Origin of the sequence: Vibrio sp. AND4, assembly GCF_000171815.1 — a bacterium.
Lineage (GTDB): Bacteria > Pseudomonadota > Gammaproteobacteria > Enterobacterales > Vibrionaceae > Vibrio.
Genome location: NZ_ABGR01000010.1, coordinates 57672 through 114887, shown reverse-complemented (window position 1 = coordinate 114887; position 57216 = coordinate 57672). Strand labels below are relative to the sequence as shown.

Here is a 57216-nt window from a genome sequence, read left to right as displayed (position 1 = left end):
GTCTTTGATGACACAAAAATGACATTTTTAGCATTTGTCTTGGAATTCCTTGGCGTTATAGTGCTTTCCATCAATGAGACGACGATATGTCTCATTGGTCGAGGTACATACCCAAGTGACTTTTATGCAGATAAGCAAACCGCGAGAAGTTACTTCGGTATCAAGGTCAAGGGAACTGATTAAAGAATCGAAATACAATGCCTGTCAGGCGGCGCATTTCGTTACGAACAAGAGAACTTCTTTTAGAGGAATCAATAATGAACAAACTAGCAGCGGTAATTTCAGCTTCTTTACTTATGGCTTCAGCAGCGCACGCAGAAGTATACATGGGCGGTAAGATGGGTAAGTCTTGGGTGGATGACGCTTGTGTCGCTGGTCAAGCTTGCGACAAAGATGGCTCTACTCTAGGTGCTTTTGTTGGTTACGAAATGAACGACTACTTCGCAGTAGAAGCTGGTTTCGACAACGTAGGTGACTTTGACCAAACTTCTCTAGGTGGTCATGTTGAAGCAATTACATTGGCGCCTAAGTTCAGCCTACCAGTGACAGAAGATATCGCACTTTACGGTAAAGTGGGTGGCGCATACCTAATGATGAATGACGGTAAAGACGACTTCTCTTACCTAGGTGCGGCTGGTGTTGAATTCAACATTAGCGAAAACGTAACAGCACGTGCGGAATACCAAGCAATTACTGACATCAGCAACGATGCAGTGAAAGCAATGGGCAACTCTGCAACGCTAGGTGTAGCATTCAAGTTCGGCGGAAACGATGAAGTGGTTGTAGAAGAACCAATCGTTGAAGAAGTGGTTGTAGAAGAACCAATCGTTGTAACTAAGACTTTCGAGACTCAAACAATGGGTACTGGCAGCTTTGCGCTAAACAGCACAACGCTTAAACCAGAAAGCGCTTCTAAACTAGATGATCTAGTTGCATTCCTAAATGAGTACCCACAAGCGACGGTTGGCGTTATTGGTTACACAGATACTTCAGGTCCAGCAGCTTACAACCAAAAAGTTTCTGAGAAGCGTGCAGAATCTGTAGCAAACGCGCTAGTAGAAAAAGGCATTGATGCTTCTCGCATTCAAGCTCGTGGCGAAGGTGAAAACAACCCAATCGCTTCTAACGAGACTCGTGAAGGCCGTGAACAAAACCGCCGTGTAGAAGTTGTTGTTCCTGAATTTGAATACCAAGTTCAGCAATAACCTTTTTACTGAGAGTTAAGCCTCAAATTAAGAAAACCCCAAAGAGTTCGCTCTTTGGGGTTTTTTATATGTGTCTTAAAAGTTTTTAAACAGAATAAACTTGCATGCTATTTACAGTTTTGCATTTTATTACTTTAATTATTTGTGAGATTTGCTTAACCTTTATCTATTGATAAGATTATTAGTTAGCCCTATGTCTAAGAGCAATTTAATCACAAATACTGGACACCGCTTTATTTCAAAAGGCCAAACTGCCTTTAAGATCCACATTCATACGCCGGAGGATACGGTATTACATCGCTCTGTGGGGTTTGTTCGTATTGGGGAAAACAAAGGGCTTAAGAAAGCCATCAAGCTGCGTAACGAGCTTGGACGAGCGATGTGGGGCAAGTTTTGGCGTCGTCTGTTAAAAGACCCGTATTTGATGACAAGGTTACCGCACAGTGTTGAGCCCAAGATAGTCCACAAGCCTAACCCGACATTGGATGATCCCGATAACCGCGATACCTGTTACATAGCAAAATGGCGTGAGTTTAATGACTCTGGGGAATACAAGTACAAAACGGTGGTTCGTTCGATTAACAAGTACGGCAAGCTTGCTGCCTATATGCAGACCAAAAAAGCGTTACTCGATGCCCATAAAGACAACTTAGAAATTCTGACCTTTATGGGGCGTCTCAACAGCATCGATCTTAAGTAATACCAATTACAGTAAACGACGGGCAATGCTAGAGTGTTACAACGCTTTGCAACTTCGTTTAACACTGTGATTTTAGGATGACTAGTTATCAATAATCTCAGCCTTGTTCTCAAGCGTCTATCCTATGCTTGTTATGATCGCTTACCTTCTGTATTTGGTGCGACTTTCAATGGCCATCTCTGGCAAATCTTCTTTGGCTGAAAAGCAGTAATAAAAATGCCCTAGCTCAAACAAAGTAAGCTAAGGCTATCGATGGCGCCCCCAGTAGGATTCGAACCTACGACCTGTCCCTTAGGAGGGGACTGCGCTATCCAGCTGTGCCATGGGGGCGAAATTAGAGTTAATTACTTTTATAATATTCAAAAGCAAGCATATCGCAAGAGTTTATGCGCATTGTTAAAGCATCTTGTTCATTACGTCGCCAATTTGTACGCTAGAGGCGAGATCTGGCTGTTCTATTGTCAGTTCCGCTTCGTGTTCGTAGACGCGAGTCACTCTTAACGTAATATCACTCTGAGATACTTTGTTACGTGGCAAACCGTTTTGGTCGATGAACGACGCTGTGTGCCACAATTGCAACTGATCGCCCTCTTGTACGCCGTGCATGCGACCAAGATCCATAGTAACCGTGTTACCAAACACTGCCACCACCTCTGGTAGAGTGATTTTGCACGACAGCTCCGACTCTAAATCCAGCATAATATTGCGGCTGACGCGCAGCATCATCTCACCGTAAGTTGATGCCCAAAAGCGCGCGCTGCGTGTATCGACTTGGCTGGTTTTAGCAAAAGGCCATGTCGCCACTTCGCGGTAGTTTTTATGATATACCTCGTGACCCGTCTTGCCGTCAAAGACTTTCATTTCCAATGCAAACTGACGGTTAATCACATCACTTTTCAATTGTTTCGCTTCAATGGTTGCGGTTAGGTCGGTAATGACACCACCTATGATGTACTGCGCGGCATTGTCTTGTGCGATCATCTTTGTGCGTTCTGGGGTCTTGGCGTTGATCAAGTAGTCTGTAGTGCCGACAGATACAAAACTGCGAGAGGTTTGATCTAACTGACGATTCACCACATGGCTAAAGTCATCCCCCACATTGTAGATTTGACCCATAACAGCTTGTTGAGGAGAAGCGACATCAATGTTACCGACTAAAACGGTCTTTTTGTATTGATCTACGTGGCAACTCGTTGCCGATGGATAAATGTCCACTCGAATCTTCATTTCCATCTTGCCGCCGCGTTTACGCTGTGACTTGACCAAGATGTAACGCACCTCGTGGTTTGTGAACTGGTATTCTTTACGGTTTTCTTCCAGTAGTGGCATCAAGTTGCTGATGCTACCAATGTCAGCTCCTGAGAAGTTGACCGCCCTGAAAAGAGCGTCTTCTAGTGCATGCAGCCTTGCTGCTTCGTCTGAAGAAACGATGGAGGCAACGCCAGTGACCTCATACCAAGATGCGACCGCACGCAGTGGTGTCATCAATAGGATAGCAACTGATATTAGGCTAAAAAATATTTTTTTCATTGTATGTAACCATTCAGGTATAAATATTGCTTTACCAATCTCAGTGAAGTTTGGTGGGCTTTTTTTCATTCAACAAACAGAAGAAAAGCAAGGACTGTTCCAAGATTGCGTTTTAATGACATGAAGTCGTGAAAGAGCAGTTACACCTAAGATTATCTGGAGAATCAAACCATGAAAAGATGGCTTGTTGCCGCATCGATGATGACATTGTTGACGTCGTGCGCCTACTCACCAATTTACAATGGTAAAGAACCGTATTCTGGCAGCCAATTCATGCTGATGGACAGTCCACGTCACACGATGGACTTCTTTATTGAAAGCATGACAGAAGAGCTGATGGTCTCAAATGTTGCAGTGTCGTCGCGTACACCAATTGCGATTACTTCTTTTGTCGACCTGCAAAGCATGGACGCAACTAACTGGCTCGGTAACTCGGTATCAGAAGGGTTTATCCACCAATTCCAACGCCGCGGATTTAAAGTTGTTGATTTTAAAACCACGGGCTCTATCCAAGTTACTCAGCAAGGCGATTTTGCTTTGAGTCGTGACTGGCAAGATCTAGCACAAGAGCAGGAGATCCAGTACGTACTAACGGGGACCATGCTTCGCCAAGAAGGCGGTGTGCTGGTCAATGCGCGTGTGGTGGGCATGCAAAGCCGTATCGTGGTTGCAACGGCACAAGGTTTCTTACCTGCGGATCGTATCGGTCGTGATCTGGATACATTAAACAGCATTCGTACCCAAGATGGTGTGTTAATTCGTTCTGACCCGACCATACGTCAGCCGTATACTGTGATTCTCCGCCCGTAGGAAACCGACATGAAGAAGTTATTATTTATTATCGCGACCTTGGTTCTGGTTGGTTGTCAGCCTTTACAACAGATGCGTCAAGATGAGATTTTAGTGGCAGTGGGCTATGCAAGCGTAAGTGAACAAACGGGCCGCACTACCGAAGAGAAGCGCGTTCGTGCGATGCGAGCTTCTAAGATTGATGCTTACCGCGAACTTGCTGAGCAAGTGTATGGCATGCGAGTGAGTGGCCGTGCTGAACTTGCTGACCAGCGCTTGGGTGTTGAGAGTACAACTGGTGCGGTGGACGGTGTGATTCGCGGTGCAGAGGTGGTTCGCAGTTATCTAGTGGAAGACAGCTATGTGACCGAGCTGCGCTTGGACATCCGTAAGATGGATAAATTGCGTGACTACGGTGAAGTACAGCAGGTACCCGAAAAGCGTCAGCAGACCATGTTCTGATAAGACTTGAAAAACAGGTAATCTATTTGAGCGGCTGGTTGGCAACAATCGGTCGCTTTTTTGTGCGCGGAGCTTTTTGAAAAGAGTGAACGTCGGCACTAAGTCTATTGAATAGCAGTTTGCAACGAGCACTGCATGGATGAAAAGAGTTAGGCTTTGATATTCGTGCCCAAAGTTGAAATGGTGTGAGTTTTGCCTCCGGCATTGTAGGTCATGCCGACCTTACCGTGGGTGTGCTGAAGCATGTTGTTTAGTTTATTGAAACTAGATTGAGCCCGATTGAGCGCTTCGCCGTTAAGTTGGTTGACGTGCTGGCAATCGAGGATGATGGATTGTATTTGTGCGACAACCTGACTTAGGTTTTTGTCTTCGGTAAGTTGATTGACGTGCGGGTGAGAGGCGATTCGCTGGTCAGTGGTTCTCAATTGACCAATGAGTGTCATTTTTTCTTTGGCCAGTCTTTCGATCTCAGTAGATACACGAGCACTTATCGCTTGTGTTTCTTGGCGTAACACTCCAGAAAGTGTTTTTGCACTCTCTAATTGGAAGTTAATAAGATCGACTAATACTGCCATGAATACTTACCTTGGGCCTAAGTCAGTTAGCTTTCGCCTTGCAATTCGTTTTCAAACTTAATCATGTTGTCTGCCAGTTTATCTGGGTCGACCTTGTATGAACCGTTTGTGATTGCTTCTTTAATTGCCGCCACTTTCGCGCTGTCATAAGCCGGAGAAGCTGCCATGTCCTTTTGGAGTTTGCTGACTGCTTTACCCTGTTGGCTTAGTGATACCGCGTCTCGTTGTGCTGGCGCTTTTTTCGATTCTGTCGTACTTGTCGCACTAGAATCGGTACGTGCAGGAGCGCGGCTGGTTGTCGTCGCCATCTGACCTGAACGTATATTATTAATACCTGCCATATTTCAACCTTAAACTCGTATCGTAGTACTGGTATTCAGGCTATCGACCAAGGGCAAAAAAACTTTAATATTTTTTCACGTTTTTTCTTGAACGATTTTCTGTTCACCGCTCACCTTAAAAGGTGATGGTGATTTCCGCAATGTTCGTAACAATACCTTCTATTATACGTTGGGACTTATCATTTTTCACTCTTACTTGATCACCCGTAGCGCCATCCTGTAATGCAGTGCCTTGTGTGGTGATTGTCATGCCGCCTTTCACGGCTTGGATGGTTACTTTCTCGTTGCGACACACCACGCAGACATCATTACGCTCGACGACATCGCCTAAACGAACATTCCGCTTTAGTTTGGCGCCGACCACTTGTTCATAGGTGGTAAACCCATCTTTTCGAAAACGCTGCAACTCGATCATCGATGTGGTGACATCCGAAGTGCTGATGATTTCACCGCGACCTAACTGACGAGTTGAGACGATCATCGGTACCGACGCCGAGATCCTCACTGGCACATAAACTTTCCATTCATCTGCAGGACACTCGACTAAAACGTTAATGTTACTGCGCGTACTGCTGGTTGATGATGCTGATGTATTGAGAGTTTCTGGACAATCTGTCGCTTTGATTCGTAAATCTATATTTGCTGCATTGACCGATAATTCGCCCCCCGTAGGCTGCTCTATCGTGCTAAGAATATGCTGCTCAGCGGCGGTTCTGATTTGCTCGATCTGACTTTCCGTCGCGGAATGAACAAAAAAGCTAAACATACTGAGCAAAATGCCGATAAACTTAGCGCACTTTATAAATAACGCTCTACATATTGTCATAGTAAGTGGTGTTGATTTGAAATTATGATACGCCATACTGTTTCTCTGGTATTATGCCTGCCAGCCGTAGAGTATCATTTAAAAACAAAAAGTTTGAGATGGAGATGAGCATATGACGGGGATTCTTGATTCGGTGAATCAGCGTACGCAACTCGTCGGCCAAAATCGATTGGAATTATTGACTTTTCGGTTGATGGGACGACAGCGTTACGGCATTAACGTATTCAAAGTAAAAGAAGTACTGCAGTGTCCTAAGCTGACTTCGATGCCAAATTTGCATCCACTGGTGAAAGGTGTCGCTCATATCCGTGGCCATACCGTGTCCGTGATCGATTTAAGCTTGGCAATCGGTGGTCGTCCAACTACTGATATTGATAAATGTTTTGTTGTTATTGCTGAATTCAACCGTTCTATCCAAGCATTCTTGGTGTCTTCAGTTGAGCGTATTATTAACATGCATTGGGAAGCGATTTTACCGCCACCAGATGGCGCGGGTAAGGCGCATTACCTAACTGCGGTAACCAACATTGATAACGAGCTAGTAGAAATTCTGGACGTTGAGAAAATCCTTGCAGAGATTGCTCCAGTAGATGAAACCATGGATGCGAGCATCTGTGAGGAGATCGCTGTTGCGGAACAAGAGAAGCCAATTGTGCGTCGTGTATTGATCGCTGACGACTCGACGGTAGCGCGAAAGCAGGTTGAACGTGCCATTACTTCAATCGGCTTTGAGGTTGTCTCTGCGAAAGATGGTAAAGAAGCTTACAACAAACTGCTCGAAATGGCCCAAGAGGGTGACATCTGCGATCAGATCGCTTTGGTTATTTCTGACATCGAAATGCCAGAGATGGATGGCTACACGCTGACGGCCGAAATTCGCCGAAATGCAGAATTGAAGAACCTCTATGTCATCTTGCACTCATCACTGAGTGGCGTCTTCAATCAAGCCATGGTTGAGCGTGTAGGCGCGAATGCCTTCATTGCGAAATTTAACCCAGATGAATTGGGTAACGCGGTTAAATCTGCACTAACACAATAAAAGAGACATTAATGACTGCTATTACAATCAGTGAGCAAGAGTATCGTGACTTTAGCCGTTTTTTGGAATCACAATGTGGCATCGTATTAGGTGAGAGCAAGCAATACCTAGTGCGCAGCCGACTTAGCCCACTTGTCACTAAGTTCAAGTTGGCGTCGCTATCGGATTTACTGCGCGATGTCGTGACAGGACGCAATCGTGAATTACGAGTTGCCGCTGTGGATGCGATGACGACTAATGAAACACTGTGGTTCCGAGATACTTATCCGTTCACGGTATTAGCTGACAAAATATTGCCGGAGTTAGCGGCAAATAAGCGACCAATCAAAATTTGGTCAGCAGCCAGCTCATCAGGTCAAGAACCTTACTCAATGGCAATGACTATTCTAGAAACGCAGCAGCGTAAACCGGGATTATTGCCAAACGTGTCGATTACGGCTACGGATATTTCTGCAAGCATGCTGGACATGTGTCGTGCGGGTGTCTACGACAACCTAGCATTAGGACGTGGTCTTTCGCCAGAGCGTCGTCGCACCTTCTTTGAAGATGCAGGCGATGGCCGCATGAAAGTGAAAGACAACGTAAAACGCCTAGTCAACTTTCGACCTCAAAATTTGATGGAGAGCTACGCGTTAATCGGTAAGTTTGACATCATTTTCTGCCGTAATGTACTGATATACTTTTCACCAGATATGAAATCTAAAGTACTGAACCAAATGGCAAATAGCTTAAATCCAGGCGGCTACCTGCTGCTGGGAGCGTCAGAATCACTGACGGGGCTAACTGATAAGTTTGAAATGGTACGCTGCAATCCAGGTATTATCTACAAGTTGAAGTAGTTACTTACGAGTAATATGCAAGCGTGTGGAAGCTTCAAAGACGAAAAGCCTGACTGTGTGTCAGGCTTTTTTGTGCGTTTTATTTTGCACACCTGTAAATTCATTCAATCAGACTTTTTCCTTTGTAAACCATGACCACTTTTGCTGATGAGCAAGCAAGGATGTATCTTTGTAGTGAGGCAAACTGGTGAATTGGTTCGATATAACATTCAATCCATCATCTTGGCTTGCTTATTGCTGTTCATACCTTTGGTCAGTTAAGTGGCAATATCACGTACTTTTTTATTGGCACGCAAATTGCTTTTTAGTTATTAATAACGGTCAGTTCTTAGTGTAGAGGCAAACATGGCTATTTCTTTTGATAATGCATTAGGCATCCACCAGCACACGGTGGGCGTACGTGAGCGCAACGCAGAGGTGATTTCCACCAACATTGCGCAAGCAAACACGCCTGGTTATAAATCAAGAGGTTTAGACTTTGCCAAGGAATTGCAAGCGGCAACATCTGGGGCAAGCATTGGTCTTAGTCGCACAGATGGTCGGCATATTCCTGCCACTACCACCTTGGTAGGGGACAAGCTATATCGTCTTCCTACGCAGCCAGATACGGGCGATGGCAACACGGTAGATTTGGATTTAGAGCGTAATTTATTTATGCAAAACCAGATCAGACACCAAGCATCACTCGACTTTTTAGGCGGAAAATTCAAGAACTTAACCAAAGCAATCAAAGGGGAATAATTTAGATGAGCTTATTTAACGTCTTCAATGTGACAGGTTCCGCAATGAGCGCTGAATCCGTTCGTCTGAACACTACCTCAAGTAACTTGGCGAACGCCGACAGTGTCAGTAGCTCTGCAAAAGACACTTACAAAGCGCGCCATGCTGTATTTGGTGCCGAGTTAAGCAACGCCATGCGTGGCGGTGATACGGTACCGGTGAAAGTGATGGGTATTGTGGAAAGTGATAAACCGCTTAACGCGGAGTACAACCCAGACCATCCTCTTGCAAACGATGAAGGCTACATTTACAAGCCTAACGTGAATGTAATGGAAGAAATGGCAAACATGATTTCGGCTTCTCGCGCATACCAAACCAATGTGCAAGTCGCTGACTCTAGTAAACAAATGCTGCTGCGTACGCTGCAGATGGGTCAATAAGGATAGGGGGTAGCGTATGGCCGGAATTAATAATGTTGGTCAAAGCGGCTTGTCCTATATCGACCAGCTTAAAAGCCTACAAGAGAATAAGAAAACTGGTGAGAGTACAGGTAAGCAAGAACTGAAACAGGAAGACTTCTTATCTTTGCTCACTAAACAATTGTCTCAGCAGGACCCTTTCAAGCCGGTAGGTAATGACCAAATGATTGCCCAGATGGCGTCATTTGCGACCGTAGATGGCATCGGCAAGATGAACTCTCAGTTCGAGAATTTGAACTCGTCAATGACATCAAACCAGGCGTTACAGGCTTCCTCTTTGGTTGGTCGCGACGTATTGGTCCCTGGCGCGGCAGGTGTTAAGCAAGACAATGCAACAATGGCGGCAATGGTGAAGCTTGCTAAGCCACTCGATAATCTTTTTGTGCGAGTGGAAAACGAAGCGGGCCAATTGGTGCGGACTTTTGAGGCTGGTGCGAAACCAGCTGGCGATACTCGTGTGCTGTGGGACGGTAATGATGAAAACGGAAACCCAATGCCCTCTGGTAAATACAAGGTGAAAGCGTCTGGTTTGGTCGATGGGGAGTCGCAAGAGTTCCCAGTGTCTACTTATGCGAATGTGAACAGTGTGCTTCTCGGTAAGGGCGATGGAAACGTATTACTCAATCTGGCAGGTTTTGAATCGCCAGTTCGACTTGCAGAAGTATTGGAAGTCGGCAAAGCGTAATTCGATAGCGTGTTAGGTTAGGAGATTTTGAAATGTCATATGTATCTTTAAGCGGTTTGTCCTCCGCTCAACTGGATTTGAACACCACCAGTAACAATATTGCGAACGCCAACACGTATGGCTTTAAAGAGTCTCGTGCGGAGTTTGGCGATGTTTACTCAAACTCTTTGTTCTCTAACGCAAAGACCACTCCAGGTGGCGGTGCACAAGCCAGCCAGGTAGCACAACAGTTCCATGAAGGTTCAAGTATTTACACCAACAACCCAATGGACTTGCGTATATCGGGCACGGGTTTCTTCTCAGTTGCGAAAGAGCGCCTTACACCGCAACAAAATGAAATGACGCGTAATGGTGCATTCCATTTGAACAAAGATAATTACATGGTAACGGCAAACGATGAGTTTCTTCTTGGTTACCAAGTCGACCCTGACTCAGGAGAGGTGGCGTCTTACGAGCCACAAGCCATCAATATACCAGCTGAATTTGGTAAGCCAAAGCAAACCGAAAATATTGAAGTCGGTGTGAATTTACCGGCAAATGCTGATTTAAAAGATCCAGCTCAGTTCGATTTCTCAGATCCAGATACGTACAACCGTTCGACTTCTTCAACGATTTACGATTCTATGGGTCAGTCTTACAAGTTAACGACTTATTACCTCAAAGACCAAAATCAGCCAAACACGTGGCAAACATACTACACAGTAACGGACAAAGATGGTGAGAAACCATTGAACGTTGCTAACGGTGATGCTGCGAGTCCTACGGGGCATGTTGGTCACACGATCAAATTCAACAATGATGGTACGCTAGCTAGCTTAAACAGTGGCCAACCAATCACATCGGTAGCGATGGGCGATCCTGCGACAAATACAACGCCAGTGGATTTGAACGGTGCGGATCCAGAGCAAACACTTAACTTTGGTCTAAATTCAGCCACTCAGTTTGCTGCACCATTTGAACTGACTAAGTTCGATGAGGATGGCGCAACAACGGGCTTCCTAACTAAAGTCGACTTCGATGAAAACGGCAACGTATTGGGTACTTACTCAAACGGTGAAAACGTAACATTGGGTCGTGTGGCGCTAGTTCGTGTTCCTAACGAGCAAGGGCTTGATAAAAAAGGTGGTACTCAATGGGATTCGACTCAAAACTCTGGTGCTAAGGTATGGGGTGAATCAAACAAAGGCTCTTTTGGTACGATCAGCAACGGTACCCTTGAGCAATCAAACATTGATATGACCCAAGAATTGGTGGACCTGATTTCTGCTCAGCGTAACTTCCAAGCAAACTCTCGTGCGTTAGAGGTTGATAACCAGTTACAACAAAACATTCTCCAGATTCGCTAGAGTCGTTCGCGAGTTCTGTCATTTGTTTCATCAAATGCTGCGAGTACTTGCAGCGTTTGATGACATGATGCGATTCATCTGGTGCTCAACCTGAAACTGGCTTAGTGCAGGTCGGGCATGATTTGATCTTCAACTTGCCGCTGTTGCCGTTAGGCGGATCAAAACATTGCCTCTCTCTTGGTTTATTCATTCTGAATTGCCACTAAAAACACCTTCTTTAATTCAAGCTTTTGATTAATAACACTATTTCAATGTTGGCATAACTATTGCTTTTACTCCCTGTACAGAGAACTTTTGGAGTAATTTATGGATCGCGCACTGTTTCTCGCAATGAGCGGCGCCAAGCAAAATATGCAGGCCCTGCAATTGCGTGCCAACAACCTAGCAAACGTGAGTACAACTGGTTTTCGCGCTGATTTAGCACAAGCTCGTTCTATGCAAGCTTACGGTGAAGGTTTGCCTTCACGTGTATTCAGCATGACGGAACGTCCAGGACATAACTTTGCTCAAGGCAGTGTGATTACAACAGGTCGTGACCTAGACGTGACAATAGAAGGTGACGGCTGGATCTCTGTTATGGATCATACTGGTAAAGAGGGTCTGACACGTAACGGTAACCTAAAAGTGGATCAAAATGGCTTGCTAACTAACGCAAGTGGTCATGTGGTTTTAGGCGAAAACGATGCACCAATTACCTTACCAATCCCAGTCTCTAAAATTGAAATAGGTCGTGATGGCACCATCTCTGTACTGCCTCAAGGTGCACCGGCTGAAGAATTAGAAGTGGTTGATCGTATCAAGCTTGTACGCACAGACGATCAAAACTTGTTTAAAGATACCAATGGTTTATTCCGCCATAAAACTCCAAACCAGCCTTACGAAGTCGACGGTTCTATCAGCATCCAAACTGGTGCTATTGAAGGTAGTAACGTGAATGCCGTAGGTGAAATGACGGCTCTGATTGACCTTCAACGTCAGTTTGAAATGCAGGTCAAAATGATGAGCACCGCTGAAGAAATGGATAAATCTTCAGATTCATTGCTTCGTATGAGTTAACAGAGTTAGAGGTTCAAAATGCATCCAGCACTATGGGTAAGTAAAACGGGTCTAGACGCTCAGCAGACCAATATAGCAACGATTTCAAACAACTTGGCGAACGCTTCAACGGTTGGTTTTAAAAAGAGCCGTGCAGTTTTTGAAGATTTGTTCTATCAAAATATCAATCAACCGGGCGGCCAGTCCTCTCAAAACACGGAACTGCCAAGTGGTTTGATGTTGGGGGCGGGCTCTAAAGTCGTGGCCACGCAAAAAGTGCACACGCACGGAAATGCACAGACTACCACCAACGCGCTGGACATGATGGTGGAAGGTGATGGCTTCTTCCAAGTGACCTTGCCTGACGGCAATATTGGGTACACTCGTAACGGTCAGTTCACGCTGGATGGTGAAGGAACCTTAGTGACTTCTGGTTCTGGTTACGCTGTTGAACCTGAGATAGTGATTCCTGAAGACGCGATTTCTATCACAGTTGGCACAGACGGTGAAGTCTCGGTTCGTGTCCGTGGTGAGCAAAACAATGTGGTAGTAGGACAGTTAACCATTACTGATTTCGTTAACCCAGGTGGCTTAGAGCCAATCGGGCAGAACCTTTATCTTCCGACTGGTGCAAGTGGTGATCCACAAGAAGGCGTTCCTGGTCTGGATGGTTTAGGTGAAATTCGTCAATCCATGTTAGAAGCATCGAACGTGAATGTGACAGAAGAGCTGGTCAATATGATCGAGGCTCAGCGCGTGTATGAAATGAACTCAAAAGTAATCTCATCGGTCGATAAGATGATGAGCTTCATTAACCAGCAGTTGTAATCGCTAAGATCGGGATTTAGGAAGCCAATGATGAAACGTATTTGTCTACTTGCACTTATTACGACCATGTCTGGTTGTGCGATGCTAAAACCTATCGAAACTGACGAAGTTAGCCAAGCGACAACGGTGGTGGATGCGGTTGAAGGCGACAAATCGAAAGACGAGAGCAGCGGCATCATCGATACTCTGCGCGGCAGAACCGATCCGGTGGCAGGTGACCCGGCATGGTCGCCGATTCATCCGAAGCAAAAACCGGAACACTACGCAGCGGCAACGGGTTCGCTATTTAGCGCAGACCACATTACTGACCTTTACGATGATTCTAAACCGCGTGGGGTCGGCGACATTATTACTGTGACGCTAGACGAGACAACACGTGCAACGAAAAGCGCCAATGCCGACTTATCAAAAACCAATGATGCGAAAATGGAACCTCTGTCTGTCGGTGGTCAAGAGCTACAGATTGGCGGAAAATATAACTTCTCGTACGATCTGAACAACACCAATACCTTTGCAGGCGACTCTTCAGCCAAGCAAAGCAATAGTATCAGTGGCTATATCACGGTAGAAGTGATTGAAGTGCTGGCAAACGGCAACTTAGTGATCCGCGGCGAGAAGTGGATGACATTGAATACTGGTGATGAGTACATCCGCCTCAGCGGTACTATTCGCCCTGATGATATAAATTTCGATAATACCATTGCCTCAAACCGCGTTTCTAATGCAAGAATTCAATACTCTGGTACTGGCCTACCACAAGATATGCAAGAGCCGGGCTTTTTGGCACGATTCTTTAATGTAGCCTTGTAAGCGTCCGCATCGACGGCAATTTGACTGCACGAGATTAAGTAAGCATGAAGAGAATCCTATTAGTACTGTTGAGTGTTGCGTTATTTGCAACCACAGCCCAAGCTGCGCGTATCAAAGACGTGGCGCAAGTAGCCGGTGTGCGTAGCAACCAACTAGTGGGTTATGGCTTAGTTTCTGGCTTACCGGGCACGGGCGAATCGAACCCGTTTACCGAGCAAAGCTTTGCGGCAATGCTGCAAAACTTCGGCATCCAAATGCCGCCAGGGACGAAACCAAAGATTAAAAACGTTGCCGCTGTGATGGTAACGGCAACCTTGCCGCCATTTTCAAAGCCGGGACAACAAGTGGATGTGACTGTCTCTTCGGTCGGCAGTGCAAAAAGTCTCCGCGGCGGTACTTTGCTACAAACCTTTCTAAAAGGTTTAGACGGACAAGTTTACGCTGTTGCTCAAGGAAACCTTGTTGTGAGCGGCTTTAGTGCAGAGGGTGCAGACGGCTCCAAGATTGTAGGCAACAATCCAACGGTTGGCCTTATCTCAAGCGGAGCCACGGTAGAGCGTGAAATTCCCAATCCATTTGGCCGTGGCGATTACATCACATTTAACCTGCTTGATTCTGATTTCACAACGGCGCAGCGCATGGCGGATAGCGTGAATAATTTCCTTGGCCCTCAAATGGCCAGTGCGGTTGATGCCACTTCTGTTCGTGTTCGTGCGCCACGTGATGTAAGCCAGAGAGTTGCGTTTTTATCTGCCATCGAAAATCTAGAATTTGATCCTGCTGACGGGGCTGCGAAAATCATTGTGAATTCTCGCACTGGTACCATTGTTGTCGGCAAGCACGTTCGTCTCAAACCAGCGGCCGTTACGCACGGCGGCATGACAGTTGCGATCAAAGAGAACCTCAATGTTAGCCAACCTAACGGCTTTTCTGGTGGTCAAACGGTTGTGGTGCCAGATTCTGATATCGAAATAAGCGAAGAGAAAGGCAAGATGTTCAAATTTGAACCGGGTTTGACCTTGGATGACCTCGTCCGTGCCGTCAATGAAGTCGGCGCAGCTCCTTCGGATTTGATGGCGATTCTGCAAGCATTAAAACAAGCTGGTGCCATTGAAGGCCAGCTGATCATCATCTAATCGATTAGGAGAGCAATCATGGTCAATAATCCTAACGATATCGGTTTTATTCACGACATCAGCTCACTTGATTCGCTTCGTCAGAAAGCGGTGAAAGAGGGCAAAGAGGGTGAGCATGAAGCGCTGCAAGCTGCGGCGCGTCAGTTTGAATCTATCTTCACGTCAATGATGCTGAAATCGATGCGCGAGGCGAATGAAGGCTTCGAGTCGAATTTGATGAACAGCCAAAATGGAAAGTTCTATCGTCAAATGCTGGATGAGCAGACGGCGAGTAACTTGAGCGCGTCAGGTTCGATGGGTTTAGCTGACATGATTGTAAAGCAGCTGACCGTTGGTCAAGGTGATGATAAGAGTGAGACGGCGATGCGTGATGCGGCAAATAGTGCTGTTGAATACCGCCGTGTGGATCCGAAGAAAGCGCGTGAGATTGAACAGCGTTTGATTGAGTCGGGCCAACTGCCCCGCTCGGGCTCTGAGCCATCACGTTTCGATTCACCAGAGTCTTTTGTTCATTCAATGAAGCCTTACGCAGTCCGAGCAGCGAAAGCCTTGGGTGTCGAACCTTCATTACTGCTTGCTCAAGCTGCTCTAGAAACTGGCTGGGGGCAAAAAGTGGTAAAAAATGCGCGCGGTAGCAGTAATAACCTGTTCAACATAAAAGCAGACCGCAGTTGGCAGGGTGATAAAGTCACCACTCAAACACTGGAATTTCACGACAAGACGCCCGTTAAAGAGACCGCTGCGTTCCGTTCTTACTCGAATTACCAAGACAGCTTTAATGACTACGTGCGCTTTTTGAACGAGAATCCTCGTTACGAAACAGCATTAGAGCAAGGTGGTGATTCTGAATCTTTTATTCGCGGCATTCACAGTGCAGGGTACGCAACAGACCCAAGCTATGCAGACAAGGTACTGCAAGTGAAACAAAGAATAGAGAACATGTGATCCAATTCGATGTTGTACGTCGAGAGACTTTCTAGTAAGGCTTGCCATGGTGCAAGCCTTTCTTTTTCAGTGCATTATTGTTCCTTTTAAGTTGGCATATCTTTTGCTTTGTAGATGAGTAGGTAATCGGTTAATCCCGGTTTTAATTGGTTTTTGGGGGCATGTATGGCGTCAGATTTGTTGAATGTAGGTACACAAAGTGTGCTTACTGCTCAGCGACAGTTGAACACAACTGGTCATAACATTTCTAATGCAAATACAGAAGGTTACAGTCGACAGTCTGTCATTCAAGGTACTAACGACCCGCGTCAACTGGGTGGTTCCACCTATGGCATGGGCGTGCACGTGGAAAATGTTCGCCGCTCTTGGGATGAATTTGCCGTCAAAGAACTCAACCTATCCACGACCAATTACGCCAGCAAGTTAGATAACGAGAAGAACCTCGATCTGCTATCAAGTATGTTGTCTTCGGTCGCATCAAAAAAGATCCCTGAGAACATGAACGAATGGTTTGATGCAGTAAAAACCATGGCGGATACCCCAAATGATATGGGGGCGCGTAAGGTGGTGTTGGAAAAAGCCAAGTTGTTCAGCGATACCCTAAACGAATTTCACGAAACCGTGCGTCAGCAATCGGATGTGACCAACAAGTCACTGGATATGGGCATTGAACGAATGAATCAACTTGCAGTTGAGATCCGTGATGTTCATCGATTGATGATGCGTACTCCTGGTCCTCATAATGATTTAATGGACCAACATGAAAAACTGGTTAAAGAGCTGTCTGAATACACCAAGGTGACGGTCACCCCGCGCAAAAATTCAGAGGGTTTTAACGTCCATATCGGCAACGGTCATACTCTAGTTTCGGGTACGGAAGCGAGTCAATTAAAGATGATTGACGGCTCTCCTGATGTCCATCAACGTCGCCTTGCTATGGTTGAAGGTGGTGGTATTAAAGCGATTAAGTCGGATGATATTGACGGCAAAATTGGCGCATTACTTAAGATGCGTGACGAGCATATTCCACAGGTGATGGACGAATTAGGCCGCGTAGCGACGGCATTTTCTAGCGAAGTGAATCATCTGCAATCGCAGGGCTTGGATCACTATGGTCACATAGGTGAACCACTATTTACTGATGTGAACTCAGAGTCGTTAGCGAAATCTCGCGTCGTAGTTGGCCCTCAATCGACCGCAGATATGGCCGTTTATGTTAATGATATCAGCGCGCTGAAAGGCGGTGAATATTCATTGCGTTATGATGGCGACAGCTACAACGTGACGAAACCAAACGGTGAGACCGTCAAACTGAACACTGGCGCTGACAATGCGATTTATATCGATGGCATGCGTGTTGAAGTTCGCAATGAACCAAAAGTTGGTGAGCATGTCCTGCTTCGCCCTACACGAAGTAGTGCAGCACAAATCAAAGTAGAAACCCAAGATCCAAAAGCGATTGCCGCACAAAGTTATGAGGCTTCGACCACTTTTGCTCAAGGTAATGCTGAGTTCGAGATTCTTGGTGCGGGCGATCTGCGAGAGTTTGAAGTGGTGGTGTCGCCAATGGGTGACCAATTTGCTGTGACAGATACTGAGGGTAATGTGCTCATGGCACCGCAGCCATACCCACCGAACGGTCCTGTTGCGGTAAGTTTACCAAGTAACCACCCAAGCTACAGAGATGGCAGTGCGACCGTATTTGAACTCAGTCCCGGCGCATTGGCGAATGATAAGTTCACTGCCAACCTAGTGCCATCTGAAGGCGACAACGGCAACTTGCGCAAAATGCAAGAAATCCAAACCGAAAAGAAGATGAACGGCAATGAATCGACGATCATGAGCCTGTACTTCAACTTAAACACTAATGTCGGGTTGAAAACATCAACCGCAAGTCGATTAGCGGATGTTGCTCAGTTAGAAAGCGAAGCCGCGCAAGAACGTGTGGCGTCGATCTCGGGGGTGAACCTCGATGAAGAAGCGGCAAACATGATGAAGTTTCAACAGGCTTATATGGCCTCTTCTCGTGTGATGCAGGCGGCGAATGATACCTTTAACACCATTTTGCAGTTGCGCTAAAGGAGGCCTTAGATGTTAACGCGAATTTCTAGCTTCCATAACTATCAGTCTGTACAGAACGATCTTCGTCGTCAGGAAAATAAAATCCATCATAACCAGGAGCAATTGGCCTCTGGTAAGCAATTGATTAAACCAAGTGATGATCCTCTGGCTACGCACTATATCCAAAGTATTGGTCAGCAAGAAGAGCAGATAAAACAGTACCTAGATGCGATTGTACTGGTGCGTAACCGCCTAGAAAACCAAGAGGTGGTTGTGTCCAATGCTGAGCAATTTATTGATGAGTCGAAGCGTATTTCGATGGAAATGATCAACGGTGCCTTCTCTCCAGAAGACCGTGCAGCGAAAAAACGTGAATTGGAAGAAATCGCCAATAACTTCATGGCGCTTGCGAATACTCAAGATGAGTCGGGTAACTACGTTTTTGCTGGCACAAAGCCCAAAACTCAACCTTTCTTCCGCGACTACGACGGCAGCGTTGTGTATACCGGGGACGATTATCAACGCAAAATGAAGGTCGCCAGCAATATTGAATTAGGTATTAATTATCCGGGCAATAAAGTGTTTTCGGAGATCCCAAATCCATTTGGGGATTTCCAACCGCAGTACGACCTGCAAGAGGGCTCAGAGCTGCTGCTTAGTCAAGCGACCAGTGCTTCGCAAGACGACTCTAATTACACGGTGACTTTCGTGGACATGAGCAATGGCAAATTTGGCTATCAATTGGAAAAAGATGGCAGCGTCGTTCAAGTTGATGACTATTCACCCATTGATGGGATTAAATACGAGGGCGTCAACATTCAACTGAAAGGCCAAGTCTCCGCAGGGGATAGTATTACGCTAGAGCCGCGCCAGACTTTTAGTATTTTTGATGCGTTTAAAGAAACCATGCAGTGGTCCGAGAGCTCGGTATCTGATGCCTCGGCGACGGCACAGTTGCATCAAATGACGGAAGAATTTCAAGCGGCATTCGTCCACATGAACAAAGTCAGAACGGATGTTGGCGCTAATTTGAGTACGCTCGATATTCAAGAGCAAAACCACGAAGATTTTAATTTGTCTCTGGCGAAAGCGAAGAGCAATTTTGAGGACTTGGATTACTCCAAGGCAGTGATTGAGTTCAGTGAGAACTCTCGTGCGCTGCAAGCCTCACAACAAGCATTTGGTAAAACGAAAGACCTGACGTTGTTTAACTATATTTAACTATATTTTATGCCATGAATGCGATGTAACTCGTTGGGTAATCAGTGAGATGTTCGGTATACCACCTGATTTTAATGCCTTATGTGCCAAGCCTTAAGTGCGAGAAATCAGCGGTTAACACGAGTATTACTGACTAAGCGGCACGAATTTACCGAAAGCGGCAATCAGGTTAGCGAGCGTTAGAGCGGCATTGGAGCAACATCACACGTTTAATAACACAATAAATCGAGAGCAAGACAAGATTTATGCTTTGGAACCTAGCGTCACTTGGTTATGCCTATTTATTTCGAAGAAATAAATAATTTAAAACAAGTTGGCACACTAATTGTATTGATGTTGTCATAAATAGCTTGCGAGTTCTAAATTTTGTCATGCCGACAGATTTAGCTAACAATTTTTACGGTCAGTGCTTATCCAAATGAGAGTAAAGCTGGCCGCTTCGCACAAGCTTGCGAACTCAACAGGAGAGCAAAATGGCTGTAACAGTTAGTACTAACGTCTCCGCGATGACCGCGCAGCGTTACTTAAATAAGGCGTCCAACGAACTTAACACCTCAATGGAGCGCCTGTCCTCTGGTCACAAGATTAATAGTGCAAAAGACGATGCGGCAGGTCTGCAGATATCTAACCGTCTTACTGCGCAGTCTCGTGGTCTTGATGTGGCGATGCGCAACGCGAATGATGGTATCTCGATTGCTCAAACGGCAGAGGGAGCGATGAACGAAGCGACGTCCGTCATGCAGCGTATGCGTGATTTGGCGATTCAATCATCAAACGGTACTAACTCTCCGTCAGAGCGCCAAGCGATCAACGAAGAATCCACAGCATTGATTGATGAGTTAAACCGTATCGCGGAAACGACATCATTTGGTGGTCGACGTTTACTTAACGGTTCGTTTGGCGAAGCTGCATTCCAAATCGGTTCAAGTTCTGGTGAAGCGATGATCATGGCACTCACGAGCATCCGTGCGGATGACCAACGTATGGGTGGTGTCACTTTCTTCTCAGAAAACGGCAAAGACAAAGACTGGGGCGTGGACCCGACGAAAGCGGATTTAAAAATCACTCTTCCAGGCATGGGTGAAGACGAAGACGGTAACCCGGACGATCTAGAAATCAACATCAACGCGAAGTCAGGCGACGATATTGAAGAGTTGGCAACGTACATCAACGGTCAATCTGATATGATCAACGCTTCGGTAAGCGAAGATGGCAAACTACAAATATTTGTCGAGCACCCGAACGTGCAAGGTGATATTTCAATCTCTGGTGGTCTAGCATCGGATTTAGGTCTAAGTGATGAAGCAGTGCGCACATCAGTGCAAGACATCGATATGACAACCGTGCAAGGTTCTCAAAACGCGATTTCTGTACTCGATTCTGCGCTTAAGTATGTTGATTCACAACGTGCAGATCTAGGTGCGAAACAAAACCGTCTAAGCCATAGCATTAACAACTTGGCGAACATCCAAGAAAACGTTGATGCGTCAAACAGCCGAATTAAAGACACGGATTTTGCGAAAGAAACCACGCAAATGACCAAGGCTCAAATTTTGCAACAGGCAGGGACTTCAATTCTTGCTCAAGCGAAACAGTTGCCAAACTCTGCGATGTCACTATTGCAGTAGTTTACCTAGCCTGTATTCAATACATTCAGACGTGAATGGGAAGACAGGCTTATGGCAAGCAACGTTATAATAGAATGTGCGGCTCTCTCATCTCTCACCTGCCAATCATTTTCAATGTAAGGTTGCAAAACGGTATGTCAGATAGGTGTTCATTTCTCTTGATCTCCATATAGGCTCTGACGACCAAACTAGCCCCAGTTCTCTCAAAGGAAAAGGGGCTTTTTCTTTTCTATCGCCCAGAGAAACCTTTACCCTCCCACACCTAACTTACCGCTTTCACAAGACGTTTGGTTGTTCTTTGAGCAATTTACAACACTTGGCTTAAACGTCAGAAACTTGAGCTCTTTTTTCTGCTTTTCATTCATTTTCCAAGCTAAATCTCGCAAATTCACTTTTTTTGATTTTTTTCTAAAGCTTCTGAAAACCGAGTCGTTAACAGAAGTAACTTTGAGAGAACTACTTGGTTTTCCGAGACGTCGGAAACCGCTACACCGGAAAATCAATTGGAGAAATCACCATGGCAGTGAATGTAAATACAAACGTATCAGCGATGACCGCTCAGCGTTACCTAAACAACGCAAACTCAGCACAACAAACCTCTATGGAGCGTTTGTCTTCAGGTTTCAAAATCAACAGCGCGAAAGACGACGCTGCGGGTCTTCAAATCTCGAACCGCTTGAACGTACAAAGCCGTGGCTTGGATGTGGCTGTTCGTAACGCGAACGACGGTATCTCGATTGCACAAACAGCAGAAGGTGCAATGAATGAGACGACTAACATCCTACAACGTATGCGTGACCTGTCTCTTCAATCAGCGAACGGCTCTAACTCAAAATCTGAGCGTGTTGCGATTCAAGAAGAAGTAACGGCACTGAACGATGAACTAAACCGTATCGCTGAAACGACGTCTTTCGGTGGTAACAAGCTTTTAAACGGTACACACGGTACGAAATCATTCCAAATCGGTGCGGATAACGGTGAAGCCGTCATGCTGGAACTGAAAGACATGCGCTCTGATAACGCACAAATGGGCGGCCAGAGCTACCAAACTGAGAGCGCAAAAGACAAAAACTGGAACGTACAAGAGGGCTCTAACGACCTGAAAATGACGTTTACAGATAACTTTGGCCAAGAACAAGAGATCGATATCACTGCAAAAGCAGGCGACGACATCGAAGAGCTAGCAACCTACATCAACGGTCAACAAGACTCGGTAAAAGCGTCGGTGACTGAAGACGGCAAGCTACAAATGTTCGCGGGCAACAACAAGGTTACAGGCAATGTCGATTTCTCTGGTGGCCTTGCTGGTGAGCTAGATATCCAAGACGGCAAAGAAGTGACGGTTGATACTATCGACGTGACATCTGTGGGTGGTGCACAAGAGTCTGTGGCAATCATAGATGCAGCACTAAAATACGTAGACAGTAATCGTGCAGAGCTGGGCGCGTTCCAAAACCGTTTCGACCATGCAATCAATAACTTGGATAACATCAACGAGAACGTAAACGCGTCGAAGAGCCGTATTAAAGATACTGACTTCGCGAAGGAAACGACTCAAATGACCAAGTCACAAATTCTATCGCAAGCGTCAAGTTCTATTCTTGCGCAAGCGAAACAAGCGCCTAACTCAGCGCTAAGTCTACTTGGTTAATTAATCTAGTGCGATGTGATACAAAAGCCAGGTTCATCCCTGGCTTTTTGCGTATTCAAATCACGTATTAGGGCACTATCGGTGAAAGGAGTTCATATCGATTAGATGGTCTCTTTAAATACGAATATCACTGCGATGATGACGCAGCGACACCTCAGTCATGCGGCTGAGAAAAATATAGAATCACAGCGGAATCTTACTTCGGGGTATCGGATTAATTCCGCCAGTGATGACGCGGCTGGGTTACAGATCTCCAATACTCTTAATGTCCAAACAAGAGGGCTAGATGTCGCCTTGAGAAATGCGCATGATGCGTATTCGGTGGCACAAACCGCAGAGGGGGCTTTGCATGAGAGTAGTGATATATTGCAACGCTTACGCTCGTTGGGGCTTCAAGCAGCAAACGGCAGCTATGATTCGAGTGATCGACAAAGCATCCAGCACGAAGTTGTCGCGCTGCAAGATGAGATAGAGCGTGTCGCGATCACGACAACATTTGGCGATAAAAATCTATTCAATGGATCTTACGGCTCACAAAGTTTCCACATAGGCGCAAACGCCAACTCAATCTCTTTGACGTTACATAATATGCGTAGCCACATTCCAGAGATGGGAGGGCAGCATTATGTGGGTGATGCGCTCGATAAAGATTGGCGAGTCACTAAAGATAATCAAACTCTCCAACTTGAATACCAAGACAACAAAGGGCAAACACAAACGGAATCTATCAGGCTTAAATTGGGTGATCGCATTGAACAGGTTGCCACCTACATTAATGCACAGCAAGCAACGGTGAGTGCTTCAGTTACCCAAGATAATGAATTGCAATTTTTCACCTCGACGCTAAATGCGCCTGAGGGCGTTAAGTTCGAGGGAAGTCTGGCGGATGATCTTGATGTCGATACTGGTGAGTTAGTCACAATAGACGACATCGATATGTCGACGGCTGGTGGCGCACAACTTTCTATTGGCGTGATTGATGCGGCGATTAAGTACGTTGATTCACATCGAAGTGAAATAGGCGGCTTTCAAAACCGTATTAGTAGTGCCATGGATAACCTTAATACGGTGAATCGTAGTGTCACTGAATCAAAGGGGCGGATAAGAGACACCGATTTTGCCCGAGAGTCGACTGAAATAGTGCGGTCGCAGGTTCTGCAAGATGCCACGACGGCGTTGCTAGCTCAAGCAAAGGAGAGACCACGTTCGGCTCTGGGCTTACTCAGTTAATTAGCCCTAAACATTCAAAGCGGTAGCCACATAAATTTTAGATAATAAAAAACGCTGCCATTGGCAGCGTTTTTTCGTGTTCGGCTAAGTAAAAATTACTTAGTTACACGTAGAACAGAAGTTTCGCCAACAGTAACAGAACCAGAAAGCTTGTTCAGCTCTTTGATTTCGTCCATGTTAGAGATAACTACTGGAGTAAGCGTTGATTTTGCTTTTTCTTCTAGAAGAGCTAGGTCGAATTCAATTACAGTGTCGCCAGCTTTAACTGTTTGACCTTCTTCAGCGATACGCTTGAAACCTTCGCCTTTCAATTCAACAGTGTCGATACCAAAGTGAACGAATAGCTCGATACCGTCGTCAGACTCGATAGAGAACGCATGGTTTGTCTCGAAGATCTTACCGATAGTGCCGTTTACAGGAGCTACCATTTTGTTGCCAGCAGGTTTGATAGCAATACCATCACCAACGATTTTCTCAGCGAAAACAACATCTGGCACATCTTCGATGTTCACGATCTCACCAGAAAGAGGTGCGATGATTTCGATTGCACCAGCGTCAGCGCTGTCGTCAGATACTAGCTTCTTAAGTTTGTCAAACAGACCCATTGTGTCATGCTCCTAACGTTTTATTTAATTCTGTCGAATTATAGTATACCAATCTTTAGAGATAGACGACTTTTTTTGAGCGTCTATCTCATTGGAATTCGTTGATTATTGAGTTTTTTCTGCAATGAACTTTTCGACTACAGCTTCGATTTCTGCCGCTGTTGGTAGAGAAAGTGCTTCTTCAGCCATTGCTTTCACTTCTGCGAAGTTAGAGTTACGGATAACCTTCTTCACTTTAGGGATAGAAATACCGCTCATCGAGAACTCGTCTAGCCCCATGCCCAGAAGTAGAAGTGTCGCGCGCTCATCACCAGCGAGTTCGCCACACATACCAGTCCACTTACCTTCAGCGTGAGATGCATCGATAACTTGCTTGATCACAGTAAGTACAGCTGGTGATAGTGGGTTGTACAGATGAGAAATCATCTCGTTACCACGGTCAACCGCTAGTGTGTACTGAGTTAGGTCGTTTGTGCCGATAGAGAAGAAAGATACTTCCTTCGCTAGGTGGTGTGCGATAGCTGCTGCAGCTGGAGTCTCAACCATGACACCGATTTCGATATTTTCGTCAAATGCATGACCTTCAGCGCGCAGTTCTGCTTTGTACTCTTCGATTGCTTTCTTAAGCTCACGGATTTCTTCAACCGAGATGATCATCGGGAACATGATACGCAGTTTACCGTGTGCAGAAGCACGTAGGATGCCACGTAGCTGGTCTCGTAAGATTTCACGACGATCCAAGCTGATACGCACTGCACGCCAGCCAAGGAAAGGGTTCATCTCTTTCGGAAGGTCCATGTATGGAAGATCTTTGTCACCACCGATATCCATAGTACGGATAATGACAGACTCACCGTTCATTGCTTCAGCAACGTCTTTGTATGCTTGGTATTGCTCTTCTTCCGTTGGAAGTGCGTCACGGTCCATGAATAGGAATTCAGTGCGGTACAGACCAACACCTTCGCCACCGTTACGGATGATACCGTCACAGTCTTTCACTGTACCTATGTTGCCGCAAACTTCCACGCGGTGACCGTCAGTTGTTTCTGCGTGAAGGTCTTTTAGTTTCGCTAGCTCTTCTTTTTCTGCAAGGAATGCCGCTTTAACGGCCTTCGCTTCTTCAAGTTCAGCTTCAGATGGGTTGATAACGACCTTATTATTCATCGCGTCAAGAATCAGCATGTCGCCATTCTTAACTTGTTTCGTGATGTCGTTAGTACCAACGATAGCCGGAAGCTCAAGAGAGCGAGCCATGATTGAAGTATGAGAAGTACGACCGCCGATGTCACAAGCAAAACCAAGAACGTAATCTAGGTTGATCTGTGCAGTTTCAGATGGCGTTAGGTCGTAAGCGACTAGGATAACTTCTTGGTCGATATCACTTAGAGAAACGATGTTGATACCTAGTGCATTCTTAACGAAACGAGAACCGATATCGCGGATATCTGTTGCACGTTCTTTTAGGTATTCGTCGTCTAGAGACTCAAGAGCACATGCTTGCTCTTCGATCACAGAGTGGATAGCGTGATCCGCTGTCATCTTGTCGTTTTTGATAAGTGCTAGGATTTCCTCTTCTAGCTCTTCGTCTTCAAGAAGCATGATGTGACCTTCAAAGATCGCTTCTTTTTCTTCACCGAAAGTTTCAAGCGCTTTTTGCTTGATGGTTTCTAGTTGAGCTGCAGATTTGTTACGAGCGTCAAAGAAACGCGCAACTTCTGTTTCTACTTGATCATCAGAAATGGTGTTGGTGTTTAGGACAATTTCATCTTCTTGAAGTAGTAGTGCTTTACCGATCGCAATACCAGGAGATGCTAGGATGCCTGAAATCATAGCCTTACCTTAAGTTGGTCAACTTTATAAAACGGGAGAATAATGGGTGCGCTAACGAATAGTATTAGCTTAATTTGAGCCTATTTCCAACGAAGCCATTTTGCTTTCGCGAAATGGCTTCCGAAATAGGAGACCGAATTAGTGTAGTTGGTCCATTAGAGCAACTAGGTGGTCAACTGCTTGTTCTGCTTGCGGGCCTTCAGCAGAGATAGTTACTAGAGTACCTTTTACTAGACCTAGTGTTTGCAGTTTGAATAGGCTCTTAGCGCTAGCGCTTTTGCCGTTAGAAGTCACAGTGATATCCGCGTCGAATGCTTTAGCTTCTTTAACGAACTGTGCAGCTGGACGAGTGTGAAGACCGTTTTCTGCTGTGATTTCTACTTGCTTCTCGTACATGTGATATACCCCAATAAATGTATTTTTTGTAAGTTCGTAACTAATACTTAGCTTAACTGCTTTACTCTATGTGCGCTAGCACGGGTTAGTTCAAAGCGTGTCAGAACTGATATTAGTCAAAAGTTTAATTATTACGCAACGGCTTATGCGCGTAATGGCACTGAAAACTTTTTTAACTAGGTTCTTTATTTTGCACCTAAAAATAAAACGTACTGATATTACCAAAGGTAGGGCAGGGATCAACAAAAAAGCCCCTGAACGGGGCTTTTTTAAACGAAAAATTGATTTGGCTACATATTACTGTTGGTTCTCTTTGTCGGTAAAGATACCAGCAAATAGCGCGCTACTTAGGTAACGCTCACCTGAACTTGGCAGAACGGTTACAATCGTTTTTCCGGCAAATTCAGGTAGTTCAGCAATTCGGTTTGCCGCAACGACAGCTGCACCTGATGATATGCCAGCGAGAATACCTTCTTCTTCCATTAGGCGACGAGCCATCTCGATAGCCTCTTCAGAGGTGACTTGCTCAACACGGTCAAGAAGTTCCAAATCTAAGTTTCCAGGAATGAAACCAGCACCGATACCTTGGATTTTGTGTGGCGCGGGTTGAATTTCTTCACCGGCGAGTGCCTGTGCAATCACTGGTGATTCAGACGGCTCTACTGCTACCGAAGTGATGGCCTTACCCTTCTCGCCTTTTATGTAGCGACTGGTACCTGTAATCGTACCGCCCGTACCGACACCTGCGACAAATACATCGATTTCACCGTCCGTTGCTTCCCAAATTTCAGGACCAGTGGTTTTCTCGTGAATTTCTGGGTTAGCGGGGTTGTTGAACTGTTGCAGAAGAAGGTACTTATCTGGGTTACCCGCGGCAATTTCCTCTGCTTTAGCAATGGCACCTTTCATGCCTTTTGCTGCCTCCGTTAGCTCTAGATTCGCACCTAGCGCTTTGAGCAGCTTACGGCGTTCAAGGCTCATAGACTCTGGCATCGTTAATGTCAATTTGTAACCACGAGCAGCTGCGACGAATGCAAGCGCTACACCCGTATTACCGCTGGTTGGCTCGACTAGCTCGACGCCGGGCTTAAGCGTACCTGCTTTTTCCGCTTCCCATATCATGTTTGCGCCGATACGACATTTCACGCTGAAACTTGGGTTACGTGCTTCGATTTTGGCGAGTACTTTACCCTTGCTCACTTTATTTAGGCGAACGAGAGGCGTATTACCAATGGTAAGAGTGTTGTCTTCGTAGATCTTGCTCATAGTGATGTTCCTTCATTACACATTTCGTGAATATGCTTAGAAGAATATGCGCTATGAAAAAAAGGGAAAAGGATTAAAAAGTTATAACTTATGAGGTTGGCCGAGAAATGGGACTATGATCGGGGAGGCTGATTAACCCTCCCCTGATAGCGATAAAAGTGCGCTATTGCGGATGTTTAAATTCTTTTACCCACATGGCTGTTGCGCCACATACTGCAACTGGCATAACGATAAGGTTAAGAATTGGAATGGTTGTAAAGACAGAAACCAACACACCAAAGCCGTATACTTTGCCTTGCTTTTGTTTCAATCGGTAACGCATCTCATTGAAAGACACCTTATGGTTATCAAATGGATAATCACAGTATTGAATTGCTAGCATCCATGCGGTGAAAATGAACCATAAAAAAGGCCCAACGGTTTGACCCAAAGCAGGGATGAGTAGCAGTAAAAATAGACCGATTGCCTTTGGTAGCACGTACAGTAGCTTGCGCCATTCACGAGACATTATTCTCGGCAGATCTTTTATCAATGCAGTAAAGCCATCTTCACTGACTTTTTGCCCGGTGAGTGACTCTTCAACTTTCTCTGCCAACAAGCCGTTGAATGGTGCGGCGATAAAATTGGCTAATGTGCTAAAAAAGTATGAGAAGGTGGCAAGAATGGTCAATACTAAAATTGGCCACAAAATATAGGTAAGCCAAGAGAGTAACGCAGGCAGTTTGCCTATCCAGCTCTCGATCCAAATATCGAGGTGGGAGAATAAATAGAAGATAGCGCCACCAACAAGCAAGATGTTGGCCAGTAGGGGTAAGACGACAAAGCGACGTATCTCTGGAGAAAGTGCTATTTGAATTCCATAAAGGAAGTAGCCGAATCCGGTTCTAGGGTGAGTGTTTGACTTCATATCCATTTTGCTTCGTGTAAGTGAGGTATCATTGTACCTGTGGATGTTTTTCTTTCAATGCCCTAACAATTTAGGTCTTGTAAAATAGAATCGTGGCAAGAATCACAACAAAAAGCGGAACTTCTTGCATTAAGTTGTTCTAAACCTACATATAGTTTTGGTAAAGTAAAAGCATCATTCGGATTTATTGCACTTGAGGTGCTGCTCGAGGATGTGTGAGCAGTAAGAACAAGTTGATTGAGAGTAAATAATGCAGGAATTGCGATTCGTACTCATTGTTGTCGGCGCATTGGCCATCGCCGCATTGCTGTTCCATGGTTTATGGACAAGCAAAAAAGAAGGCAAAGCAAAATTTGGTAACAAGCCACTTGGTAAGTTGGACCTTGACCAGGCAGATAAAAGTGTTCCTGAGCAAGAGCGTGATTTTGCGCCTGCTCCCGAAGACGATTTTGAAGTTATCCGTAAAGATCGCAAAGAACCAGACTTTGGGATGGAGAGTTCATTTGAGAATAAGTTCGCTCCTGATCCGTTGATCGATGACGTTCTTGACAGGAAAGAAGAGAAACATCATCAAGACGAGCAAGAAATCCCAGCTTTTGTTGCGACTAAGAATGATGATGAGCAAGTCGAGTCATTACTGGAAGAATCGGTACAAGTTTCTGCTGAACTCGAAGAAATCGCAGAAACGGAACAAGATAACCAATCAGCATTAGAGGCGCATTTAGCCCCACAAGCGTCGGAATTTGGCGTGATACAAGAGACAGTTGACCCGGTTGTCGAAGAGCCTAAGCCTGAACCAGAGATGCAAGTGATTGTATTGAACGTTCACTGTGCTGGTGATGAGCCTTTCGTCGGTACCCAGTTATTTGACAGCATGCAACAAAACGGCCTGATTTACGGCGAGATGAATATTTTCCACCGCCATGTAGATTTATCTGGTAATGGCAAAGTGCTCTTCAGCGTCGCCAATATGATGCAACCCGGTACACTAGAGCATGGTGATCCTGCAGAATTTAGCACCAAAGGTATCTCGTTCTTCATGACGCTACCTTGTTATGGCGAAGCAGACCAAAACTTCAACCTAATGCTGCGTATTGCACAACAAATTGCTGACGATATGGGCGGTAACGTTCTGGACGATCAACGTAACTTGATGACGCCTGATCGATTGGCAACCTATCGGCGCCAAATAGTTGAGTTTAATGCTGTGAACGCATAACCTTAACACCAAATAACTAAAGGGCTCCGATCGGAGCCTTTTTTCTTAGATTCCTAACCTCATTGATGAATATACACGAGGCTTTAATATGTCTGAATCAGTACTTCAGCAACTAGAAGAACTAAAAGAGTCGCTGCATTATCACGCTGTTCGCTACTACGTGGAAGATAACCCAGAGATTCCTGATGCTGAATACGATCGTATGATGCGTGAACTATTGGATATTGAAGCCGAACACCCAGATCTGGTGACTGTAGACTCTCCAAGCCAACGTGTTGGTGGTCAGCCATTATCTGAATTTAGCCAAGTGACGCATGAAGTGCCTATGTTGTCGTTGGACAATGCTTTCGACGATGCAGAGCTCGATGGTTTTCATAAACGCGCGCAAGATCGTGTTGTTGCTCATAACATTAAACAATACTGCTGTGAGCCAAAGCTTGATGGCCTCGCTGTGAGCTTACTGTATGAAAATGGAGTATTAGTGCAAGCTGCGACACGTGGTGATGGCACGACGGGTGAAAACATCACGGAGAACGTACGCACCATCAGTGCCATTCCATTAAAGCTACAAGGTGAAAACTGGCCGACACGTCTAGAAGTTCGCGGTGAAGTGTTTATGCCAAAAGCGGGCTTTGACAAGCTTAACGAGCTTGCACGTAAAAAAGGTGAGAAGGTTTTTGTTAACCCACGTAACGCAGCAGCGGGCAGTTTGCGTCAATTAGATTCACGTATCACGGCTTCACGCCCACTGAGCTTTTACGCCTACAGCGTTGGTGTCGTCGAGGGGGCTGTGCTCGCCAACAGTCACTATGAGCGATTCTTGCAAATCAAATCTTGGGGCCTGCCAATGTGTCCTGAAACTAGGTGTGTTGACAATTTGGAAGAGGTGAAAGCTTACTACCGGGATATTCTTGTACGTCGCGAGGCTTTGGCCTACGAAATTGACGGTGTTGTCATCAAGGTGGACGACATTGTGATTCAAGAGCGATTGGGCTTTGTTGCTCGTGCACCTCGCTGGGCGATAGCTTATAAATTTCCAGCTCAGGAAGAAATCACAACGTTAAACGAAGTCGAGTTCCAAGTGGGGCGTACCGGCGCAATTACGCCAGTCGCCAAGCTTGAGCCAATATTTGTCGGTGGTGTGACTGTCTCAAACGCTACGCTTCATAACGCTGATGAAATTGAACGTTTACAAGTGATGGTGGGTGATCAAGTTGTTATTCGCCGTGCTGGTGATGTGATCCCGCAAGTTGTGTCGGTAATTAAAGAACGCCGACCAGAAACCGCTCGTGAGATCATCTTCCCAAATGCTTGTCCAGTATGTGGCTCTCACGTTGAGCGTATCGAGGGTGAGGCAGTCACACGTTGCACTGGTGGTTTAGTTTGTCAGGCTCAACGGAAAGAAGCGTTAAAGCATTTTGTCTCTCGAAAGGCGCTCGATGTTGATGGATTGGGCGATAAAGTGATTGAGCAGCTGGTCGATCGTGAGATGGTTGAAACACCTGCTGACTTATTTAAGCTTTCCGCGGGCGTATTGACGGTATTGGACCGAATGGGGCCTAAATCTGCGACCAATGTTGTCAACGCGCTTGAAAAATCAAAACTGACAACGCTACCGCGCTTCTTGTACTCACTTGGTATTCGTGAAGTCGGGGAGGCGACCGCGGCTAACCTAGCACAGTACTTCAAAAACTTAGATGCGATTCAGCAAGCAACAGAAGAGCAATTGGTTGACGTTCAGGATATCGGTGTGGTGGTGGCAAAGCACATTACGACCTTCTTTAGTGAAGAGAAAAACCAAGCCGTTGTTCAAGACTTGTTAGCACAAGGCATCAACTGGCCTGACATTGCTTCACCGCAAGAAGGTGCTGAACGACCACTAGAAGGCAAAACAGTGGTGTTAACGGGCACTCTTTCTCAGTTAGGTCGCTCAGAAGCAAAAGAAGCACTGCAAAACCTCGGTGCGAAAGTAACCGGTAGTGTATCGAAGAAAACGGACATTCTGTTCGCAGGTGAAAATGCGGGTTCTAAGCTTACCAAGGCGCAAGAGCTAGGTATTGAAATTCAAACTGAGCAAGATTTACTCAACTTGATGAAATAACACCATAGAGAACGGAAAGCCTTCTGTTAGCCCTAAATGTCAGTCGTTTAGGGCTTTTTCTTTGCGATTAAAAAGTGACTCCCCATAACCCTCCCAGTTCGTTTTTTATTGATTTAAGTGATCAAGATCCCCCAATCAGTTATTCATGTTTCATGGCAAAAATATGCGGCTCACTTCAAAGTAATCTTTTTCTTTATTTTAAGTTATTAATTCTAAAAGATTTATTCTTATCAGATCTTTATTGTTAAAGATAACAGTGAGTTCAATGACGTAAATGGAATTTTGTCGTTGGTCATATTTTTTTAGAAAAGAAATAAGTTCCATTTGGATGTTTTTAGCTGCGAAGTTAGTCTTAACGACCATATATGCAATGTGTATATATGAAGTAAAAATTATCTGAATTAGGAATGACTTAGGTCTATTCAGGAATTTACTTCTCTCCTTCGGCGGCCAACTTAAGGTGAGAAAGAAAAACACAGCTATACCCATTTTTAGGAGTTTTTCCATGGACAAAAATTTGAAGGTATCTGCTTTTACAGCAGCAATGTTGGGGGCATTTGCAAGTGCGCCTACAATGGCGAATGACCCAATTGGACCAGAGTACGCCAGCCAAGTTTCAGAGTTTTTCTCTGAGTCTACTATCAGCGGTAACGTCAACTTTTTTATGCGTGCTCGTGACCGAGGTAACGTAGATGCGAATGGTAATGACACCAAAAAGGTAACCAACTTAGACCACGGCTCTATCTTTGCAAATCTAGGTTTCAACTCTGGCTACGTGGGGGATGTTGTTGGCCTAGATGTTGTTGTCTTTAGTACATTCGACATGTGGCAAAACGGCGGTGCAGACCACGAAATGAACTTCTGGGGAGTAAACAACCCGTACGATAAAGCAGCGAAAGACAGCGCATGCTCTGATGTATGGACTGACTGCACTGATAACGGTGTGTCATTTGCAACAGCAGCAGCAAAATTCAAACTAGGTAGTTCTGCGACGGCGAAACTTGGTTACTTTCAACCATCTGTACCTAGTTCCCTAGGTGTTAACTGGTCATTCGCCCCAGGTACCTACTTAGGAGGGGAAGTTGGCGGAAAAATCGGAGGTTTTGATTTAGGTTTGGTCGTTGCGACCGAATATAAAGCTCCGTGGTTCAAAGAAACTTACGAGTTTAGAACAACAAAAGGCAAAGATGCAGGCACACTTTATTCTGTAGGTGGTCGTTACACCTTAAATAATGGTATCTCTCTGGACGCCGCATACGGTGGCTTATCTGATGGGGACCGTAGGAATGCTCATTTCAAGGTGAAGGGTACAACGGATGGCGGTCTGTACTGGTCTCCTCAATTGTATATTGTTGATGATAACGAACAGTACGACAGCACTGCATTCCAGCTAGCACTTTTGACAAGCCTTTCTTCTGGTCAGTATTCGTACCGTGCTGAAGCAACGTATACTGGTGCTGATTCCGGTGACCCAGCAAACGTTGGTAACATGTCTTACCGTTTAACTAGTCAATATGGTGGTTCAAACGGAGCTTACGAAATCTGGTGGAATAACCGTTCAGATTTCAACCATGATGAAGAGCTTGCGGTATTTGCTTCTGTGTCTCGTGATTTCTCTGACATCGGTGGTAAAGGTTTTAGTGCTGGCCTAAGTGGTGCTTACGGCTTTGGTTCATCCGCTCAAGGCTTCGATGATCTTAGTGAGTATGCCTACAGTGTTTTTGCAAATTATGCTATCCAAGCAGGGGCGCTTAAAGACGCCAACATCAGCTTCTACTACACGAATTACTACAATGACACCAACGCTCCAAACTGGACTGGTTACTCTAACTTGTTCCAAGATGAAGAAGATTTCAAGCTAGCGTTAACCATTCCTTTCGCTGTTAAATAAGTGATTCGAATAAAATAAATATTGTCTAAAAAGCTGAGCATATGTTCAGCTTTTTGCTTTATAAGCTAAGGAGATAAAGATGAAGAAATTGCTGTTCGGCCTTTTTGTACTTTCGACTCTTCAGGCTTGTGCTAGCAGTCCAAAAACAGCAGAAGAGTTTTGGTATGGGCAAGGTGAACGTTTTGGAGCGAGTGGTTATCAATACGACAATAATGTTTTAGCAAACTTAAAAAAGAAGGTTTCTTTTGACGAAGCATCTTATAAGAAGGGTTATGAAGCGGGTAAAGCAGAGTTCTGTGACCCTTTCACAGCATTTAGCAAAGGGGTTCAAGGTATTCGTTATACTGACCAGTGTTCAGGTCAGCCTCAAGAAGTCATGATCAAAGCGGAGTGGCAGCGAGGTTGGGATGCCTTCATTGGTTCTGACTTCTATAAGTTCTAACGGAGTATTTTTGTATGGTCAACGAAGTTTACCTTTCTATAGTATCGATAAACTTCGTTAAAACCATTGATAATTATTTAAAAGTACCGCCGTACATTGTACATAATTCACGTGGCAGGTGCTTTACTGTCCCATCATCAAAAGTGCAATTTACCCCAGCACCAAATACATGTCCTGCGGAGTTTTTTGCCAAAGAAATGGGTGATGAAAAAACTAAACAAGCAATAAATAGAGCAGTAATATTTTTCATGATGAATCCTCTTCATTATTAAATAGCAAGTTCAGACTGGCTAATTTACTGTTAGATTCTAAATTGGCGTCTTCTATTTCTTTATCATCCTATGGTGATATTGAAATAAGACAAATAGCATGTCACCACAAATACCATTAAATGGGGATCATTACATATCAGGTGTCACCACACTTTTGGTGAAACAGCTTGTGCAGATAAACACTTTCTACGCAAGCGTAGCGAAACACAGGTCACCTGTCGTGCTTAATTGTTACCTAGGGTAAAAAGCAGCATCTGATGACAAGTACATGCGTTAAGTATGTATAGAGTCCTAGAAAGATCAAAATTAAATTCAATAATGTTTTATTTTTTAAAATAAATTTAGGGCTCAAAATAGAAATTATATTTCGCTATGTACTTGAATTTTTCAATTTCAATAATTTAATACTGGCGAGAAAAGAGGAAAGCTAGTGATATATATATTACTTAATTTTTAGGGATTATTTAAATAAGTCAATGATACAGAAGAGGTAGTTGGAATTAGTAGGGGACATATACCCAAGCACCTCTAATTTACTTGGGTATATCAACGTTATTTATTCGATAAAAATCAGCGAGAGACGGGTTTAATCCTAAGAATAATACCTTCTACTGCTACAATCTCGACACGAGTCCCTGCTGGTAGATCGTGCTCAGATTCAGCGGACCAAGTTGTATCGGCAACTCTTAAGCGGTTCATTCCGACCGTGAAGTCTTCCTCCAAAGTGACAATATGACCGATCAATTGTTTATGCTTTTGATTGAGGTCACGAGCTTTATCGCTTTTGCGATCCTTCGACCATTGCTTTCGCCACCAAAGCCAAGTTGCTACTAAGCTAAAGGTGGCAAACGCTGACCATTGCATTTGCCAGCTAATCGGTAAGAAAGACAAAATGCCGCCCACGATCAGAGCAGAGAGGCCAAGCCACAAAAAGTAGCCAGCAGTCCCGAGCAGTTCAACCGCGAGTAACGCGAGGCCAAATGCTATCCAATGCCAGAATGTGACAGCTTCTAAAAGGCTAAATAAATCCATAGAAGACCTTAGTCTTTATTTTGTTTAAACATTTCTGCGATACCTGCTACTGAGCCCATAAGCCCTGTCGCTTCGAGTGGCAGCATGATGATCTTGCCATTTTCGGCTTGGCCAATACTCTTCAATGCTTCTGTGTAACCTTGGGCAATAAAGTAGTTCACTGCCTGTACGTCACCTTTTGCAATGGCTTCTGAAACCATGTAGGTCGCTTTTGCCTCTGCTTGAGCAGCGCGTTCACGAGCTTCTGCATGTAATATTGCAGACTGCTTCTCACCTTCTGCTTTTAAGATCTCTGACTGCTTGTGGCCTTCGGCACGCAAGATCTCGGCTTGGCGAATCCCCTCTGCTTCGAGGATCTCGGCACGCTTGTTACGTTCAGCTTTCATCTGAGCATTCATTGCTGCAGTGAGATCCGCAGGTGGCTGAACATCTTTAATTTCAATACGAGTGACTTTCACCCCCCAAGGGTTGGTCGCTTGGTCAACAATGGTGAGCAGCTTAGTATTGATCATGTCCCGTTGACTAAGCATCTCATCTAATTCCATCGAGCCTAATACAGTACGAATGTTAGTTAGGGTTAGATTTCGAATCGCATGCTCTAGGTCATTGACTTCATAGGCTGCCTTTGCTGCATCGATGACTTGAACAAAACCGACGGCGTCAATGACAACATTGGCATTGTCTTTAGAAATGACTTCTTGCGCTGGGATGTCGAGCACGCGCTCCATCATATTGACTTTCTGTCCAACGCGGTCAACGAAAGGAATGATGAGGTTAAGGCCTGGTTTTAAAGTATGGGTGTAACGACCAAAGCGTTCGACTGTCCAGTTGTTGCCTTGTGGAACGGTTTTTACCGCAGAAGCAAGTAGGATAACGGCAAGAGCAACGAAAATACCTATGGTGATTAATGAGTCAATTGGCATGGATTATTCCTTTAAATGCATAAGTCTATTCATTTTTACTCATTTATGCAGATGAAACAATCGGAGAAATGAGAGACTGGAGACATTCCAGACAAAATAAAGGCTGGAATTCCCCAGCCTTTTATTATTTTTCCTGTAAATTTCTCAAGTTGGGCTGTTACTCAATGCAGATGGTTACCCAAGACAGTTACTCAACATAAACCGCCTATTTCGGGTACTCAATCCAACTTGAACCGTCGAGTGAGACATAATACTTACCATTGACTTGGATAATGGTTGACCCTGAGTTTTGCGCAACTACTTGCGTCTCCGGCAAGTTTTCAGCGAGTTCACTCGGGCTAAAGGACTTTTTCTCGTAAATGTTCTGCACAAGAATATTCGTCACCAACTGCGATAGTGCCAAGTAACTTGAAGGCGCTTTCACGTGTTGAGTCTCTCCTTGGCGCTGAAGCCCTTCACCAAAGACTTTGATGCCCACTGGCGTATGTATAATCGTTGGAGCTGGGATCTCTCGCATGCCAGATATTTGCATTCTATCGCCTCGCATACCTGCACCATGCTCTGGTACCAAAGCAACAACGATGTTGCGCTTAGAGGCTTCCAGCTCTTTAAAGAAGGCGTAAAGATCATCAAGTAGATTGTTGAGTCGTTTCTTGTAGCTCACCATCGAAGTGGTTGAATTCGTATTGATGATTCGGTTTCCGTCATGCAATGAAATCGAGTTGTACAAGGCCACCACTTTATCGCTATCGCTTTCAATTCTCTGCTGCCACCAGCTATCAAGCACCTGTTTGTCGCGAAAGATTGAGGAACCATCAAATGATTTTTGGTAAGGCGTAAATCCTTGTTGTGGCATCAGTTCGGTTTCTAGATCGCCATCCTTTTTGATTAACTCTAGGAAACTGTCGAATACACCGTTGTGGTTCATGACTAAGTTTTCTTGGAAGCCAAGATTCTTTAGGTCTTCGAACAGATAACATTGCTTTGGTGCAGGTTCAAACAGTTGGCTGTGTTCTTGTTGACCACAACTTGCCCTTAGTAACCGAATAACGGCGGGGCCACTGTAAGAGGTTCCAGCGCTAAAGTTGTCGAACATGATATCGAATTCTTTGAACAGCGGATGATCGGCCAAGCCAGCAATTTCGATATCATCCCAAGCGACGGAACAGATGCTCAAAAATAGCAGGTCAAATGGTGTGTCTTGAGCGCTATCAGGAGTAAACGCCACTCGTCTCGATGCCTCTTTGGCAAAGAAATCCGTTTTCAGGCGGTTTAGCGTTTCGTCGTTGATTTCTGTTGGTTGTTGCTTTGCTGTTTCTGTAACCTCTGTCGTAGCTGGTGGAGCAGGTTGTGTCGCCTCAACAGTCACCGGACTCTCGGCATTTTTTGGAAGGCTGACATAAATCATGGCAATAACGACAAATACTGAAACGCGCAAAAACTTACTCAAAATGAAATAGGCAGTACACAAGGTAAACAGCCCTAGTAGCGCTTGAGCAGAGACAAAGCGGCCAAGGAGCTCAATAAGATAACTCAACTCAAATTGCATCAACTGACCAGCTTGAGCCCAAAGTCGATCCAATGGTGGAAGAAACGAATCGTAATGTAGTAACCATGCCGCAATGATAATCGCGACCCCGTGACGGAGAGTATTTAGCGATTTGAACGGCACTGGGAGCAAAATAAAAAGCAGTAGCGCAAAGTTTTCCAGTGGGTGGAAGTCTATAATCCCTTGAAGGTACAGGGCGACCTTGGCAATAAAATAAATGTTCCACCACCCCAGTCCAATTGTGAACCGAGCAGTTTGTTTAGGATGTGAAGTCATCACTTAAGCTTCTTGTTTTCGTTGATGGAGAGATCTTGTTCAAAATAGCGCGAGCGTTTAAGGTTCCGCTGATAGAACCTATGCATAGCACCAACAACATCCCGTAAGAAGTAGCCAAGAATAAGGCCCACACTTAGGCTAGCGCCAACAGTGAAAAAAAAGTCGTTAATGTTCATGCCTGTCCTTTCAGTTTGATGGCTTTCCTTACGGCGAATAAAGTGGGTATCTTGTTTGAAGGTTGTTTAGAGGCGGAAAAAATCCGTTTCTCTGTGGTTAGGTGAGAGACTTCCTCTGAGATAACGACCTTATCCGCCATGATGTATTTTATTTCACTTTCAATATCATATTGGGTTTCAAAACGATGAGTTGAATGAAATAAGTCTCGAGTTGGGAACTCGAATATATTGTTGAGTGCAACCTCAATATCGTTTTGACGGATGGCACTAAATAAGACGTAAAGTGCTTTTTTACAGGCTGTGACCACGTCGCCATCTCTCCGAACATGGCACAAGCGCAAACATTCCTCGGCACTCATGCCTGGCAATAAATTCAGTTTGATTAGGGAAAAGTTCACATTAGACCGGGTAGAGCTAGCGATAGCATCTGAACAATATTGAGCGAACTCATTGTTATTTAAATAACCTTTACTACCAAACTTAACGTCATACTTAAGCAGGGCGTCCAAACTTTGTGGCAGCGCACGAGTCAGCATTTGGCCTTGTATCGCTTCTAGTTGGGTCATAAAACGCATCTGTGGGACCTGAACAGGTGAGATTAAGTTCACACCAGCACGAAGAAGAAACTTCTCGTCGGCGTATCTCAGACACTGTTGTGTTTCACGGATAATGATTTTTAACTGACGACCTGCCGTCATCCTCAGTTGGTAACAGTCCATAGCCAATTGCTGAACCTCAGTTTGGTCTGAGCAACTAAAGATAAGCGTTGACGCTCTCGGGTTATCTAGCATACTGATTAGACTCTGGTTGTTTTCCGCTATATGCATTTCTTTTGGTACGTTTGTACTCTCGCCAATTGCCTCTCTACATATGTAAATACGTTCGCTGTCTGCTTTGTCTTCCGTCCATTCCGATGTTTGTGTTTTTTTATAGGGTGACGCTGTTAACCTATCCGCTCCATCATGGCTCAGAATGTACTCCTCTCCTGATACCACACCATGCTTATTTGACCAAAAATCAACGAAGTAACCGTACCGAGACTCATCTAAAGCGATCATGCTGGCTAAGCCGGATATGAAATGATTATTCTTCAATAACCTTGGCTTTAGGACTGAAGTCGCAAGGTGGCCATAGATATACACATTGATTACAGATGCAGCCTGACTGGATAAGGTTTTAAGTTGCTCTAAAAATTGTCTCATATTATTACCCTCACACTGAGCTAGGATTGAATCGGGGATAATTAAATGAAAGTGCGAATTTTCGGCAACCTTTATTTTTTGAAGATCTTTAGCAAGAAATGTCGGATTTGGTTGCTTTTTTGAAGATCTATTGTTGATGAAGAATATTTTATTAAGATGATTTAAAGATAAGTTGTTGAATTTAAATAATGTGTTGTCATCTAAACCGGAAAGAAAAGATGCTTTATCAGAAAAACATATAAGTAAGTTGCTTTCGGTATTACATGCTGAATCGATGAGTAAGTCAATTGTTACACGTTTGTTCGACAATAAATTGACGTAGGTGGATTTGATCTCACGTTGACTAGATATGGCGGACATGCCTTGTGGTGACTTCATTATTTATCCTTTTTTATTAGTGCTTTAGTGAGATTTTTATCGTTTGCATTAGTGTTTTTTGGTGTCGTTTTAACCAGGAAATATCTTTATTGACGTAAAAATGACGCTGAGATAGTAAACGAAATTGATCAAAAATAAAAATAGATATAACATTACTCTCCCTGATGTTTATAAGCTAATAAAATTGATGCATTTTAATGTTTATATAATCTGACGCTGTATATCTTTATGGCTTACATTTCGTAAATGGATGGTTACGGTTCATTCTTATAATCTTGGGTTTTGGTTTTTAAAAAATCATTTATGCATTTATAAAATATCGTGTTGAACAACTTAATCTGTTCACATTTTTATTTTTAGGTATGTGATGCATTTATTAGTGCGTTAACTTTTCATCAGTGTAACTTCGTTAGAATTCAAGTGTCGGGCACAAGCCCTTCTTTTGTAAACGTAAGTGCACAAGAAATACGGAAATATGTCGTGACAGAACCGGCAAAAGATATCAATTCGATTTACGCCTCATATAACTTGGCCCAGCACCAGTATATTGAAACGACTGAGAATGAGACTTACCAAAAGGTCAAAGGTAAGTGGCTAATCTTTCAATCACAGCGTTCTGGAGAGTTAGAAATGGGTAATAGAAAGAAACAAGCCAACTTTGAAACGCAAGCGATATGAAACGTCTTCTTTTTGTTAGCTTGAGAGGGGGCTGCGGTTCAACAACAGTGACCGCGAACTTAGCTCAAGCTTTAGTCAAAATTAACAAGCAGGTTCTTGCGATAGACGCGTTACCTGAAAACTTGTTGCGTCTCCATCTTGGTCTCTCTTTCGAAGCGCGAGACGGGTGGGCTGCGCGTGTCTTATCTGATGATGCATGGTTTGAAGCCGGATATCAGAGTCCACAAGGTGCTCTACTGCTGCCATTTGGTGAATTAAATGCTCAACAAAAGGGGCTGTTTTCCCAATCGTATCAATATCTTCAAGCTATTGGTCACTCAACGTTACAAGTCAATAATTCAGAACAATGGCAGTTATTTCATGGCGATATCTCTTATCTAACGGCGCCAGAGATGCATCTGTTTGTTGAGTCGATGGACATGGTATTTGTGGTTATGAACGCCGACACCATGAACTATGCACTTTTACAACCCACGCTTAGTCACACCCCTCAGATTGGTAACCTGATCAAGTTGGGTAAGCTGCGTTACATTCTAAATCAATACCAGCCGGAGACCGAGGTCGGTCGCGATTTTATGTTGGTGTTGAAAAAAGAGTTGGGAGATGCTTTGGTTCCCGTGTTGATGCATAGAGACACGGCACTGCAAGAGTGTGTTGCAAACTTGACTACAGTACAGCATTACTCTCCAACGAGCCAAGCGGCGAAAGATTACCAATCCTTAGCGTTTTGGTGCGTATCTGCGCTCTCGGCAACACGTTATTAGGGTGGTGTGGTAATGCAAAGCCTTAATTTGATCTTCCAAAGTTGGGTCGTCGAGCAGTTTAATGTCCAGAAAAGGGCTTATGAGCAAGCTTGGAACTGCAAATCCAGCTGGCTTGGACGTTGTTTACTTTCCTTGTGGTTTTCGCTGAGTTTTGTGTTCTTAAAACCCATGATTGGCGGTGTGCCTTCGTGGAAGCTGCCTCTTATGTATTTTCCACATGTTAATTATGCAGCGCCAAGGCTTTTTGATCCGATTCGCCTCGTTGTTCAAATCGTTTGGTTGCTGTGTTTTAAGCAAGATCTCAATGCGTCTTGGTCGAAAAAGCTTGGTGATTTTTCAACCCATATAGCTGAGCAAGTTCGTCATGCTTTTTACCTGCCATTTGAACTGGTAGCGAAAAGCATTCGTTGGTTGGAAATATGTGCAAACCGAGTCAAAGATCCTAAGAACCGTGAGCGTATTAAGGCGAGTAAGTCCGCACTGGCACTGAACTATATGCTTTTGTTCGTGGTCGTTCTCATTGCTTTACTGTGTTTTACCGTTCCATTTGGTTATGTGGCTCAGACGGTTTTTGTATTACTGCTGTGGGGACTCGCCATGATGGTAAGACGAATGCCGGGTAGTTTTCCAACGATGCTGCTGATCATTTTATCCGTGACGGCTTCTTGTCGTTACCTCTGGTGGCGTTACTCTTCCACCCTAAACTGGGATGATCCAGTGGCTTTGGTATTGGGGGGCATTTTACTTTTGGCGGAGACCTATTCTTGGATCGTGTTGATGCTGGGTTATTTCCAGAATATTTGGCCACTCAACCGTAAACCAGTTTCAATGCCGACGGATCAATCTACTTGGCCGACCATCGACTTGATGATTCCCACTTATAACGAAGATCTCGATGTAGTGAAAGCAACGGTGTACGCTTCGATGGGAGTTGATTGGCCAAAGGACAAACTCAACATTCACATTCTTGACGATGGTAAACGAGATAGCTTCCGTGACTTTGCCAAGAGTGTTGGGGTCAACTACATTCGAAGACCCACCAATGAGCACGCGAAAGCAGGCAATATCAACTATGCGCTAAAACAGACGAACGGTGAGTTTGTGGCGATCTTCGATTGTGATCACATACCAACCCGTGCATTTTTCCAGCTTACCATGGGCATGTTTCTTAAAGACCCAAAACTGGCGTTGATTCAAACTCCGCACCACTTTTTCTCTCCGGATCCGTTTGAACGTAACTTGTCGAACTTCCGCAATGTGCCGAATGAAGGCAACTTGTTCTATGGATTGATTCAAGATGGTAATGATTTGTGGGACGCGACTTTCTTTTGCGGGTCGTGTGCGATTTTACGTCGTGAGCCGCTTGAAGAGGTGGGGGGAATTGCCGTTGAAACGGTAACGGAAGACGCCCATACCTCATTACGTATGCACCGTTTAGGTTACCGCTCAGCTTACCTCAAGCAGCCGATTTCAGCGGGGTTGGCGACAGAAACCTTATCCGCGCACGTTGGGCAGCGTATTCGCTGGGCCAGGGGGATGGCGCAAATTTTCAGGGTTGATAATCCGCTTACAGGCAAAGGGCTCAAGCTGTCTCAGCGGCTTTGTTACCTTAATGCAATGCTGCATTTTTTGTCGGGTATACCGCGGATTATCTTCTTGATTGCTCCGTTGGCGTTTTTGTTGTTGCACTCTTATGTCATCTACGCGCCAGCGCTGGCGATCATCTTGTATGTCTTACCGCATATGATCCATGCCAGTATGACAAACTCACGCATGCAAGGCGATTATCGTTATTCTTTTTGGGGAGAAGTATATGAAACCGTGCTCGCTTGGTATATCGCTAGACCAACCACTGTGGCTTTATTTGCACCTCACAAAGGAACATTTAACGTGACAGCAAAAGGCGGCTTAGTTGAAAAATCGCACTACGATTGGGTGATCTCTCGACCTTATTTGGTGCTGGTGGCGCTGAACATCATAGGCTTTGCCGTCGGGCTGTATCGCATGGGGTGGGGCCCCCAAGATGAGGTCGGTACCGTTATCGTTAACTTACTGTGGACGATTTACAACTTGCTGATCTTAGGTGCAGCAGTCGCGGTTGCGGTAGAGGCAAAACAGGTGCGAAAAGATCACCGTGTTGAGGTGAATATTCCTGTTGCGATGAGGCTTCACTCCGGACATTTGATTCAAGCTCAGATGAAAGATTTTTCGCTGGGTGGTGTCCGTGTTGAAATCAATGGGATGGACGAACAAACTTGTCAGCACTTACTTGGTCAATCTTTAGAAGTGATTTTGAATCGTGGTGGTCAAGAATTCGTATTCCCGATGACCGTTGCCTTTGCTCATGATGGCATTCTCGGTATGCAACTCAATGGTCTGTCGCACCAACAACAAATCCAATACGTCCAGTGTACGTTTGCACGAGCAGATACATGGGCGAAATGGCAACAAGGCTATCAAGCAGATAAGCCACTATCGAGTATGCAAGCCGTGCTACAAGTCGGCTTTAACGGATACAAGCGGTTGCTACAACACTGTCCTAAATTTGTCATGGTCAGTGTTTATGCTTTCTCATTTTGTATCGAATTTATTTGGTCACTTAGACCTCGCTATGTCCCAACCAGGACCACAAAGTCATGCTAAATAATAAAAAACGAATCGCGTTGACGGCGGCAATCACTTTAATGTGTCTGTCGGGCAGTCTCGCAGCACAGGAAGTAAAATCGCCGTTATCGGAACCTCAAGCTCAGCAACAAGATGTGGAAAGCGCCACCGTCTTGAAGCGAGTGATTCCATTTACACAATTGGGCTACAATGGCTCAATTTCGATTCAAGGCAGCGAAGCGAGTGCTTATGTTGGCTTCGGCTCGCGCCTTGATGAGGTCGTATCCAGCGCCACCTTGTATTTCGACATTACGCCTTCACCTGCATTGCTCGCTTTGGTTTCGCACCTCAAGGTGTACCTGAACAATGAGCTTATGGGTGTAGCGTCCATCACAGATGGTCAGCAGGGTAATAAGCTTAGCCTTTCTATGCCTTTAGATACGCGCTACTTCAGTAACTACAACCAAATTCGCTTTGAGTTGATTGGTAATACTCATAAAGAGTGTGCAAACCCAAATGATTCAAGTATTTGGGCAGAGATCAGCCAAAGTAGCCGCATTGAAATGTCGGTGCAAAAGACACAGCTAAAGAGTGATTTGAGCTTATTGCCCGCTCCCTTCTTTGATGTTCGTGACTTTAGTCAGCTTAATTTGCCTATTGTTATGGGAGATGGCTATGACTTAAATGAAGTCAAAGCTGCAGGTGTATTGAGCTCCTATTTTGGTTCATTAGCGGCTTGGCGTGGGGCTCAGTTCCCGTTAAGTTTTGACGCCTTGCCAGAGCGCAACGCCGTGGTGTTTATCACTAATGACAACAAGCCTGAATTCTTGAAGGATTTTCCAGACACCGATGGCCCTCGTTTGCAGGTGATCACTCACCCAACTGATCCCTTTGTGAAGTTACTTTTGGTGATTGGTCGTGATGGCTCGGACCTCAACACAGCCGTGCGTGGCTTAGCTTTAGGTAACCAGATACTGACGGGCCCAATCGCCAGAGTCAACGAGGTACAACAAATCAAACCCCGCGTGCCATATGATGCACCAAACTGGGTGAGCACCGATCGTCCGGTTGCGCTTTCAGAGCTTGTCGAGCAAAAGAGCGTGCTGCAAGTTGAAGGTCGCACTCCGCCACCTATCAGTGTTAGCCTGAGGTTGCCGCCAGATCTGTTCACATGGCACAGCCGTGGTATTCCGATGGATCTGAATTATCGTTACTCACCACCGGCGGAAAATCATTCTGGCTCTCGCCTGACACTGAGTATAAACGATCAATTTATTGAAGCGTTTAACCTCACAACGGAAGGGAAAGGTGGGGATTCCAACCGTATTCGTATTCCTTTGTTGGATGACAGCTTTTTAAGTTTTGATGATCAGGTTCGTATTCCCGCATTTAAAGTTGGCAGTAAAAACCAAATCGACTTTGAGTTTGGCTTTGCTTCGGTTACCGATGGCCAGTGCTTGGTCACCCAGCCGAGCAAACAATATGCCATTGTTGATGGGGATTCTATCCTCGATTTTAGTGGCTTCCCACATTATATCGAAATGCCCAATATGCGTGCATTTGCCACATCTGGTTTCCCTTACACCCGTTTGGCTGACCTGTCTGAAACGGCTGTCGTCATTCCCCAAAATGCACCTAAAGAGGTGTTGCAAACATTTCTGAACGTGATGGGATCTCTTGGGGGAGATTCTGGTTATCCGGGAATTCAGGTTCAATTAACCGATAAATGGGACGAGGATGCGTTAAAGGATAAAGATATCTTAAGTATTGGTGTTGCGCGATCTCTCGAAGAAGCGGCGAGTGATAAAGACCCAGTCAACCTTGTTTTAGAAGCTGGTGAACGTCAAATTCGTCTGCCAAGCAAGAATGAAAAGCAGCTTGGTATGAACTGGATGAAGCCTAGCGATGCTAATCAAGTGCCAGCTGATTATGTCTCGGTAGAAGCTGATGGCTCCTTCGCTGCGATATATGGTGTGGAGTCGCCATACACAAGTAATCGAAGCCTAGTATCAATCATGGCAGCACACCCTACAGATTTTGCGTCAGTAGACAAAGCCCTATCGGACTCCGGGAAAATCGAACATATGTTTGGCTCGGTGGTGACGCTAAGAAATGATGAAGTTGCAAGTTACAATGTTGGCTCTCATTACTACGTAGGAGAACTCCCTGTATGGCAGTTAGTCTGGTATCACTTCTCTGATCACCCGATTGTTGTGGCTTGTTTTGCCGCGATAATGATGGTGATTGTTACTATGGTGCTTTGGCGCTTGCTGCGTCACGTGTCTGCTAAGCGTCTAGAAAAAACGGAGGAAGAAGAAGAATGAAAAAGCTGTTGACACTTCTGATTTTGATAGCTTCTCCTCATCTCTGGGCGAGTGACTGCGGTTGGCCACAATGGGATACATTTAAGGCCGTTTATATTGACCAAGGAAGAGTCGTAGATGGTAGCGATGATCGTATTATCACTACCTCTGAAGGCCAATCTTATGCGTTGTTTTTTGCGTTGGTTGCCAATGATCAAAAAACGTTCGCTGATGTACTAAATTGGACTCAAGTACATCTGGCTGATGGTGATCTTACTGCAAGGTTGCCCGCTTGGTTGTGGGGAAGAAAAGAGAACGGCAGTTTTGGTGTTTTAGATACCAATGCGGCGTCGGATTCCGATCTTTGGATTGCTTACGCCTTAGTTGAAGCGGGACGACTATGGGACAACTATTACTACCAGTCACTGGGTCACTTACTTGCTAGTCGAATTTTACGTGAAGAGAGTGTGTCGATTGACGGTACTGGCACTTTACTGCTACCAGCCCCTACAGGCTTTGAATTTAGTCAGCGCTATCGTGTTAACCCGAGTTATGTGCCTTTACAACTGGTTACTCGGATGGAAGCGCTGTATCCGCAGTATTCATGGGATACCATGTACCAAGCGAGCGTACAGATGCTTACTCATACCATGCCAAAGGGTTTCAGTCCTGATTGGGCAACGCTCAGTCAAGGGGAGTACAGTGTTGATTCTGTGACGGGTCCAAGTGGCAGTTACAATGCAATCCGTACTTATTTGTGGGCTGGTATGCTCGATGATCAAGTTGCTGAAAAAGCGCAGCTCATTCAACAAATGCAGCCTTTTGTTACAGCGACTAAAACGCTCAGCGCTCCGCCGCGAGACGTCAATACAGAAACGGGTGGATACACTCAAGCGGGCAGCGCAGGGTTTTCTGCAGCAGTCTTGCCTTTATTGGCTTCATCAGGAGAATCTGAATTGCTTAAAGCTCAGGCAAGCCGAGCACAACAAATGCTAATTTCGGACCGCAACGATCACTATTACGACAACGTATTGAGCTTGTTTGGATTGGGTTGGCATCAGGCACGTTTCCGCTTTGGTAAGCATGGTGAGCTGTTGCCAGCATGGAGCGAGCAATGCCAGGAATAAGACGCACTTCGTGGTTGATCCCATTGGTCATGATGGCCAATGGGGTCAATCCCGTTTACGCGCAAGGTTTTAGTTCCAAACCTCTGAACAAAGCGCAGTTAGCCACGGTTTATCAGCCAGTTGAAATCGTTCAGTTTTCTACCTCGCTTGACCGCGTTAACTCAGTAGAATGGTTGGTTGAACAGCTTAAACTTGCGGACGCAATAGGGCGTGACGATATCGTTGAAAGTACCCTAGAGCGCTTGTTTGCGATTGAAGAAGGCAACCCGATAGGCTTGTATTACCAAGCCAATATGTACACCAAGCGTAAGGCGCCTGAACTGGCCAAACAGACCTTCCAGCGTTTAATTAAGAAATCGCCGAATTCTCCCCAAGCGAGAGATCTTGCCGCCATCATGTCTCTTCAAGGGGATAAAAAAGGTGATTATCAACGCGCTAAGCTGCTCGCTAAATCGGGCCGCTATGAAGAAGCCATTCGAGCGTATAAAGCGATTTTTCCAAATGGTATGCCCTCGGCAGCCTTGCAGTTAGAGTTTCTTCAGCTGCAAAGTAACCTTGATGGCAGTTGGATGGCCGTCAAACGAGGATTGGAGCGTTTGAATGCTGAGTACCCGGGGGTACCTCAATTTCAACTCGCATTGGCGAATCATATTCGCAAAGAGAATCCGGCCGATCCTTGGATTTTAGACACCTACAAAAAGCTTGCTTTAGCGCCAGTTATTGGCAGCAGCGCGGCGACATCTTGGTTGCGTGCTCTCGATCAATTGCCTATCTCAGATCAAGTGGTGCAACAATATGCGATTCTAGCGAGCTACTACCCGTCTGATCTTGAGATTCAACGCGCAAATCAAGGGGCGAGAAAGCGCTGGGAAACAGAACAAAATCTACGTAAAGACCCAACCTATCTCGCTAAGCTTAAAGGTCTCAAGCTGTTGGATGAAGACAAAACGAAGCAGGCCGAGAAGCAGTTGCGTTATGCCATGACCACGCGGCCAAATGATCCAGAGATATTGGGTGGGATGGGGAAGGTGTACCTGCGTAACGGTCAGCAACAAAAAGCGCTCGAATACTTTAAGCGTGCGCAGCGATCAGACCGTGATCCGGACAGTGCTTCGAAATGGACAACCTTGATTGAAACCTCGCAATATTGGGCTTTTTTAGATCAAGGCGATGTCTTGGTTAAGAAAGGTGAGTTTAAACAAGCTGAAAGCCTTTACCATAAAGCCATTCGAGTCGATACAACCCAGCCTTATGCCTTTACCTCGTTGGGCGCGCTTTACTTGTCGCAAAACAACTACTTAGCGGCAGATAAAGCTTATATTCAAGCACTAAAGCTCGATCAACTTAATGGCTCCGCCTTGCGCGGTAGGCTAGATGTTCGTATTGAGCAGCAAGATTGGGTTGGGGCGGAGTTGATTGCACAGCGTTTTTCTCCAGCGCAAAAACAGGTAGTGGCAGAGAAAATCAATGGTATTCAATCTGAAATCATTCTTGCTCGTTTGAGAACCGCTATTGCGCAGAATGATCAAGCAGTCATGCAATCTGCGGTGGAAGCACTGATTGCCTTGAAACCGACTTCTCCGTGGTTAAGACTGGATGTTGCCAGTATGGTACGCTCTATGGGGAACAAGCAACGTGCAGATGCTTTGATGGCTAAGTGGGCTAAATCCAGTTCTGACCCTGAAATGAAGTTCGCGCACGCCTTGTATTTGGCAAAAGACTCCAAAGTCGTAGCGGCAATTTCTGAGCTAGAAAGTGTGCCAGAGAAAGCCCTCACACCCTCTATGCAACGTAATTTGACTCGATTGAAGCTCGATGCCGAATTACAAGATATTCAACGGCGATATCTTGAAGAACCGCAGTCTGTACAAGCCAAGTTGCACGCTTTGGAGCAAGACTATCAGGGCCAAGTACAGGCATTGGCGCGTCTTGTTGGGGCGTGGGTAGAGGCCGATCAAGTCGTTGAAGCTGAAAGAATTTATCGAAGCCTCAAACAATCACCGCACTGGTCTAGCGATGAGCAACTTGCATACGGCAGTATGATGGTGAGCCTGAATCAGTTTGAAGATTTTGACCAATGGTACGAGCAATTAGCGCTGAGTTCGGATGAACAAAAGGGTAGTGCTTCGCAAGCTTTGCAACTTGATGAGCTAAAAACCCGCCGAACCTTAGCGCAAGCGGATGTGCTCCTTGCTAACCAGCAAGTAGAGCAGGCAATGGCGTTATATGAAGGTGTCTCATCAAAAACTGAGCCATTCAAAACGCAAGCTCAGGTCGGGATGCTGCAAGCCAGTGCGCAGAGCGGAGACGAAGCCAGCTACCATGATCTGCATCTTATCCTAAATAAGAAGCGTGAGACGCTTTCTGCTGCTCAATTGATGACGGTTGCCTCTGTATTTAATCAACTTGGGTATCGAAATGATGCCGATGCTCTAAACCGTTTACTCGATGACGTGCAAGGTGCTGATGCTTTGGCTTATCGAGACAGCATGTCGATTGCGATGGACAATCAGCAATGGACATTAGCTGAAAAACGGGGTTATCAAGCGCTAAATTCGGATCGTATTGAAAAAAGCGCAAATCCGAACAAAGATCAGCAAGATACTCTCACGTTACGCGAGTTGTATGACACAGCGGATGACTACTGGCTGACTCGCAATGTTAAGTCGGACATAGATACGCTCCATGATCGTAGTGATGGGCATGTGCTTATTGGTTGGGATTATAGTGCGCGTGACGGGCTTAACTCGTCGAATCAAGTGCCGATTGAAGCGCGTATTCCTATTGAATCGCTCGATGGTCATTTGCTGTTGAGAGCGGATTACGTTTCTGTCGATTCGGGTGAGCTAAATTATTACGAGAAAGACGGGGGCTTTGATAGCACCTCATTCCAAGATGAAGCTTCAGGTATGGCACTTGGTATTGGTTGGCAAGCCAACGATTGGCAAGTGGATATTGGATCGACGCCAATGGGTTTTGATCACACTTCTTGGGTTGGTGGCATCAGCGTTGATGGCGATCTTGGGGACTTTGGTTGGACTGCAGAAGCGTCTCGCCGGCCAGAATCCAGCAGTACACTTTCTTATGCTGGAATGACGGTACCAAGCGGAACCAGCGATCCTCAAGGCAAAAAATGGGGGGGTGTGGTCCGTACAGGTGTGAAGCTCAATTCGAGCTGGGATATTGGTGGCCCTTACGGTTTCTGGAGCAGTCTGCAATACCACGCTCTGACGGGGGAAAACGTTGACGATAACACTCGCCTCGGTATGTTGGGCGGGGCCTACTACAAACTGATTGCCACGGATGAGCAGCGTTTGAGTATCGGCACAAATTTAATGTACCTCGATTACGATAAAAATTTGGGTGAATACACACTCGGGCATGGGGGCTACTACAGTCCACAACGTTATTTTTCTGTCGCTCTGCCAGTCAATTATTACGGTCGCTACAACAGCACATGGTCGTATCAATTGAGTGCATCTATCTCTAACTCATGGACGCAAGAAGATGCGCCTTATCTGTCTACAGGAGACAGTGCTGAGCGTGGTGGTGGTTTTGGCGCTTCGCTGCAAGCGGCAGTTGAGAAACGAATGAGTAAGCGTTGGTATCTGGGGGCGCTGGTGGATTTACAGCGTTCAGAGTTTTATACGCCAAACCATTTTATGTTGTACGCCAAGTACACCTTTAATGACCGCTGGCAGCCGATTGAATATCCTCCTGAAGTGCCTTCGTTGTACAGTGATTTTTAGTGCTGGCGCTAGTGATTGGTATGACTTCCTAAAATGTGAGTAACAGCAGAAACAACCAAGGCCGGATCTTTCCGGCCTTTTCTATTTAATCTCTCTGCTTCTACACCGATTTTTTAGTACAAAATTGAGTAAAGTTGGCGGCGGTACTTGCCTGCTAATGCGTTACCTTGGCCAAGAGCGCTTAAGATATCCATAAAGACTTTTTTTACCTCTCCATCTTGTGCACCCAGGTTGGTTTTGAGGATGTTCCAAAGCAGTTCAAGTGCTTCTTCATCTCGACCGACTTGGTTGTATTGAACCGCAAGCTCACAGACTAATTCTAAGTTATCAGGGTTTGCCGCTCGCTCTTGTTCAAGGCGTTGAAGCTCTGGGCTATCTGCTGCTTGAAGGTGCAGATCTAGTTTGGCAATCAAGCCTTTGTAGTAGTTGTCTTGATATTCCAATGGGATCGTGCTCAACAGCGTTTTTGCCAGCTCAAACTGTTTGGTTTCTAACAAACAATCTGCTGTTGCCAGCTTCACGTCGCCGCGATTTTTCAGCTCTTCTGATAAAGTTTGTAGGATCGCCAATGCCTGAGCGTGCTCACCTTGTTGAAGCAGGTTGTTGGCTTGTTTCAACTGCATCTCATCTTGGCTCGGTAAATGCTTTTGCAGCATCGCCGTAATTGAATCGATTGGTTGAGGCCCACCCATACCATCGACGGCTTGGCCATTTATAAATAAGGCGATAGTTGGGAGAGCTTGAACACCGAATTGAGAGGCAAGAGCAGGTTGCTGTTCACAGTCCAATAGAGCAAGGGTGAAAGCGCCGCTGTATTGTTGTGCCAGCATTTGCAATTCGGGGATCACTTGCGCGCTTTCTGGTTGAGCACTCGCCCAAAAATGAACCAACACGGGTACGTTCATTGATCCTTCAAGTGTTTCGCGGAAGTTTTGTTCTGTTAACTCAACGATAAATGGGGATTGCATCAGAGTATCCTTGCTTTTTGTTTCTTGTCGTTGATTGTAGATATGGAGCTGATATTTGGGAAATTCAAGCGATAGAGAGGAAAAACGCTGCCGACAGCAGCGGTTTCCAGATAGCAAGCGAAAGTGCGATCAAACTTGGCAAGTTCAGCACGGTTCAGACGGTCTTGTTAGACGTTCTAGTCGTGCGTGGTATCAAAATAGGATGAACATGGCCAACACTACACCCACACTAAGCCAGTTAAGCTGATTTAATGTCATTGTTGTCTCGCGAAAATACAAACAGAGAGGGTGGCGATACCAAATCTGAAGTCAGTATCGACATCGCGTTTAGGCTAAAAGGATGAAGATACTCACTTAGACATTGATTCGAACATTGAGGTTTTATTAACCTACATGCTCATAGTGACATCACATTGTTACGGTAAAATTACATTGTGATAAAAAGTTTTTATGCTGCTTGTCGCAAAATTTTATCAAGAATACGAGTGGGTAACAGCCGCTTTAATACGGCAAATACTTTGGTTGGTGTCGTGATTCGATAGCGAATTTTAGGTTTATTGCTCGTCAGCGCGTGAATCACTGGAGGAATGCAAGATTCAGCAGGCAGCGCAAATTTGTTATTGGATTTGTCGTTATCTAAACGGTTTTTTTGGCCCGCATAAGCGGTTTTGTGGGCACTGTTTTCTACTTCAATCCATCGCTCAAATGCCTTTAAGGCGTTCTGTCTAAACTGAGTTTCTATCGGACCTGGTTCGATTAATGCCACCTTGATGTTGGTGTCCATTAATTCCAAGCGTAAGGTATCTGCCCAGCCTTCGAGTGCAAATTTAGAGGCGTTATAAGCCCCACGATACTTCATGGCAGCAAAGCCGAGTACGGAGCTATTTAGGATGATTCTGCCTTCGCCTTGCTTGCGCATGTGTGGCAATACCTCTGTGACGAGTTGGTGCCAACCGAAGAAGTTGGTTTGAAATTGTGCTTGAAGGGCCTCTGTCGGTAAATCTTCCAAAGCACCTGGTTGGCCGTAAGCGCCATTATTAAAGACAGCATAAAGCCTACCTTCAGATAGCGCTAGAGCTTGAGCGACACCGAAAGAAATGCTTTCAGGGTCATTGAGATCAAGCTTGATGCACTCTAAACCTTCTTCGTTTAAGCGCTTGATGTCTCGGTCTTGTCGGCAGGAGGCAATGACATGGAAACCCTCATTTTGTAGAGCATGGGCACATACGTAACCAATGCCGGTGGAACATCCGGTGATGAGAACTGATTTTTTCATAGTTGGGGCTCACTGAGAGTTAGTGAGCCTTATGATTCAACAACTTCTGTCTTGAAGCAAGTTCTTGAGCGCGGGCTCAACTCGTGAGTAGCTAAACTGGAAACCAATCTCGGTCAGTTTCTTGGGTTTGGCGCGTAGGCTATCAAACAGTAGACAGGATGACTCGCCCATCGCCATGTTCATTACCCATTTCGGAGTGAACAGTACATGCGGCCGTTTAAGCGTTTTGGCCAATGCGCCGCTGAACGTTTTGTTACTCACCGGGTGCGGAGCGCACAAGTTAAACTCACCATGAGCGTGAGGCGTTTCGAGTATGTACATGATGGCGCGAACCATATCTAAGATATGAATCCAAGGCATGTACTGTTTTCCACTGCCCAATGGGCCTCCCAGCCCCAATTTGTAGGGCAGTAGCATCTTGGCTAAGGCTCCGCCTTTGGGACCAAGAACAACTCCAGTACGCAGCAGACAAACTCTTGTCTGCTCTGATTCGGCACGCTTGGCAATTTGTTCCCACCGGGCACACACTGAATGGGGGAAGGCTTCACTATTTACGTGTAAGCATTCATCAAATGGGTGGTCTTGTTGGTCACCGTAATACCCAACCGCGGAGCCACTAATGAAAACTGCGGGAGGTTCAGTACTGGCGTGGATCAGTTCAACAATCCGTTCGGTGACCTTCCAGCGGCTGTTACAAATGATTTTTTTTTGTTCCTGACTCCAGCGTTTGTCAGCAATGGGCTCACCTGCAAGGTTGATTACGGCGTCAACGTCGTTGAGGTCTTCCAGTGAAGCGAGGGAATCTAGATATTCAATATTACCGACGTCGGCATGCTGAAGTCGTTGTTTTGCTTGCGCAGGGCTGCGCGTTAGCAATATGACTCTATGGGTAGTGAGCATTTTTAGCAACTCAGAACCAATAAAGCCTGTACCGCCAGTCAGTAGTATCTTCATGTCATCCCCTTGAGTATAAAACCATTCCGACATTATAGCCGTTAACCGCCCTGCATGATCATTCCAATGGCTCGCAAACTCGATTTTATTATTATTTCCTAAGGAGTTAGAAGCGTTTTCTCATTCATTGTTGTCAAATTCGCAGTGCGTATAAGGTCAATAAAGTGTGATTAGGTTTTGAGTATTGCTGATAGCTAGCGCTGAATTATTTATTGTTGAATTTGTCGACTTCTCAAATCGTGCAATTGCATATCTGTAATCTGAGGCTTATTCTTTGACAATTAAAGAATAATTGAGGAAATGTTGTAATGCCACTAGTTGCTTGTCCTGTTTGCGAAAAACAAATTTCAAAACGAGCTCATACTTGTCCGGGATGTGGAGAGCCTGATCCGCTCAATCATTTAGCCAAGTCGAAATTTTTGTCTTTCATCTTTTGGAGTATTGTTTTGGCGGGTGCCGCTTATGTTGCCTGGTTCTATCTCATCCCAATGCTGGTGGAAATGTTGCGCAGCCATTAAAGGCGCTTGGGTTGAGCTTCGATAGGAATGCCGTAGAATAACCTCATACTTTATGAGGAGACCATGTCGTGAAACTATTTTTTGCCTCAGACTTGCACGGTTCTTTGCCCGCAACCGAAGAAACCATTAAGCTTTACTTGGCCACCGGTGCCGATCACCTGATCTTATTGGGGGATACGCTCAACCACGGGCCAAGAAACCCAATCCCAGAAGGTTACAACCCGCCGAAAGTGGCCGGGTTACTTAACCAATACAAGGATCAGATTATTGCGGTTCGTGGTAATTGTGACAGTGAAGTTGACCAAATGTTGTTGAATTTCCCGATGATGATGGATTATGCATGGATCTTACTCGAGTCAGGAAAGCGTCTATTTCTCACACATGGACACCTGTACAATAGTTCAAAACGCCCACCACTGCGTGAAGGTGACATCATTGCCCATGGTCATACTCATGTTCCAGTGGCAGAGGTTCAAGATGGCGTGATCATTTTTAATCCCGGTTCGATGACTTTTCCGAGAAATGGTTTGTCACCAAGCTACGGTGTAATGGAAGGCAACACATTAAAGGTGCAAACTCCGGAAGGGGAAGTGTTGGCTCAAACAACAATTTAGTCGACGAGTCACGGAGCAGATAAAATAATAGGGAGCCAATCGCTCCCTATTTTGTATCTGAGTGACCTAAATCGCGCTCTGGATCTATGATGTCTCTCACCCGTTGCTTAAGAACTTTAGCTTCAGGAAAGCCGCCGTCTTTTTTTCGTTCCCAAATTTGAGTGCCATTACAAAAAATCTCAAAACGACCGCCAGTGTCAGGATACAAACTGATGCTTTCAATCTCTTCGCTAAACGTATGGAGTAGCTCTTGCGATAGCCAAGTAGAACGTAACATCCAATTGCACTGACGACAGTAGTGTATGTTTATCATGGCTTTATCCATTTCTCATTTCCTTACTGTAGACATTAGAGAAGCGAGTGTATTTGCAACGAGCGAACCCAAGAAGAGTGTGAATGTATCTAGCAATCCTTGGCGAAAAAATAAAGGGCCATCAGGCCCCTTATTATTGAATCTAAATCAGTTTCTAAACAGTACCGTAGAGCCGTGGTTCAGGCTAGTCAGTAGCAGTGTTTTCTCGTTCACTACGTCAATACGGCGGCTTTGTTCTGCATCCAACTTAAAGATTTGTGTGATGAGACCGAGTTGTGATTCAGAGAAATCTTTTGACTGTGATGCTGAGATATCTTTGAACTCGGAAGGTGAAACCAGTAAGTAATTATCACTCACTTCCCATCGGCCTTTTTCAGAGATATTGATGGTAGATTCCGTATTTGAGTCTTGCGCAAATAAACGAATGTTTGCCACACGGATGTAATCACCGTTAGGTAGGTACTTAACATTCGACTCTACATTGACCTTACGTAATGGACCGACGGTATCGCCAGGCAAGGGATAGGAGATGAGCGTCTCCATGGTTGATTGCCATTCATTTGAAGTCAGGACCTGTTTTATTTTTAGGTCACTGCCCCAGTACAACCAACTACTGAAAAGGATGGACACGGCCAAAACCGCTGATGCTACTTTAATCTTCATTTCAGCCTACCTTAATTGCAGATGTCGGTTGGGTCATTACGATCAGCAAAAATACGCAGCGTTACATTTTCGTATGAATGGTCGCTATCGTGGATGTAGTTAAGAATCAATTGGTTGTTTTGACCTCCTGTCGCGATAA

At 45.2% G+C, this 57216-nt stretch carries 53 protein-coding genes and 1 tRNA gene (1 of these 54 cut by a window edge); 33 read left to right on the top strand and 21 right to left on the bottom strand.

Features of this window, described 5'->3' with window-relative positions:
• From AND4_RS20360 to AND4_RS12165, 3 genes are all read left to right on the top strand, one after another.
• Positions 1–183: hypothetical protein (locus AND4_RS20360; protein WP_009843275.1), on the top strand; the 183-nt coding region annotated here is incomplete at its 5' end.
• A gap of 74 nt (positions 184–257) precedes the next feature.
• Entirely contained in the window at positions 258–1205 is a 948-nt protein-coding gene (locus tag AND4_RS12170; RefSeq protein ID WP_009843274.1) for an OmpA family protein, read from the top strand.
• Between the two features lie 193 nt (positions 1206–1398).
• A complete protein-coding gene (locus AND4_RS12165; RefSeq protein ID WP_009843273.1) occupies positions 1399–1905 on the top strand; it encodes a hypothetical protein in 507 nt (168 codons plus the stop codon).
• Positions 1906–2158: 253 nt separating this feature from the next.
• Here the strand turns inward: AND4_RS12165 and AND4_RS12160 are convergent.
• Positions 2159–2235, bottom strand: a tRNA-Arg gene (locus AND4_RS12160).
• Positions 2236–2301: 66 nt separating this feature from the next.
• Positions 2302–3435, bottom strand: a complete 1134-nt coding sequence (locus AND4_RS12155; protein WP_009843272.1) for a flagellar assembly protein FlgT — start codon at positions 3433–3435, stop codon at positions 2302–2304.
• Positions 3436–3606: 171 nt separating this feature from the next.
• Between AND4_RS12155 and AND4_RS12150 the strand changes: the two genes are divergently transcribed.
• Both AND4_RS12150 and flgP read left to right on the top strand, forming a co-directional pair.
• Positions 3607–4245: a FlgO family outer membrane protein gene (locus AND4_RS12150; protein WP_009843271.1), complete on the top strand. Its 639-nt coding sequence runs from the start codon at positions 3607–3609 to the stop codon at positions 4243–4245.
• A gap of 9 nt (positions 4246–4254) precedes the next feature.
• Positions 4255–4686, top strand: coding sequence for a flagellar assembly lipoprotein FlgP (gene flgP / locus AND4_RS12145; RefSeq protein WP_009843270.1), 432 nt, complete (start codon positions 4255–4257; stop codon positions 4684–4686).
• A gap of 149 nt (positions 4687–4835) precedes the next feature.
• Here flgP and flgN read toward each other — a convergent pair whose 3' ends face one another.
• The 3 genes from flgN to flgA all read right to left on the bottom strand — a co-directional run bounded on the left by flgN (position 4836) and on the right by flgA (position 6464).
• Positions 4836–5261, bottom strand: coding sequence for a flagellar export chaperone FlgN (gene flgN, locus AND4_RS12140; protein ID WP_009843269.1), 426 nt, complete (start codon positions 5259–5261; stop codon positions 4836–4838).
• A gap of 26 nt (positions 5262–5287) precedes the next feature.
• Positions 5288–5602: a flagellar biosynthesis anti-sigma factor FlgM gene (gene flgM / locus AND4_RS12135; protein WP_009843268.1), complete on the bottom strand. Its 315-nt coding sequence runs from the start codon at positions 5600–5602 to the stop codon at positions 5288–5290.
• Between the two features lie 115 nt (positions 5603–5717).
• The gene (flgA, locus tag AND4_RS12130; protein ID WP_043991644.1) at positions 5718–6464 is read right to left on the bottom strand and encodes a flagellar basal body P-ring formation chaperone FlgA; all 747 of its coding nucleotides are present in this window, start codon (positions 6462–6464) and stop codon (positions 5718–5720) included.
• Between the two features lie 76 nt (positions 6465–6540).
• Between flgA and AND4_RS12125 the strand changes: the two genes are divergently transcribed.
• From AND4_RS12125 to AND4_RS12050, 16 genes are all read left to right on the top strand, one after another.
• The gene (locus tag AND4_RS12125) at positions 6541–7467 is read left to right on the top strand and encodes a chemotaxis protein CheV (protein ID WP_009843266.1); all 927 of its coding nucleotides are present in this window, start codon (positions 6541–6543) and stop codon (positions 7465–7467) included.
• 11 nt (positions 7468–7478) lie between these two features.
• Entirely contained in the window at positions 7479–8306 is an 828-nt protein-coding gene (locus AND4_RS12120; protein ID WP_009843265.1) for a protein-glutamate O-methyltransferase, read from the top strand.
• 345 nt (positions 8307–8651) lie between these two features.
• The gene (flgB, locus tag AND4_RS12115; protein WP_009843264.1) at positions 8652–9047 is read left to right on the top strand and encodes a flagellar basal body rod protein FlgB; all 396 of its coding nucleotides are present in this window, start codon (positions 8652–8654) and stop codon (positions 9045–9047) included.
• A gap of 5 nt (positions 9048–9052) precedes the next feature.
• On the top strand, positions 9053–9466 hold the full coding sequence (gene flgC, locus AND4_RS12110; RefSeq protein WP_005425613.1) for a flagellar basal body rod protein FlgC: 414 nt from the start codon (positions 9053–9055) through the stop codon (positions 9464–9466).
• Positions 9467–9482: 16 nt separating this feature from the next.
• Complete coding sequence (gene flgD / locus AND4_RS12105; RefSeq protein WP_009843263.1) at positions 9483–10190, top strand: flagellar hook assembly protein FlgD; 708 nt, start codon at positions 9483–9485, stop codon at positions 10188–10190.
• A gap of 32 nt (positions 10191–10222) precedes the next feature.
• Entirely contained in the window at positions 10223–11536 is a 1314-nt protein-coding gene (flgE, locus tag AND4_RS12100; RefSeq protein ID WP_009843262.1) for a flagellar hook protein FlgE, read from the top strand.
• Between the two features lie 306 nt (positions 11537–11842).
• Complete coding sequence (locus tag AND4_RS12095) at positions 11843–12592, top strand: flagellar basal body rod protein FlgF (protein ID WP_009843261.1); 750 nt, start codon at positions 11843–11845, stop codon at positions 12590–12592.
• An 18-nt stretch (positions 12593–12610) separates the two neighbouring features.
• Positions 12611–13399: a flagellar basal-body rod protein FlgG gene (gene flgG / locus AND4_RS12090; protein WP_009843260.1), complete on the top strand. Its 789-nt coding sequence runs from the start codon at positions 12611–12613 to the stop codon at positions 13397–13399.
• 30 nt (positions 13400–13429) lie between these two features.
• Positions 13430–14209 (top strand): flagellar basal body L-ring protein FlgH, encoded by a 780-nt coding sequence (gene flgH, locus AND4_RS12085; protein WP_009843259.1) that lies wholly within the window; start codon positions 13430–13432, stop codon positions 14207–14209.
• A 44-nt stretch (positions 14210–14253) separates the two neighbouring features.
• The gene (locus tag AND4_RS12080; protein WP_009843258.1) at positions 14254–15345 is read left to right on the top strand and encodes a flagellar basal body P-ring protein FlgI; all 1092 of its coding nucleotides are present in this window, start codon (positions 14254–14256) and stop codon (positions 15343–15345) included.
• A gap of 18 nt (positions 15346–15363) precedes the next feature.
• Positions 15364–16290 carry a flagellar assembly peptidoglycan hydrolase FlgJ gene (gene flgJ, locus AND4_RS12075; protein ID WP_009843257.1) on the top strand — a complete coding sequence of 309 codons (927 nt, stop codon included), beginning with the start codon at positions 15364–15366 and terminating at the stop codon, positions 16288–16290.
• Positions 16291–16455: 165 nt separating this feature from the next.
• On the top strand, positions 16456–18369 hold the full coding sequence (gene flgK / locus AND4_RS12070; RefSeq protein ID WP_009843256.1) for a flagellar hook-associated protein FlgK: 1914 nt from the start codon (positions 16456–16458) through the stop codon (positions 18367–18369).
• Between the two features lie 12 nt (positions 18370–18381).
• On the top strand, positions 18382–19572 hold the full coding sequence (gene flgL / locus AND4_RS12065) for a flagellar hook-associated protein FlgL (protein WP_009843255.1): 1191 nt from the start codon (positions 18382–18384) through the stop codon (positions 19570–19572).
• A gap of 473 nt (positions 19573–20045) precedes the next feature.
• The gene (locus tag AND4_RS12060; protein ID WP_009843254.1) at positions 20046–21200 is read left to right on the top strand and encodes a flagellin; all 1155 of its coding nucleotides are present in this window, start codon (positions 20046–20048) and stop codon (positions 21198–21200) included.
• A gap of 517 nt (positions 21201–21717) precedes the next feature.
• A complete protein-coding gene (locus tag AND4_RS12055; RefSeq protein WP_009842512.1) occupies positions 21718–22851 on the top strand; it encodes a flagellin in 1134 nt (377 codons plus the stop codon).
• A 105-nt stretch (positions 22852–22956) separates the two neighbouring features.
• On the top strand, positions 22957–24081 hold the full coding sequence (locus AND4_RS12050; RefSeq protein WP_009843253.1) for a flagellin: 1125 nt from the start codon (positions 22957–22959) through the stop codon (positions 24079–24081).
• Positions 24082–24176: 95 nt separating this feature from the next.
• On the opposite strand, the gene crr is transcribed toward AND4_RS12050, so the two are convergent.
• From crr to cysZ, 5 genes are all read right to left on the bottom strand, one after another.
• A complete protein-coding gene (gene crr, locus AND4_RS12045; protein ID WP_009843252.1) occupies positions 24177–24686 on the bottom strand; it encodes a PTS glucose transporter subunit IIA in 510 nt (169 codons plus the stop codon).
• Between the two features lie 105 nt (positions 24687–24791).
• Positions 24792–26516: a phosphoenolpyruvate-protein phosphotransferase PtsI gene (gene ptsI / locus AND4_RS12040; RefSeq protein ID WP_009843251.1), complete on the bottom strand. Its 1725-nt coding sequence runs from the start codon at positions 26514–26516 to the stop codon at positions 24792–24794.
• A gap of 138 nt (positions 26517–26654) precedes the next feature.
• Positions 26655–26912, bottom strand: coding sequence for an HPr family phosphocarrier protein (locus AND4_RS12035; RefSeq protein ID WP_009843250.1), 258 nt, complete (start codon positions 26910–26912; stop codon positions 26655–26657).
• Between the two features lie 297 nt (positions 26913–27209).
• Positions 27210–28178 carry a cysteine synthase A gene (gene cysK, locus AND4_RS12030; protein ID WP_009843249.1) on the bottom strand — a complete coding sequence of 323 codons (969 nt, stop codon included), beginning with the start codon at positions 28176–28178 and terminating at the stop codon, positions 27210–27212.
• A gap of 163 nt (positions 28179–28341) precedes the next feature.
• Complete coding sequence (cysZ, locus tag AND4_RS12025) at positions 28342–29085, bottom strand: sulfate transporter CysZ (protein ID WP_043991650.1); 744 nt, start codon at positions 29083–29085, stop codon at positions 28342–28344.
• 250 nt (positions 29086–29335) lie between these two features.
• Here cysZ and zipA point away from each other — a divergent pair, with 250 nt between their 5' ends.
• The 4 genes from zipA to AND4_RS12000 all read left to right on the top strand — a co-directional run bounded on the left by zipA (position 29336) and on the right by AND4_RS12000 (position 34738).
• Positions 29336–30304: a cell division protein ZipA gene (zipA, locus tag AND4_RS12020; protein WP_009843247.1), complete on the top strand. Its 969-nt coding sequence runs from the start codon at positions 29336–29338 to the stop codon at positions 30302–30304.
• A gap of 88 nt (positions 30305–30392) precedes the next feature.
• On the top strand, positions 30393–32405 hold the full coding sequence (gene ligA, locus AND4_RS12015; protein ID WP_009843246.1) for an NAD-dependent DNA ligase LigA: 2013 nt from the start codon (positions 30393–30395) through the stop codon (positions 32403–32405).
• A gap of 505 nt (positions 32406–32910) precedes the next feature.
• On the top strand, positions 32911–34296 hold the full coding sequence (locus tag AND4_RS12005; RefSeq protein ID WP_009843244.1) for a hypothetical protein: 1386 nt from the start codon (positions 32911–32913) through the stop codon (positions 34294–34296).
• 79 nt (positions 34297–34375) lie between these two features.
• Complete coding sequence (locus AND4_RS12000; RefSeq protein WP_009843243.1) at positions 34376–34738, top strand: DUF2799 domain-containing protein; 363 nt, start codon at positions 34376–34378, stop codon at positions 34736–34738.
• Positions 34739–34811: 73 nt separating this feature from the next.
• On the opposite strand, the gene AND4_RS20275 is transcribed toward AND4_RS12000, so the two are convergent.
• The 5 genes from AND4_RS20275 to bcsE form a co-directional block, all read right to left on the bottom strand.
• Entirely contained in the window at positions 34812–34988 is a 177-nt protein-coding gene (locus AND4_RS20275) for a hypothetical protein (protein WP_186004052.1), read from the bottom strand.
• A 592-nt stretch (positions 34989–35580) separates the two neighbouring features.
• Positions 35581–36042, bottom strand: coding sequence for an NfeD family protein (locus AND4_RS11990; protein ID WP_009843241.1), 462 nt, complete (start codon positions 36040–36042; stop codon positions 35581–35583).
• An 8-nt stretch (positions 36043–36050) separates the two neighbouring features.
• The gene (locus tag AND4_RS11985; RefSeq protein WP_009843240.1) at positions 36051–36965 is read right to left on the bottom strand and encodes an SPFH domain-containing protein; all 915 of its coding nucleotides are present in this window, start codon (positions 36963–36965) and stop codon (positions 36051–36053) included.
• 205 nt (positions 36966–37170) lie between these two features.
• Positions 37171–38790 (bottom strand): cellulose biosynthesis protein BcsG, encoded by a 1620-nt coding sequence (gene bcsG, locus AND4_RS11980; RefSeq protein ID WP_009843239.1) that lies wholly within the window; start codon positions 38788–38790, stop codon positions 37171–37173.
• Positions 38791–38962: 172 nt separating this feature from the next.
• Positions 38963–40528, bottom strand: a complete 1566-nt coding sequence (gene bcsE / locus AND4_RS11975) for a cellulose biosynthesis protein BcsE (protein WP_339367412.1) — start codon at positions 40526–40528, stop codon at positions 38963–38965.
• A gap of 498 nt (positions 40529–41026) precedes the next feature.
• Here bcsE and AND4_RS11970 point away from each other — a divergent pair, with 498 nt between their 5' ends.
• Genes AND4_RS11970 through AND4_RS11945 form a run of 6 tightly spaced genes read left to right on the top strand, consistent with a single transcriptional unit; the run spans position 41027 to position 51771 of the window.
• The gene (locus AND4_RS11970) at positions 41027–41224 is read left to right on the top strand and encodes a hypothetical protein (RefSeq protein WP_009843236.1); all 198 of its coding nucleotides are present in this window, start codon (positions 41027–41029) and stop codon (positions 41222–41224) included.
• Entirely contained in the window at positions 41221–41988 is a 768-nt protein-coding gene (gene bcsQ, locus AND4_RS11965) for a cellulose biosynthesis protein BcsQ (RefSeq protein WP_009843235.1), read from the top strand. Before AND4_RS11970 ends, bcsQ begins: the two co-directional genes overlap by 4 nt.
• A gap of 12 nt (positions 41989–42000) precedes the next feature.
• Positions 42001–44631 (top strand): UDP-forming cellulose synthase catalytic subunit, encoded by a 2631-nt coding sequence (gene bcsA / locus AND4_RS11960; RefSeq protein WP_009843234.1) that lies wholly within the window; start codon positions 42001–42003, stop codon positions 44629–44631.
• A complete protein-coding gene (bcsB, locus tag AND4_RS11955) occupies positions 44625–46916 on the top strand; it encodes a cellulose biosynthesis cyclic di-GMP-binding regulatory protein BcsB (protein WP_009843233.1) in 2292 nt (763 codons plus the stop codon). The genes bcsA and bcsB overlap by 7 nt, the downstream gene beginning before the upstream one ends.
• The gene (bcsZ, locus tag AND4_RS11950; protein ID WP_009843232.1) at positions 46913–48022 is read left to right on the top strand and encodes a cellulose synthase complex periplasmic endoglucanase BcsZ; all 1110 of its coding nucleotides are present in this window, start codon (positions 46913–46915) and stop codon (positions 48020–48022) included. The genes bcsB and bcsZ overlap by 4 nt, the downstream gene beginning before the upstream one ends.
• Complete coding sequence (locus AND4_RS11945; RefSeq protein ID WP_009843231.1) at positions 48010–51771, top strand: cellulose synthase subunit BcsC-related outer membrane protein; 3762 nt, start codon at positions 48010–48012, stop codon at positions 51769–51771. Before bcsZ ends, AND4_RS11945 begins: the two co-directional genes overlap by 13 nt.
• A 113-nt stretch (positions 51772–51884) precedes the next feature.
• Here AND4_RS11945 and AND4_RS11940 read toward each other — a convergent pair whose 3' ends face one another.
• The 3 genes from AND4_RS11940 to AND4_RS11925 all read right to left on the bottom strand — a co-directional run bounded on the left by AND4_RS11940 (position 51885) and on the right by AND4_RS11925 (position 54969).
• A complete protein-coding gene (locus AND4_RS11940; RefSeq protein ID WP_009843230.1) occupies positions 51885–52739 on the bottom strand; it encodes a co-chaperone YbbN in 855 nt (284 codons plus the stop codon).
• A 448-nt stretch (positions 52740–53187) separates the two neighbouring features.
• The gene (locus tag AND4_RS11930; protein ID WP_009843228.1) at positions 53188–54015 is read right to left on the bottom strand and encodes an SDR family oxidoreductase; all 828 of its coding nucleotides are present in this window, start codon (positions 54013–54015) and stop codon (positions 53188–53190) included.
• Positions 54016–54051: 36 nt separating this feature from the next.
• Positions 54052–54969, bottom strand: coding sequence for a TIGR01777 family oxidoreductase (locus AND4_RS11925; protein WP_009843227.1), 918 nt, complete (start codon positions 54967–54969; stop codon positions 54052–54054).
• Between the two features lie 308 nt (positions 54970–55277).
• Here AND4_RS11925 and AND4_RS19555 point away from each other — a divergent pair, with 308 nt between their 5' ends.
• Entirely contained in the window at positions 55278–55487 is a 210-nt protein-coding gene (locus tag AND4_RS19555; RefSeq protein WP_009843226.1) for a hypothetical protein, read from the top strand.
• A gap of 68 nt (positions 55488–55555) precedes the next feature.
• Positions 55556–56101, top strand: a complete 546-nt coding sequence (gene yfcE, locus AND4_RS11920; RefSeq protein ID WP_009843225.1) for a phosphodiesterase — start codon at positions 55556–55558, stop codon at positions 56099–56101.
• A gap of 46 nt (positions 56102–56147) precedes the next feature.
• Here yfcE and AND4_RS11915 read toward each other — a convergent pair whose 3' ends face one another.
• The 3 genes from AND4_RS11915 to AND4_RS11905 form a co-directional block, all read right to left on the bottom strand.
• Entirely contained in the window at positions 56148–56426 is a 279-nt protein-coding gene (locus tag AND4_RS11915; protein WP_009843224.1) for a SelT/SelW/SelH family protein, read from the bottom strand.
• A gap of 135 nt (positions 56427–56561) precedes the next feature.
• Positions 56562–57077: a regulatory protein ToxS gene (locus AND4_RS11910; RefSeq protein ID WP_009843223.1), complete on the bottom strand. Its 516-nt coding sequence runs from the start codon at positions 57075–57077 to the stop codon at positions 56562–56564.
• 11 nt (positions 57078–57088) lie between these two features.
• Positions 57089–57216, bottom strand: partial view of a transcriptional regulator gene (locus AND4_RS11905; protein ID WP_009843222.1) — the end only. Its footprint extends 748 nt past the window's final position; 128 of the gene's 876 nt are visible here — the last part of the coding sequence; its start codon lies off the right edge, out of view; its stop codon occupies positions 57089–57091.

Coding starts and splice junctions, on each gene's coding strand:
- cysK (WP_009843249.1), bottom strand. CDS start 28,178: ATGAGCAAGATCTACGAAGACAACACTCTTACCATTGGTAATACGCCT.
- AND4_RS11985 (WP_009843240.1), bottom strand. CDS start 36,965: ATGCCAATTGACTCATTAATCACCATAGGTATTTTCGTTGCTCTTGCC.
- AND4_RS11930 (WP_009843228.1), bottom strand. CDS start 54,015: ATGAAAAAATCAGTTCTCATCACCGGATGTTCCACCGGCATTGGTTAC.
- flgL (WP_009843255.1), top strand. CDS start 18,382: ATGTTAACGCGAATTTCTAGCTTCCATAACTATCAGTCTGTACAGAAC.
- AND4_RS11990 (WP_009843241.1), bottom strand. CDS start 36,042: ATGGATTTATTTAGCCTTTTAGAAGCTGTCACATTCTGGCATTGGATA.
- bcsE (WP_339367412.1), bottom strand. CDS start 40,528: ATGTCCGCCATATCTAGTCAACGTGAGATCAAATCCACCTACGTCAAT.
- flgM (WP_009843268.1), bottom strand. CDS start 5,602: ATGGCAGGTATTAATAATATACGTTCAGGTCAGATGGCGACGACAACC.
- flgA (WP_043991644.1), bottom strand. CDS start 6,464: ATGGCGTATCATAATTTCAAATCAACACCACTTACTATGACAATATGT.
- AND4_RS12000 (WP_009843243.1), top strand. CDS start 34,376: ATGAAGAAATTGCTGTTCGGCCTTTTTGTACTTTCGACTCTTCAGGCT.
- flgJ (WP_009843257.1), top strand. CDS start 15,364: ATGGTCAATAATCCTAACGATATCGGTTTTATTCACGACATCAGCTCA.
- AND4_RS11945 (WP_009843231.1), top strand. CDS start 48,010: ATGCCAGGAATAAGACGCACTTCGTGGTTGATCCCATTGGTCATGATG.
- AND4_RS12050 (WP_009843253.1), top strand. CDS start 22,957: ATGGTCTCTTTAAATACGAATATCACTGCGATGATGACGCAGCGACAC.
- flgP (WP_009843270.1), top strand. CDS start 4,255: ATGAAGAAGTTATTATTTATTATCGCGACCTTGGTTCTGGTTGGTTGT.
- AND4_RS12005 (WP_009843244.1), top strand. CDS start 32,911: ATGGACAAAAATTTGAAGGTATCTGCTTTTACAGCAGCAATGTTGGGG.
- AND4_RS12150 (WP_009843271.1), top strand. CDS start 3,607: ATGAAAAGATGGCTTGTTGCCGCATCGATGATGACATTGTTGACGTCG.
- flgE (WP_009843262.1), top strand. CDS start 10,223: ATGTCATATGTATCTTTAAGCGGTTTGTCCTCCGCTCAACTGGATTTG.
- AND4_RS12170 (WP_009843274.1), top strand. CDS start 258: ATGAACAAACTAGCAGCGGTAATTTCAGCTTCTTTACTTATGGCTTCA.
- ligA (WP_009843246.1), top strand. CDS start 30,393: ATGTCTGAATCAGTACTTCAGCAACTAGAAGAACTAAAAGAGTCGCTG.
- flgC (WP_005425613.1), top strand. CDS start 9,053: ATGAGCTTATTTAACGTCTTCAATGTGACAGGTTCCGCAATGAGCGCT.
- AND4_RS11910 (WP_009843223.1), bottom strand. CDS start 57,077: ATGAAGATTAAAGTAGCATCAGCGGTTTTGGCCGTGTCCATCCTTTTC.
- AND4_RS11915 (WP_009843224.1), bottom strand. CDS start 56,426: ATGGATAAAGCCATGATAAACATACACTACTGTCGTCAGTGCAATTGG.
- flgD (WP_009843263.1), top strand. CDS start 9,483: ATGGCCGGAATTAATAATGTTGGTCAAAGCGGCTTGTCCTATATCGAC.
- bcsG (WP_009843239.1), bottom strand. CDS start 38,790: ATGACTTCACATCCTAAACAAACTGCTCGGTTCACAATTGGACTGGGG.
- flgG (WP_009843260.1), top strand. CDS start 12,611: ATGCATCCAGCACTATGGGTAAGTAAAACGGGTCTAGACGCTCAGCAG.
- AND4_RS12125 (WP_009843266.1), top strand. CDS start 6,541: ATGACGGGGATTCTTGATTCGGTGAATCAGCGTACGCAACTCGTCGGC.
- bcsZ (WP_009843232.1), top strand. CDS start 46,913: ATGAAAAAGCTGTTGACACTTCTGATTTTGATAGCTTCTCCTCATCTC.
- ptsI (WP_009843251.1), bottom strand. CDS start 26,516: ATGATTTCAGGCATCCTAGCATCTCCTGGTATTGCGATCGGTAAAGCA.
- crr (WP_009843252.1), bottom strand. CDS start 24,686: ATGGGTCTGTTTGACAAACTTAAGAAGCTAGTATCTGACGACAGCGCT.
- AND4_RS12155 (WP_009843272.1), bottom strand. CDS start 3,435: ATGAAAAAAATATTTTTTAGCCTAATATCAGTTGCTATCCTATTGATG.
- zipA (WP_009843247.1), top strand. CDS start 29,336: ATGCAGGAATTGCGATTCGTACTCATTGTTGTCGGCGCATTGGCCATC.
- AND4_RS20275 (WP_186004052.1), bottom strand. CDS start 34,988: ATGAAAAATATTACTGCTCTATTTATTGCTTGTTTAGTTTTTTCATCA.
- flgK (WP_009843256.1), top strand. CDS start 16,456: ATGGCGTCAGATTTGTTGAATGTAGGTACACAAAGTGTGCTTACTGCT.
- bcsA (WP_009843234.1), top strand. CDS start 42,001: ATGCAAAGCCTTAATTTGATCTTCCAAAGTTGGGTCGTCGAGCAGTTT.
- bcsQ (WP_009843235.1), top strand. CDS start 41,221: ATGAAACGTCTTCTTTTTGTTAGCTTGAGAGGGGGCTGCGGTTCAACA.
- AND4_RS12165 (WP_009843273.1), top strand. CDS start 1,399: ATGTCTAAGAGCAATTTAATCACAAATACTGGACACCGCTTTATTTCA.
- AND4_RS12120 (WP_009843265.1), top strand. CDS start 7,479: ATGACTGCTATTACAATCAGTGAGCAAGAGTATCGTGACTTTAGCCGT.
- AND4_RS19555 (WP_009843226.1), top strand. CDS start 55,278: ATGCCACTAGTTGCTTGTCCTGTTTGCGAAAAACAAATTTCAAAACGA.
- AND4_RS11940 (WP_009843230.1), bottom strand. CDS start 52,739: ATGCAATCCCCATTTATCGTTGAGTTAACAGAACAAAACTTCCGCGAA.
- AND4_RS12055 (WP_009842512.1), top strand. CDS start 21,718: ATGGCAGTGAATGTAAATACAAACGTATCAGCGATGACCGCTCAGCGT.
- AND4_RS12095 (WP_009843261.1), top strand. CDS start 11,843: ATGGATCGCGCACTGTTTCTCGCAATGAGCGGCGCCAAGCAAAATATG.
- AND4_RS12035 (WP_009843250.1), bottom strand. CDS start 26,912: ATGTACGAGAAGCAAGTAGAAATCACAGCAGAAAACGGTCTTCACACT.
- flgH (WP_009843259.1), top strand. CDS start 13,430: ATGAAACGTATTTGTCTACTTGCACTTATTACGACCATGTCTGGTTGT.
- cysZ (WP_043991650.1), bottom strand. CDS start 29,085: ATGAAGTCAAACACTCACCCTAGAACCGGATTCGGCTACTTCCTTTAT.
- AND4_RS11925 (WP_009843227.1), bottom strand. CDS start 54,969: ATGAAGATACTACTGACTGGCGGTACAGGCTTTATTGGTTCTGAGTTG.
- AND4_RS12080 (WP_009843258.1), top strand. CDS start 14,254: ATGAAGAGAATCCTATTAGTACTGTTGAGTGTTGCGTTATTTGCAACC.
- flgN (WP_009843269.1), bottom strand. CDS start 5,261: ATGGCAGTATTAGTCGATCTTATTAACTTCCAATTAGAGAGTGCAAAA.
- flgB (WP_009843264.1), top strand. CDS start 8,652: ATGGCTATTTCTTTTGATAATGCATTAGGCATCCACCAGCACACGGTG.
- bcsB (WP_009843233.1), top strand. CDS start 44,625: ATGCTAAATAATAAAAAACGAATCGCGTTGACGGCGGCAATCACTTTA.
- AND4_RS12060 (WP_009843254.1), top strand. CDS start 20,046: ATGGCTGTAACAGTTAGTACTAACGTCTCCGCGATGACCGCGCAGCGT.